62 protein-coding genes and 1 riboswitch (1 of these 63 only partly in view) are annotated in these 57671 nt (G+C 44.8%); of the genes, 9 read left to right on the top strand and 53 right to left on the bottom strand.

Features of this window, described 5'->3' with window-relative positions; all coding sequences use genetic code 11:
* Positions 1–63, bottom strand: the beginning of a protein-coding gene (locus DP120_RS11680) for a vitamin B12-dependent ribonucleotide reductase (protein ID WP_112223855.1). The gene continues 2496 nt to the left of window position 1, outside the view; only the first 63 of its 2559 coding nucleotides appear in the window; the start codon lies at positions 61–63; the stop codon falls past the left edge of the window.
* A gap of 483 nt (positions 64–546) precedes the next feature.
* On the opposite strand from DP120_RS11680, the gene DP120_RS11675 reads away from it, so the two are divergent.
* Both DP120_RS11675 and DP120_RS11670 read left to right on the top strand, forming a co-directional pair.
* Positions 547–930, top strand: a complete 384-nt coding sequence (locus DP120_RS11675; protein WP_112223854.1) for a rhodanese-like domain-containing protein — start codon at positions 547–549, stop codon at positions 928–930.
* 66 nt (positions 931–996) lie between these two features.
* On the top strand, positions 997–2268 hold the full coding sequence (locus DP120_RS11670; RefSeq protein WP_112223853.1) for an ATP-binding protein: 1272 nt from the start codon (positions 997–999) through the stop codon (positions 2266–2268).
* Positions 2269–2323: 55 nt separating this feature from the next.
* On the opposite strand, the gene gcvPB is transcribed toward DP120_RS11670, so the two are convergent.
* From gcvPB to comGA, 11 genes are all read right to left on the bottom strand, one after another.
* Positions 2324–3787 carry an aminomethyl-transferring glycine dehydrogenase subunit GcvPB gene (gene gcvPB / locus DP120_RS11665; RefSeq protein ID WP_112223852.1) on the bottom strand — a complete coding sequence of 488 codons (1464 nt, stop codon included), beginning with the start codon at positions 3785–3787 and terminating at the stop codon, positions 2324–2326.
* Complete coding sequence (gene gcvPA / locus DP120_RS11660; protein WP_112223851.1) at positions 3780–5126, bottom strand: aminomethyl-transferring glycine dehydrogenase subunit GcvPA; 1347 nt, start codon at positions 5124–5126, stop codon at positions 3780–3782. Before gcvPA ends, gcvPB begins: the two co-directional genes overlap by 8 nt.
* 27 nt (positions 5127–5153) lie before the next feature.
* Positions 5154–6251 (bottom strand): glycine cleavage system aminomethyltransferase GcvT, encoded by a 1098-nt coding sequence (gcvT, locus tag DP120_RS11655; RefSeq protein ID WP_112223850.1) that lies wholly within the window; start codon positions 6249–6251, stop codon positions 5154–5156.
* 140 nt (positions 6252–6391) lie between these two features.
* A riboswitch (glycine riboswitch) is annotated at positions 6392–6483 on the bottom strand.
* A 142-nt stretch (positions 6484–6625) separates the two neighbouring features.
* On the bottom strand, positions 6626–7138 hold the full coding sequence (locus DP120_RS11650; protein ID WP_112223849.1) for a shikimate kinase: 513 nt from the start codon (positions 7136–7138) through the stop codon (positions 6626–6628).
* A 23-nt stretch (positions 7139–7161) separates the two neighbouring features.
* Entirely contained in the window at positions 7162–7365 is a 204-nt protein-coding gene (locus tag DP120_RS11645) for a hypothetical protein (RefSeq protein ID WP_112223848.1), read from the bottom strand.
* The gene (locus tag DP120_RS11640) at positions 7346–7798 is read right to left on the bottom strand and encodes a ComGF family competence protein (RefSeq protein ID WP_112223847.1); all 453 of its coding nucleotides are present in this window, start codon (positions 7796–7798) and stop codon (positions 7346–7348) included. The genes DP120_RS11645 and DP120_RS11640 overlap by 20 nt, the downstream gene beginning before the upstream one ends.
* Positions 7786–8106 carry a hypothetical protein gene (locus DP120_RS18275; RefSeq protein WP_133257393.1) on the bottom strand — a complete coding sequence of 107 codons (321 nt, stop codon included), beginning with the start codon at positions 8104–8106 and terminating at the stop codon, positions 7786–7788. The genes DP120_RS11640 and DP120_RS18275 overlap by 13 nt, the downstream gene beginning before the upstream one ends.
* Positions 8075–8569: a GspH/FimT family protein gene (locus DP120_RS11635; RefSeq protein WP_233785908.1), complete on the bottom strand. Its 495-nt coding sequence runs from the start codon at positions 8567–8569 to the stop codon at positions 8075–8077. Before DP120_RS11635 ends, DP120_RS18275 begins: the two co-directional genes overlap by 32 nt.
* Positions 8500–8820 carry a competence type IV pilus major pilin ComGC gene (gene comGC, locus DP120_RS11630; protein ID WP_112223845.1) on the bottom strand — a complete coding sequence of 107 codons (321 nt, stop codon included), beginning with the start codon at positions 8818–8820 and terminating at the stop codon, positions 8500–8502. Before comGC ends, DP120_RS11635 begins: the two co-directional genes overlap by 70 nt.
* A gap of 11 nt (positions 8821–8831) precedes the next feature.
* Positions 8832–9875 carry a competence type IV pilus assembly protein ComGB gene (gene comGB / locus DP120_RS11625; RefSeq protein WP_112223844.1) on the bottom strand — a complete coding sequence of 348 codons (1044 nt, stop codon included), beginning with the start codon at positions 9873–9875 and terminating at the stop codon, positions 8832–8834.
* Positions 9829–10872: a competence type IV pilus ATPase ComGA gene (comGA, locus tag DP120_RS11620; protein ID WP_112223843.1), complete on the bottom strand. Its 1044-nt coding sequence runs from the start codon at positions 10870–10872 to the stop codon at positions 9829–9831. Before comGA ends, comGB begins: the two co-directional genes overlap by 47 nt.
* An 860-nt stretch (positions 10873–11732) precedes the next feature.
* Between comGA and DP120_RS11615 the strand changes: the two genes are divergently transcribed.
* Complete coding sequence (locus DP120_RS11615) at positions 11733–11975, top strand: DUF2626 domain-containing protein (RefSeq protein ID WP_112223842.1); 243 nt, start codon at positions 11733–11735, stop codon at positions 11973–11975.
* A 72-nt stretch (positions 11976–12047) separates the two neighbouring features.
* Here the strand turns inward: DP120_RS11615 and DP120_RS11610 are convergent, their stop codons facing one another.
* Complete coding sequence (locus DP120_RS11610; protein ID WP_112223841.1) at positions 12048–12677, bottom strand: MBL fold metallo-hydrolase; 630 nt, start codon at positions 12675–12677, stop codon at positions 12048–12050.
* A 152-nt stretch (positions 12678–12829) separates the two neighbouring features.
* Between DP120_RS11610 and DP120_RS11605 the strand changes: the two genes are divergently transcribed.
* Positions 12830–13018: a DUF2759 domain-containing protein gene (locus DP120_RS11605; RefSeq protein ID WP_112223840.1), complete on the top strand. Its 189-nt coding sequence runs from the start codon at positions 12830–12832 to the stop codon at positions 13016–13018.
* Between the two features lie 93 nt (positions 13019–13111).
* On the opposite strand, the gene DP120_RS11600 is transcribed toward DP120_RS11605, so the two are convergent.
* The 13 genes from DP120_RS11600 to DP120_RS11540 all read right to left on the bottom strand — a co-directional run bounded on the left by DP120_RS11600 (position 13112) and on the right by DP120_RS11540 (position 26370).
* Positions 13112–15025: an LTA synthase family protein gene (locus DP120_RS11600; RefSeq protein WP_112223839.1), complete on the bottom strand. Its 1914-nt coding sequence runs from the start codon at positions 15023–15025 to the stop codon at positions 13112–13114.
* Between the two features lie 177 nt (positions 15026–15202).
* Positions 15203–15391, bottom strand: coding sequence for a YqgQ family protein (locus DP120_RS11595; protein ID WP_112223838.1), 189 nt, complete (start codon positions 15389–15391; stop codon positions 15203–15205).
* Positions 15388–15963 (bottom strand): 5-formyltetrahydrofolate cyclo-ligase, encoded by a 576-nt coding sequence (locus DP120_RS11590; protein WP_112223837.1) that lies wholly within the window; start codon positions 15961–15963, stop codon positions 15388–15390. The genes DP120_RS11595 and DP120_RS11590 overlap by 4 nt, the downstream gene beginning before the upstream one ends.
* Before the next feature lie 59 nt (positions 15964–16022).
* A complete protein-coding gene (rpmG, locus tag DP120_RS11585) occupies positions 16023–16172 on the bottom strand; it encodes a 50S ribosomal protein L33 (RefSeq protein ID WP_081986929.1) in 150 nt (49 codons plus the stop codon).
* 178 nt (positions 16173–16350) lie between these two features.
* Complete coding sequence (gene phoU / locus DP120_RS11580; RefSeq protein ID WP_112223836.1) at positions 16351–17010, bottom strand: phosphate signaling complex protein PhoU; 660 nt, start codon at positions 17008–17010, stop codon at positions 16351–16353.
* A gap of 18 nt (positions 17011–17028) precedes the next feature.
* Positions 17029–17859, bottom strand: a complete 831-nt coding sequence (pstB, locus tag DP120_RS11575) for a phosphate ABC transporter ATP-binding protein PstB (protein ID WP_112223835.1) — start codon at positions 17857–17859, stop codon at positions 17029–17031.
* 18 nt (positions 17860–17877) lie between these two features.
* Complete coding sequence (gene pstA / locus DP120_RS11570; RefSeq protein WP_112223834.1) at positions 17878–18756, bottom strand: phosphate ABC transporter permease PstA; 879 nt, start codon at positions 18754–18756, stop codon at positions 17878–17880.
* 1 nt (position 18757) lies between these two features.
* Positions 18758–19684 carry a phosphate ABC transporter permease subunit PstC gene (gene pstC, locus DP120_RS11565; protein WP_112223833.1) on the bottom strand — a complete coding sequence of 309 codons (927 nt, stop codon included), beginning with the start codon at positions 19682–19684 and terminating at the stop codon, positions 18758–18760.
* Positions 19685–19751: 67 nt separating this feature from the next.
* Entirely contained in the window at positions 19752–20705 is a 954-nt protein-coding gene (locus DP120_RS11560) for a PstS family phosphate ABC transporter substrate-binding protein (RefSeq protein ID WP_112223832.1), read from the bottom strand.
* 180 nt (positions 20706–20885) lie between these two features.
* Positions 20886–23093 (bottom strand): peptidoglycan D,D-transpeptidase FtsI family protein, encoded by a 2208-nt coding sequence (locus tag DP120_RS11555; protein ID WP_112223831.1) that lies wholly within the window; start codon positions 23091–23093, stop codon positions 20886–20888.
* A gap of 113 nt (positions 23094–23206) precedes the next feature.
* Entirely contained in the window at positions 23207–23815 is a 609-nt protein-coding gene (locus DP120_RS11550) for a superoxide dismutase (RefSeq protein ID WP_112223830.1), read from the bottom strand.
* A 110-nt stretch (positions 23816–23925) separates the two neighbouring features.
* Positions 23926–24405 carry a DUF456 domain-containing protein gene (locus tag DP120_RS11545; RefSeq protein WP_112223987.1) on the bottom strand — a complete coding sequence of 160 codons (480 nt, stop codon included), beginning with the start codon at positions 24403–24405 and terminating at the stop codon, positions 23926–23928.
* A gap of 333 nt (positions 24406–24738) precedes the next feature.
* Entirely contained in the window at positions 24739–26370 is a 1632-nt protein-coding gene (locus tag DP120_RS11540) for a Na/Pi cotransporter family protein (RefSeq protein ID WP_112223829.1), read from the bottom strand.
* A 251-nt stretch (positions 26371–26621) separates the two neighbouring features.
* Here DP120_RS11540 and DP120_RS11535 point away from each other — a divergent pair, with 251 nt between their 5' ends.
* The 3 genes from DP120_RS11535 (at position 26622) to DP120_RS11525 (ending at position 28937) form a co-directional block, all read left to right on the top strand.
* Entirely contained in the window at positions 26622–27047 is a 426-nt protein-coding gene (locus DP120_RS11535; protein ID WP_240612011.1) for a DUF1189 family protein, read from the top strand.
* 159 nt (positions 27048–27206) lie between these two features.
* On the top strand, positions 27207–28328 hold the full coding sequence (gene ispG / locus DP120_RS11530; protein ID WP_112223828.1) for a flavodoxin-dependent (E)-4-hydroxy-3-methylbut-2-enyl-diphosphate synthase: 1122 nt from the start codon (positions 27207–27209) through the stop codon (positions 28326–28328).
* 12 nt (positions 28329–28340) lie between these two features.
* Positions 28341–28937: a hypothetical protein gene (locus tag DP120_RS11525; protein ID WP_112223827.1), complete on the top strand. Its 597-nt coding sequence runs from the start codon at positions 28341–28343 to the stop codon at positions 28935–28937.
* 297 nt (positions 28938–29234) lie between these two features.
* Here DP120_RS11525 and DP120_RS11520 read toward each other — a convergent pair whose 3' ends face one another.
* The 5 genes from DP120_RS11520 to DP120_RS11500 all read right to left on the bottom strand — a co-directional run bounded on the left by DP120_RS11520 (position 29235) and on the right by DP120_RS11500 (position 33573).
* Entirely contained in the window at positions 29235–29645 is a 411-nt protein-coding gene (locus DP120_RS11520; RefSeq protein ID WP_112223826.1) for a Fur family transcriptional regulator, read from the bottom strand.
* Entirely contained in the window at positions 29642–30496 is an 855-nt protein-coding gene (locus DP120_RS11515; RefSeq protein ID WP_112223825.1) for a metal ABC transporter permease, read from the bottom strand. Before DP120_RS11515 ends, DP120_RS11520 begins: the two co-directional genes overlap by 4 nt.
* A 2-nt stretch (positions 30497–30498) precedes the next feature.
* Positions 30499–31263 (bottom strand): metal ABC transporter ATP-binding protein, encoded by a 765-nt coding sequence (locus DP120_RS11510; protein ID WP_112223824.1) that lies wholly within the window; start codon positions 31261–31263, stop codon positions 30499–30501.
* Positions 31264–31371: 108 nt separating this feature from the next.
* Positions 31372–32265 carry a deoxyribonuclease IV gene (locus tag DP120_RS11505; RefSeq protein ID WP_112223823.1) on the bottom strand — a complete coding sequence of 298 codons (894 nt, stop codon included), beginning with the start codon at positions 32263–32265 and terminating at the stop codon, positions 31372–31374.
* A 12-nt stretch (positions 32266–32277) separates the two neighbouring features.
* Positions 32278–33573, bottom strand: coding sequence for a DEAD/DEAH box helicase (locus DP120_RS11500; RefSeq protein WP_112223822.1), 1296 nt, complete (start codon positions 33571–33573; stop codon positions 32278–32280).
* 131 nt (positions 33574–33704) lie between these two features.
* Here DP120_RS11500 and DP120_RS11495 point away from each other — a divergent pair, with 131 nt between their 5' ends.
* On the top strand, positions 33705–34685 hold the full coding sequence (locus tag DP120_RS11495) for a 4-hydroxy-3-methylbut-2-enyl diphosphate reductase (RefSeq protein ID WP_112223821.1): 981 nt from the start codon (positions 33705–33707) through the stop codon (positions 34683–34685).
* A 380-nt stretch (positions 34686–35065) separates the two neighbouring features.
* Here the strand turns inward: DP120_RS11495 and DP120_RS11490 are convergent, their stop codons facing one another.
* The 8 genes from DP120_RS11490 to ccpN form a co-directional block, all read right to left on the bottom strand.
* Positions 35066–36175: a Nif3-like dinuclear metal center hexameric protein gene (locus DP120_RS11490; RefSeq protein ID WP_112223985.1), complete on the bottom strand. Its 1110-nt coding sequence runs from the start codon at positions 36173–36175 to the stop codon at positions 35066–35068.
* Positions 36162–36875, bottom strand: coding sequence for a tRNA (adenine(22)-N(1))-methyltransferase (locus tag DP120_RS11485; protein ID WP_112223820.1), 714 nt, complete (start codon positions 36873–36875; stop codon positions 36162–36164). Before DP120_RS11485 ends, DP120_RS11490 begins: the two co-directional genes overlap by 14 nt.
* 61 nt (positions 36876–36936) lie before the next feature.
* The gene (cccA, locus tag DP120_RS11480; protein WP_112223819.1) at positions 36937–37341 is read right to left on the bottom strand and encodes a cytochrome c550; all 405 of its coding nucleotides are present in this window, start codon (positions 37339–37341) and stop codon (positions 36937–36939) included.
* 127 nt (positions 37342–37468) lie between these two features.
* Complete coding sequence (locus DP120_RS11475) at positions 37469–38608, bottom strand: acyl-CoA dehydrogenase (RefSeq protein ID WP_112223818.1); 1140 nt, start codon at positions 38606–38608, stop codon at positions 37469–37471.
* A 178-nt stretch (positions 38609–38786) separates the two neighbouring features.
* Positions 38787–39941, bottom strand: coding sequence for an RNA polymerase sigma factor RpoD (rpoD, locus tag DP120_RS11470; RefSeq protein WP_112223817.1), 1155 nt, complete (start codon positions 39939–39941; stop codon positions 38787–38789).
* A gap of 31 nt (positions 39942–39972) precedes the next feature.
* On the bottom strand, positions 39973–41766 hold the full coding sequence (dnaG, locus tag DP120_RS11465; protein WP_112223816.1) for a DNA primase: 1794 nt from the start codon (positions 41764–41766) through the stop codon (positions 39973–39975).
* Positions 41767–41967: 201 nt separating this feature from the next.
* The gene (locus DP120_RS11460; RefSeq protein ID WP_112223815.1) at positions 41968–42771 is read right to left on the bottom strand and encodes a pyruvate, water dikinase regulatory protein; all 804 of its coding nucleotides are present in this window, start codon (positions 42769–42771) and stop codon (positions 41968–41970) included.
* A gap of 12 nt (positions 42772–42783) precedes the next feature.
* The gene (gene ccpN, locus DP120_RS11455; RefSeq protein WP_112223814.1) at positions 42784–43422 is read right to left on the bottom strand and encodes a transcriptional regulator CcpN; all 639 of its coding nucleotides are present in this window, start codon (positions 43420–43422) and stop codon (positions 42784–42786) included.
* A gap of 314 nt (positions 43423–43736) precedes the next feature.
* Between ccpN and DP120_RS11450 the strand changes: the two genes are divergently transcribed.
* On the top strand, positions 43737–45113 hold the full coding sequence (locus DP120_RS11450) for a glycine--tRNA ligase (RefSeq protein WP_112223813.1): 1377 nt from the start codon (positions 43737–43739) through the stop codon (positions 45111–45113).
* 386 nt (positions 45114–45499) lie between these two features.
* On the opposite strand, the gene recO is transcribed toward DP120_RS11450, so the two are convergent.
* The 14 genes from recO to prmA form a co-directional block, all read right to left on the bottom strand.
* Positions 45500–46285 carry a DNA repair protein RecO gene (gene recO / locus DP120_RS11445; protein ID WP_112223812.1) on the bottom strand — a complete coding sequence of 262 codons (786 nt, stop codon included), beginning with the start codon at positions 46283–46285 and terminating at the stop codon, positions 45500–45502.
* A 12-nt stretch (positions 46286–46297) separates the two neighbouring features.
* Positions 46298–47215 (bottom strand): GTPase Era, encoded by a 918-nt coding sequence (era, locus tag DP120_RS11440; RefSeq protein ID WP_112223811.1) that lies wholly within the window; start codon positions 47213–47215, stop codon positions 46298–46300.
* Positions 47199–47609 carry a cytidine deaminase gene (locus DP120_RS11435; RefSeq protein ID WP_112223810.1) on the bottom strand — a complete coding sequence of 137 codons (411 nt, stop codon included), beginning with the start codon at positions 47607–47609 and terminating at the stop codon, positions 47199–47201. The genes era and DP120_RS11435 overlap by 17 nt, the downstream gene beginning before the upstream one ends.
* Positions 47610–47629: 20 nt before the next feature.
* Positions 47630–47983: a diacylglycerol kinase family protein gene (locus DP120_RS11430; RefSeq protein ID WP_112223984.1), complete on the bottom strand. Its 354-nt coding sequence runs from the start codon at positions 47981–47983 to the stop codon at positions 47630–47632.
* A complete protein-coding gene (ybeY, locus tag DP120_RS11425) occupies positions 47970–48452 on the bottom strand; it encodes an rRNA maturation RNase YbeY (protein WP_112223809.1) in 483 nt (160 codons plus the stop codon). The genes DP120_RS11430 and ybeY overlap by 14 nt, the downstream gene beginning before the upstream one ends.
* 15 nt (positions 48453–48467) lie before the next feature.
* Complete coding sequence (locus DP120_RS11420) at positions 48468–50597, bottom strand: HD family phosphohydrolase (protein WP_112223808.1); 2130 nt, start codon at positions 50595–50597, stop codon at positions 48468–48470.
* Positions 50598–50714: 117 nt separating this feature from the next.
* Positions 50715–51674: a PhoH family protein gene (locus DP120_RS11415; protein WP_112223807.1), complete on the bottom strand. Its 960-nt coding sequence runs from the start codon at positions 51672–51674 to the stop codon at positions 50715–50717.
* A gap of 194 nt (positions 51675–51868) precedes the next feature.
* Positions 51869–52333, bottom strand: coding sequence for a hypothetical protein (locus tag DP120_RS11410; RefSeq protein WP_112223806.1), 465 nt, complete (start codon positions 52331–52333; stop codon positions 51869–51871).
* A gap of 30 nt (positions 52334–52363) precedes the next feature.
* Positions 52364–53350 (bottom strand): flotillin-like protein FloA, encoded by a 987-nt coding sequence (gene floA / locus DP120_RS11405; RefSeq protein ID WP_112223805.1) that lies wholly within the window; start codon positions 53348–53350, stop codon positions 52364–52366.
* Positions 53351–54679: an NfeD family protein gene (locus tag DP120_RS11400; RefSeq protein ID WP_112223804.1), complete on the bottom strand. Its 1329-nt coding sequence runs from the start codon at positions 54677–54679 to the stop codon at positions 53351–53353.
* A 247-nt stretch (positions 54680–54926) separates the two neighbouring features.
* On the bottom strand, positions 54927–55100 hold the full coding sequence (gene rpsU, locus DP120_RS11395; protein WP_008431605.1) for a 30S ribosomal protein S21: 174 nt from the start codon (positions 55098–55100) through the stop codon (positions 54927–54929).
* 94 nt (positions 55101–55194) lie between these two features.
* Positions 55195–55863, bottom strand: a complete 669-nt coding sequence (gene deoC / locus DP120_RS11390; RefSeq protein WP_112223803.1) for a deoxyribose-phosphate aldolase — start codon at positions 55861–55863, stop codon at positions 55195–55197.
* 102 nt (positions 55864–55965) lie between these two features.
* Positions 55966–56703, bottom strand: coding sequence for a 16S rRNA (uracil(1498)-N(3))-methyltransferase (locus tag DP120_RS11385; protein ID WP_112223802.1), 738 nt, complete (start codon positions 56701–56703; stop codon positions 55966–55968).
* 13 nt (positions 56704–56716) lie between these two features.
* Positions 56717–57658: a 50S ribosomal protein L11 methyltransferase gene (gene prmA, locus DP120_RS11380; RefSeq protein ID WP_112223801.1), complete on the bottom strand. Its 942-nt coding sequence runs from the start codon at positions 57656–57658 to the stop codon at positions 56717–56719.
* Positions 57659–57671: the final 13 nt, after the last annotated feature.

Genomic DNA, 57671 nt, shown 5'->3' with positions numbered 1-57671 from the left:
TTCGATGTCCTTATTCAAAGCCTCAGGATTTAACGTAAAAACAGAATTAGTTGCAGAAACCATTTGACAATTCCTCCTTTATATTATAAGAGCAAACACTATATATAGTATTAATACTTTTCCCATGATACTAGATATTGAAACTCCTTTCCATAACAAAAATTTGACTCCCATTTTAATTTCGTCAAAACCTTCACTGCAGCAGGCTTTTTATGGAGAGAAAATATTAAAATGAGTCTAAAGTGATATTTTTTACACCTACCCTGGTACAATCCCATATTTCCGTTTTAGAAGGTCCAAAGCCCCTTGGTGTCAGCTTTTCGGGTTGGCAGCGTTTAATCTTTCATAATATTGGATTCTTTCCAATCTGCGACTCTTAGTTCTTGTCTTTACCTGGCAATGATAAATTTTCATGATTGAAGAGTAAGGCGTATTCTTGTAAATTTCACAGCATCGCCTCTTTTTCTCATTTATACTCTAATATTGCATTGAATTAAAAGACCATTATCTCTTATAATGAAGAAAGAATAGAAAGGGGAAAGACCATTGGAATTCTTGTATTTTATCGCAGCGATTTTATTCGCGATTATTGTTTACGCGGTGGTGTCATATTTCCGCATGAAAAAAGCAGTTACTACATTAACCCAGGACCAATTCATCGAAGGCTACAGAAAAGCGCAGCTGATCGATGTCCGTGAGCCAAAGGATTTCGCTGCCGGCCATATCCTGGGAGCACGCAATATCCCTCAAACTCAATTGCGCCAGCGCCATAAGGAAATCCGTTCCGACAAGCCCGTTTATCTTTATGACCAGAACGGTGCCCGTGCAGGACGTGTAGCAATTTATTTGAAAAAACAGGGTTATGACCAATTGTATCAATTGCAGGGCGGTTTCAAGCAATGGACCGGAAAAATCAAATCTAAATCATGACTGCCAGCTCTTCCAAAACGGAAGAGCTTTTTTTACCAAAAATCCGAAACTTGACGGAGGCCTGAAATGACAGAAAAAATCCTTTTTCCTCACCACCCGAGTTTAAAAGATCATTTGCCTGTTTACGCCAATATAGCCGAAGTTTCCAACAGGATTTTCAACTGCCTCAATGACCGGTCAGTTGGCCCGTGGAAACATATCGATGTTACAGAACCTCTTATGCAGTTGCACAGCCACCTTCTTGACATGATGAAAAAAGGCCAGCTGGAATATGAAACACTCGCTTACATTTACGAAGCACGTTCCCAAGGCAAAATCACCAATACTGCGGAAGACCTTCAAAGCACAAACCTTACCATTGAAACAACTTTTGAAAACAGGATTCTCTATTTCCCTGGACATGATATCGCCGTCACACAATTAACTTTTTACACACATGCGGAAACGAGCTGGCCCGAATTCCAATGCTACGCAAAATCTGTCGAAGCCGCACACAATTTTCTGCAGGCAATAGATGAATTATTGCGGCAAATGCTGATGGACAACATCACTTTCCTGGTTGATACGGACGACGGAGTAAGGCGACGGAATTTCAGTGCCCATGGCATCATCGAGCGTTCTGATGTCATCCTGGACGAGCCCGTAAAGAAAGACATTTTCAGATCCATCGATGAATTTTTCAAGGATGATGGACAGTTTTTCCGTAATTATGGCATCCCCTATAAACGCGGCATCCTGCTTTACGGTTCTCCCGGCAACGGCAAAACCACATTGGTCAAGTCCATAACCGGGTCTACCGAAGCCCCTGTGGTCTATTGGCAGATTACAGAGTATACAAACAGCGCAACCATCCAGGAAGTGTTCAGCATCGTTTCACGGCTTGCTCCTGCTATACTCGTTATCGAAGACATTGACTCGATGCCGGAATATACCCGCTCTGTCTTTTTAAATACGCTGGACGGCACCCAGGCGCGTGAAGGGCTCTTCGTAATCGGCACAACCAATTATCCCGAAAAGATCGATCCGGCATTGATCAACCGTGCAGGACGCTTTGACCGGGCATATGAAATTCCTTCCCCTTCTCAAAAATTACGAAAAGCTTACCTGCAAAAACTGGACATTAAACATATCTTTACGGAAGCCCAGCTGACCGATATGGCCCTTCGCACAAAAGGCCTATCGATTTCCCAGCTTAACGAATTATATATGTCCAGTGCCTTGAATTGGCATTATGATGGCGACTCCGATTATGAAAAACGCATCGAAGAACTTCAGCAGCAGAATAAAAAGGCAGAACGCAATAACTGGCAGGAAGCTGATTCCTATATCGGATTTTAATTGAAATGACAAAAAGGCCTGGAAGCAAATCTGCTTCCAGGCTTTTTTTGTAATATTATTCAGCTTTGTGGTAACGCAAAACCGGTTTCCGCGCAGCTTTTGTTTCATCAAGGCGACTGATGACAGTGGTATGAGGTGCATTCTGGACGATTTCCGGATTTTCTTCCACTTCACGTGCAATCTGGATCATCGCATCGATGAAGGCATCGAGCGTTTCTTTTGATTCAGTTTCAGTCGGTTCAATCATCATGCCTTCTTCGACATTCAACGGGAAGTAGATTGTCGGCGGATGATAGCCGAAGTCAAGCAGGCGTTTCGCCATATCGAGTGTACGCACGCCCAATTTCTTCTGGCGCCGGCCGCTCAGCACAAATTCGTGTTTGCAGTGGCGGTCATACGGCAGGTCGAAATGCTCCTGCAGTCTGCGCATCATATAGTTTGCGTTCAGTACCGCGTATTCCGTCACCGCTTTCAGGCCATCCGGCCCCATCGAACGGATATATGTGTATGCGCGGACGTTGATTCCGAAGTTTCCGTAAAACGGTTTAACTCGGCCGATTGATTGCGGACGGTCGTAGTCGAATGCAAACACATCGTCTTTTTTGACCAGAATCGGTTTTGGCAGGAACGGCAATAAATCTTTATTGACGCCTACAGGACCTGATCCAGGACCACCACCGCCGTGAGGGCCAGTAAAAGTTTTATGAAGATTCAAATGGACAACATCGAAGCCCATATCGCCAGGACGTGCTTTGGACATAACGGCGTTCAAATTGGCGCCGTCATAATAAAGCTTGCCGCCGACTTCGTGGATGATGGCAGCCATCTCAAGAATCTGCTCCTCGTAAAGGCCAAGTGTATTCGGATTAGTCAGCATCAAAGCAGCTGTATCTTCTCCGACTACGCGTTTCAAATCTTCAAGATCGACAAGTCCGTGTTCATTTGACTTAACCGTTACACTTTCAAATCCAGCCACAGTGGCGGATGCAGGGTTAGTGCCGTGCGCTGAATCAGGAACGATAACTTTCGTGCGTTTTGTATCACCGTTAGCTTCGTGGAAAGCGCGAATCATCATTAATCCTGTCCACTCCCCGTGCGCGCCGGCAGCCGGCTGAAGCGTCACTTCGTCCATGCCGGTGATTTCCTTCAGATGCTCCTGAAGGTCATACATCAATTCCATAGCTCCCTGGACCGTAGACTCGTCCTGCAGCGGATGGATGTTGGCAAATCCGGAATACCTTGCAACGGATTCATTGATTTTCGGATTGTATTTCATTGTGCACGAGCCCAGTGGATAGAAACCGGAATCGACACCGTGATTACGTTTGGAAAGTGCTGTGTAATGGCGCATGATATCAAGCTCAGAAACCTCCGGCAGATCCGCAGCTTCAACGCGGACCAGGCCTTCAGGCAATAAATCAGCAAGATCGATTTCGGGAACATCGAGTTCCGGCAGGCTGTAGCCGACACGGCCTTCTTTGGTCATTTCAAAAATGAGCGGTTGGTTGTCTTTATGCATGAGTAGCCCCCATTTCCTGCACGAATGCATCGATTTCTTCTTTAGTGCGCTGTTCAGTAACGGCGATTAACACATGGCGATCGAACTCTTCATAGCTCAATCCAAGGTCGTATCCGCCGATCATCCCTTTTTGCAGAAGAGAAGCGTTCAGCTGTTTGACTGGAGCACCGGTTTTAACAACGATTTCATTGAAATGCGCTCCATCAAAAGCGATTTCAAAGCCGGCTGCTTTCAATTGCTGTTTCATATAGTAGGTTTTCGTAATGTTCTGAATGGCCATTTCCTTGGTGCCTTCTTTGCCTAGAGCAGTCATGGCGACAGAAGCAGCAAGTGCGTTCAGTGCCTGGTTCGAACAGATATTTGAAGTGGCTTTATCACGGCGGATATGCTGCTCGCGCGCCTGTAAAGTAAGTACAAAACCACGGCGCCCGTCTTCGTCCGTCGTTTCACCGACGAGGCGTCCAGGAACTTTTCTCATCAGCGCTTTAGTTACAGCAAAATATCCGCAATGAGGCCCACCGAACGCTTCAGGGATACCGAATGGCTGGGCATCTCCCACTGTAATATCCGCGCCCAATGTGCCTGGAGGTGTTAAAGCACCAAGTGCTAATGGGTTTGAGGAAACAGTGAACAAAGCACCGGCTTCGTGGACAATCGGTTCGATTTCCTTCAGATTTTCAACCTGGCCGAAGAAGTTAGGATACTGGATCATAACCGCTGCCGTATTGTCGTCAATCATTTCTTTCAAAGCATCAAGATCCGTATGGCCATCTTTCAATGGAATCTCTTCCACTGTGATGGACTGTCCAAGTGCATACGAACGCACGACATCACGTGATTCAGGATGTACTGCACGCGAAACAAGAATCTTTTTACGGCGCGTATGGCCCGCAGCGAGCATGCCGGCTTCCGCCAGTGACGTTCCGCCGTCGTACATCGAAGAGTTGGCAATTTCCATTCCTGTCAATTCACTGATCATTGTCTGGAATTCAAATATCGCCTGCAATTCACCCTGTGAAATTTCAGGCTGATACGGCGTATAGGCAGTGTAGAATTCCGAACGCGAAATGACATGGTCTACAATAATCGGTTTGTAATGGTCATAAACACCAGCTCCAAGGAACGATGCATACGTATTGGAATCGGCATTTTTGGCAGCCAATTGCGACAATTCTTTTGTCAATGATGATTCGGATTTCGCAGGTTTGATATTGTACTCGCCTTTGAACCTTACTTTCTCCGGAATATCCGCAAATAGTTCATCAATCGACTTGATGCCGATCGTATCGAGCATTGCTTTTTCATCTTGAGGCGTCATTGGTAAATAGCGATGTTTCATCGATAGCTGTCCCCTTTTCAATTGAAATTAATTGCTGCGCTTGTAAAATGGCGTTTCTACTGTAACTGCTTTCAGGCGCTTGTTGCGGATTTCCACTTCAAGTTCCTTGCCAAGTTCAGCATGTTCGGCAGATATAAGTGCGAGTCCGATATTTTTCTTCAATGATGGTGATTGTGTCCCGGTAGTCACTTCGCCGATTTTTTCATCGCCCAAGTAAACTGCATAGCCGTGCCGAGGAATTCCTTTGTCGATCATCTCAATGCCAACAAGTTTGCGCGGAACTCCATTTTCTTTTTGTGCGGCAAGTGCTTCTTTACCGATAAAATCGTCTTTAGCCAGTTTTACGACAAAATTAATCCCTGCTTCCAGCGGCGTAATATCTTTTGTCAGTTCCTGGCCATATAATGCCAGACAAGCTTCGAAACGCAAAGTATCCCGGGCACCAAGACCCGCAGGGATAACACCGTCTCCCTTGCCTTCTTTTAATATATCGTCCCACAGCGCTATGGTGGCTTCGGGAGAACCATAAATTTCAAAACCGTTTTCACCTGTATAGCCGGTGCGTGAAATGAGGACTGGATGGCCAGCAACTGCAACATCCTGTTTAAAGCGGAAAGGCTTGATGTCGCTTAAGTTTTCATCAGTCAATCTCTGCAAAACCGTTTCAGCAAGCGGACCCTGCAAAGCGAGCAGCCCGTACCGGTCAGAAACGTTTTCCAGTTCAACTCCATCAATCGAGTGTTTTTGCATCCAGTCGAAATCCTTTTCGATGTTCGACGCATTCACGACAAGCATATAATGCTGTTCATCAAAACGATATGTCAGCAAATCGTCGACAGTTCCACCGTCCGGATAACACATAGCCGTATACTGAGCCTGGCCGTCTTTGATTTTGGAAATATCATTCGTCAGGAGATTCTGAAGAAAATCAAGGCTGTTCGGTCCGGAAACAAGGATTTCTCCCATATGCGACACATCAAAAAGCCCCGCTTTTGTTCTGACAGCTTCGTGTTCATCTTTAATGCTGGAAAATTGCACCGGCAATTCCCAGCCTCCGAAATCAATTGTTTTTCCACCATATTGCGAGTATGACTCAAATAAAGGTGTGCGTTGTAACTCTCCCATTCAACTTCCTCCTCTTTATCAAATTCCATAAAAAAAGGACAGAGATTCCCCTGTTAAGGGAAATCTCTGTCCTGGAACCTGAAAGTTTACCGTTACGGTTTTCCTCTTTGGTAGCTGCAAAGCAGCGTTCTCCAGAGATGCGTCCGGCACGAGTCTTTTTGCCTGAGAGATTCATGGCTGCTGCCACTTGCTCCTTCGGCGACGCTTTCGCGTACTCTCCCCGTGCTTTCATCCGCCCAAATCAAAATGATTGGTCCATAGCGCTATACAGAATCGTATAACTTCGTCTATATCCTAACATTATTGAAGGGTAAGCGCAATCTTTTTTATGAAGAGGTTGAAAACACGAACGAAATCATATTTAAAAGATATAATCATTCGCCTTTTAGGCGATTCACCTGAAATGCTGCATATTGAGTAATTTGCCGCAACGTCCGGAACTCCGTGCGGATCGTAATATGGGCAGCCGCCTTGTAATGCGGGTAGCGCTTTTTGTATAAGGCTTCAATCTGCTCTTTCGTCGAATTGACCACAATGGGCCGTTTGGGATCTTTGTGGATCCTTCGCCAAATTTCACGGAAAGGAGCATCAAGAAATAACACGAGGCCGGTTTTCCGCATGATTCTTCTGTTTACTTCCCGCATCGCCACACCGCCTCCTGTGGAAATGATGCAATCCTCTTCTTTCAGGTTTTTCAGAAATTGAGTTTCCAATTCCCTGAAATACGCTTCGCCTCTGGTTTCAAAAATAGCGGCAATAGTCATACCCATCTGTCTCGCTATTTCCTTATCCATGTCATAATAAGGCTTTTTCAGTAAAAAACTTAGCCGCCTGCCGACAGCACTTTTTCCGCATCCCATAAATCCGACCAAATAAATTCTTTTCATCCAACCACCCGTACTACCCAAAATCACTCAGGTATTTTATTTTTCTCGATTTCTGCCAGTAGTTGTATAGTAGCATGCCGGTGCATATTTTCCAATGCATCATATGTTTTATAATGCTGGCCGTAAATCGCGGCCACATGCGACAAGACTATCAATGCCGATAGAAAAAAGATGAGTGTGACAGGATAAATGGCGGCTTTTTCGGACTTAAGGACCTGTAATGGCATATTCGGACCTCTCTTCTGTTCCGTTGGATCGAATAGCGGTGATTTTCAAAACTTGCCCTTCGATGCTGAAATTGCATTTGATGATGTTTGTCACCATAATCTCATGGCCTTCATTGAACTTCTGTTTCCTGATCAGTGAATTGTAGACTTCTATATCATATTCGGTGCCGCCTTTTATCACGCGGAAGCCTGTTCCCCCGTTAATGATTTCTATGGAATCAACTGCTGTCAAATAACTTTGCAGCTCAGCTGCAAATAAGCGCCATTCAACTTTTCCAGCGTCAAGGTCCTCCATATAAGAAGCAGAATACATATAGAAGATAACTATCAGCGGCATGACTGCTGCTACCAGAACCAAGTCAAGCAATGCATTGAAATAAATGAAACCGCCTTCTGAGCCTGCTTTTGCACATTTTGGCTTTACTCTATGCATACGGTTTCCATTGTTGAGCGGTAATTTCTATAAACCACACATAGATTGGTGCTGTACCGCCATGAAAAAACAACATCATTGACCGTGCGCTCTCCCTCGGCCGATCCATTTCTTTTTATGATCCTTGCCGCTTCATACAGGGTTTCATAAGCTGTAACCCTCAATTGTTTATCATCCAGTGTCTGGTGCATTTTTTGCATGGTCGGCATCAAGGTGCCGAAGAGCATAAATATGATCAGCAGACCAAGCATCGTTTCTGCCCATGAAAGACCCTTTTCATCCAGAAAACACCACTCTCCCTTTACCAAGATGCACGACAATAATTTTTTCTGCGGTACTGGTGGAAAACCGCAAAGTACCGGAAGCCATTACTGAACCATTTGACCAGTAACCGATTTCTGTCAGATTACTGGTACTTTTCAGCGTGACCGACTCCGGTATTACCCGCGAATCAAGTGGGGTGAATTGGTTCTGAACAATATCATATCTGCCAAATCCATCGCGGAAAATTATTTTTACCGAATACCCTGAGCGATATGCTTCACTTTGCGCAAAATATATATCGTTTCTGAGGAGCTGGAAAAAACGTTCTTCTTCTTTTTTCACAGCAATCTGGTTATATGCCGGCAAACCGATGCCGAATCCCGCCATCAGCAGTGCAAGAACAAGAACAACCTCAAGCAGCGAGAAGCCACTGTTGTTTAAGCCGGCGGTTCTGACGATGATACGACACCATCTACAGATATATTCACAATGTCTCCATTCGGACAATCGGTTTCATCCACCTTCAAATACCCTTCAGTGACCAGTTCTGCAACCGTGGGCACTTTCTTTTCATCCATCCGGAAAGATTCCACTTGCCCTTGGACCATCTGCACAAAAGCCTTGCAGCCCTTTTCATCTACAGCTGTGGTTTGCTTTGAAACATTCGGTATTGCGATTGCAATAAGCACGGTGATAATTAGCATGACGATCAGCATTTCAATTAACGTAAAGCCTTTTTGGTTCTTCAATCTCTTCATAATCTTCCTCCTCAAATTGTATGGACCAAGTTATACATCGGCAGTAATATCGCCAAATATGCGGCGACGATACAAGCTGCAATTATGACAAAGAACGTCGGCTGGATGATTTTCAGCCATTTTTGAGTTTGCTGCTCAATCTGTTCCATTTGCACTTCGCTGTAAAGTATCAACTCTTTCCCCAGAAAACCTGTCAGTTCGCCATGTTTCAGAAATGCGGGCATGTCATTTGAGAGAATTCCCATTCGTTCAACGGCCGTCGACAATGGCTGTCCGAGGATAATTTCTGATTTAACGCGTTCAGCAATGAAACGAATGACTGCATGATGATTCTGCTCTATCAGTACCCTCAGCGATTCCTGAAGCGAAATACCGCTATGGACCAGGGTACCAAGTTCCCTGGCGAGCAGATGTGACCAGTAAAGCCTGATATATTTCTTTATGACGGGAATGCGCAAAAGCCAATTGACTTGCACATGAACCTGTTGGAATTTTAAAAGTTTCCAAAAAATCAGGGCACTGACCAAAGAAAAGGCCGCAGCCGCAATAAAATAATCCGGCAGCTTCAAGAGATAAGCCGGCACACCTTTGCCTTCTTCACCACTTTGCAATGATGACATCAGTTCTGTCAGATTCGGAACATAATTCATTCGGAAAAACAGGAACAGCAATGATGTGAACCCAAGTAAAGATACTGGGTATACGAGGATATTCCTCATTTTTGCCTGAACCTGTTCCGTCCGGCCGTAGCTCTTGGCAATGCTCTCCAGCGATTCTGATAAGCGGCCGTGGTGTTCGGCAATTTCCACAGGAAACAGAACCCCGTCCTTAAAGCCAAGAAACTTTAATAACTCTGCTGCATTGCCGCCGCTTTTTAATATTCCGGTCAGACCCACTTCCGCAGCCTCGAGAGTCCGGCTGTGTATTGGCAGCAGCAAGGTCAAGGCCGTTGGCAACAGATAGCCCTCAGCAAGCAGAACTGCCAGACGTTCAAGAAATCTGCCGCGGTCACGCAGACGGATCTTCGGTGATCTTGTCCTGGCGTTCAAACGCACCGATAGTCACTCCTTCCCGGATTTGGCCGATAAAAGACAGGCGCTCAGGAAGGCTGTATTCTATATTGTCCTTTGCAGCCAGCAATGCTTCCTTTAAACGGTCGCCGTGAAGTATTTCGTACAATGCCCGGTAGGACGGTTTCACGTCACCCATTTCCGCAAAAACCGGCATAATGCGCTGTGCCGAAACTGCAATCAGCGTCTGTGACATGTCTTCATATGAAATTCCCAGATCTCTAAGCCGATGCAGACAACCGACAGAATGACGTGCATGTATAGTTGAAAACACAAGATGCCCTGTCAGGGCTGCCCGCACCGCAATTTGTGCAGTTTCTGCATCCCGGATCTCACCGATCATGATAATGTCGGGATCATGCCTCAAAATTGCCTTTAATCCAGCAGCATAATCAAGGCCCGCTTTTTCATTGACCTGTATTTGCAGGATTGCCTGGTTTTTCCTTTCTACCGGATCTTCCAGCGTTATGATATTGCGGTTCAGTTTATCCGAACAATGCTTCAGCAAAGAATACAGAGTTGTTGATTTCCCGCAACCGGTTGGCCCCGTCAGTAAAATAAGGCCTTGGCCCGCTTCGGAAAGTTTCTCGAGCAGCCTTGCAGAATCACGGAAAGCTGCCAATTCATGGATGGGCTTTGCAGCTTCATCGGGCATTATACGGATGACAATGCTTTCTTTGGTTAGGACCGACGGCAAAGTTGAAATGCGAAAATAAAAGGATTTGTTCTTAATAGGAAGATGGAAGGAGCCTGTTTGAGGTTTTCTTTTTTCACTCATGTCCAAAAGGGATAGATATTTGAAATAGGCAATCATCCGATCACCGAAATCAAAGGGGATTTGTGTCACCTGCCGCAATCCTTCGAAGGAGCGGAAAGAAACTTTGTAGCTAGAAGGTGCGGGTTGGATGTGGATATCAGTCGTGTCACAGTCAGCTGCTTTTTGCAGCAGCTCGGCACATTTTCGTTCGATTATTTCCTGCATGGGTCCCTCCTGTTCGAATTCGAACAGCTCCGCCTCGCTGTTCCCCCATAGTATAACCACGTCTTTTTCGAAGCGCCATAGTTTGTGCCATAATAATTTTTTACCCCCTACTTTTCGGGGCAAAAATGATTTTTGGCCACCGGTTCCATAGAAATAAAATTGATAATATTAGTAGCCGATATTCCGCAAAACAGCTTCGAAGGCATTAGCCGTGTCTTGCACGGAGAATGCCTTTGCGACGAAGTGCGCAGCACTGCAGGAGCACGTTTTTTTAGGCTGCTCCTGCATCGCTGCGCTAGCTTCGTCGCAAAGAGCCGGCCTTGCAGGCTACGGCCAACTCTTGGCTTGCGCTGAGCTAACTTGGACTCGTTGCACTTCGCCCGAGTGGATCTCAGCACTTCGCTTAGTCCCCCATGAGTCTTCGCTGTTTTGCTCCATATCTCTAGAAGTTTCTTTTAAAATGAATCAGTATATAAATCACTCTTTGTTTAGTTCAACATGGATAACTCTTAGCTAACTCGGGCATTCGCCCGAGTGGGATTTCAGTACAACTCTTTTTCTTTCCTAAGCCCTCTTAACTAACTTTCATATCCAGAAGCGGATCCCAGCGAAGGCGCGCCGCCGGACTGGCCGGAGCAATAAGACGAGTGGACTTCTCGGCTTATTGCGGGAGGCTTGTCCAAAGCGACGAAGCGGTGTATTCATACTATTTTTTTTTGAAAAGATAACTACAATTTTTTTCCCTCAAAAGATTACACCGGTTTGTCACAAAGAAAGACCAACTCGCGGTTTACACAACGACTCGCTTTCCTATATAATAAATATGAGATTATTGTGTTGTGGCAAAGGAGGGATTACCCATGAATAACATGTTTAAATTAATGGGATGGTGGACTGGGATTTTCGCAGTTCTGTTTTATGTAGGCGATATGGTGGAAGTTTCTTTATTGATGGTTGCCAACACCGGATTTTTTGTACTTCTAGGATTTTTAAATATTTCTGAGCGTATGTATCTTTATATCTTCGCAGCTTACTTAACAGTATTCTTCGTCGGCTTCACATACTACTCAACTTTCATCCACATACCTGGTGGAGGACATTAATCAGAATATTAAACACAAAAAAAGCGGCCAGCATTGGCCGCTTTTTTAATTTGATTGTTAAATTTACTTCTTCTAAAGAAACGGGTTGCTTTTTTCCTCTTCAGCCGGAGTCGTATCAGGGCCATGTCCTGGAAACAAAACAGTATCAGCCGCCAGCGTCAATAACGACGTGCGGATCGATTGAAGGAGCTTGGTTTCAGAACCATCGATCAAATCTGTCCTTCCGATACTCCCTCGAAACAATGTATCACCCACAATGGCGAACCTTTCTTCAGGAAAGGAAAAAGTGAGGCTCCCCGGAGAATGCCCTGGCGTATGTAACAAGTCCATTCTGAAAGAACCTAATACAAGTTCCTTTTCACCGTTGATCAATACATCTGCATCCTTAATCCTGTAATCCGGCAATGCCGCATATTTGCCAGAACCATTCAAATTGGGACGGCCCAGCCAGTCCCTTTCCAGATGATGGAGGTAGACAGGGATTTCATAGAAGTCACGAAGCGCATCCACCGCTCCGATATGATCAAAGTGGGCGTGTGTCAGAAGAATCGCCAGAGGCTTGAGATCACGTTTTTTTAAAAGCTCCCTAACTCTATTTTCTTCCTCACCCGGATCAAATATAAGACATTCCTTTTTCTCATTCGATACGATATAACAATTTGTCTGAACAGGACCTAATTCCAATTGTTCAATTTTCAACATTATTTTCACCTCGGTTTAATTATATCACGGAGCCGTTTCATTTGAATGTTCAAGGGAATGACACTTTTCATGCTCGACAAAGCCAGTTAAATTCATTACAATAGTATAGAACAAGACGGCACTGGCTGTTAATGTTGAAGGGAGTGTCATATATGGAATCAGGTTGGCTATTAGTACTCATTTTTGGCCTCATTGCTATTTTGGCAGCAATAGGTACTGTACAGACATTTAAAAACAAAGAAGTATTAGGATTCTTATTTAATTTCGGAACTTTTGCCATTTTTGGAGGCTTTGCGGTAGCTACTGCAATCACTCAAGGCTTTCCACCAACATTGCATTAATCAGAAAAAAGCTGTTGCATCCATTGCAGCAGCTTTTTTAATTAACATTAAAACATCTTCAAATTAAAAACGGACCCGCCTAGGGTCCGTTTTTTATTCTGCTACGTTTGTTGCAGCTGGGGCTTCGTCAGTCAGAAGCTCGCCGGTTTGTTCATCGTAGAACCTTAGAAGGTCACCGTTGATAATCGCTTCTGAATAATTCAGCTGTTGCAGAGCGCGTTCAACAAATGGCTCACAACCCGCTGGATCGTCTATTTCACCTGTCTCCTGATCATAGCAAGTGCCACCGGCATAGACATTTTCCCCGGTAATGAATCGTCCGTCACGGAACACTGTGAACTCCTCATGCTCTTCTGAGAACAAATCATCACCGAACTGAATATCGTCATCCGATTCTACACCCATCAAGTTCAGGATTGTTGGACGCATATCGATTTGGCCGCCAATCTCTTCATTGACATGCCCTTCACCATATCCTGGAATATGGACAAAGAAAGGAACTTTTTGAAGCTGAGCCGTTTCATAAGGTGTAATTTCTTTGCCAAGATACTGGGACATTGCGGCATTGTGGTTCTCTGAAATACCGTAATGGTCACCATACATGACAATAATGGAATTTTCATAGAGCCCTTTGGCTTTCAGTTCATCGAACAATTCCTTTACTGCTTCATCCAGGTATCTTGCCGTTTGGAAATAGCGGTTCAGTGTACCTGAATTGGAATCGAACTCTGAGATGAATTTATCTTCTTCGTCCAAATAGAACGGATGGTGATTCGTCAATGTGAGCAAACGGCTGTAGAACGGCTGCGGCATTTCAGTCATATGTTCAACTGACTGCTGCATGAACGGAACATCTTTCATGCCCCAGTTCACCGCTTGCCCTTCTTCGACTGTAAAGCTTTCTATATCCTGGAATTCGTCGATTTCAAATGCCTGATACATGATATCGCGGTTCCAGAAACTTTTTGTGTTGGCATGCTGCACATTAGTGAAATATCCATTCTCCCCTAGCTTTTCAGCCATTGAATTATAGGTATTCCCACTGTGCGTGAAGAAAACGGCACTGCCTCCACGAGGATAAAGTGAGTTTTCAAGGATAAACTCTGAGTCGGATGTTTTCCCGAGACCTGTTTGATGGTAGAAATTCGGGAAATAGATCGTGTCTTCATCTTTCGTCAGCTCATTCATAAATGGCGTGATTGTCTCCCCATTCATTTCATTGTTCAATACGAAAGTTTGGAGCGATTCAAGAGTTACCACGATTAAATTGCGGTCTTTGGCGATGCCGAACATTTCTTCTGAAGGCTCTGCCTGAGTGGAACTTACATAATTGGTCACTTCCACCAATTCAGAACCATTCGCCAGTGCCCGTTGAGCCTGTGATTTCGACTGAATATACACATCATAAAGATGATAATTGTACATTCCGATATTTTTCACAAGCATTTCCCGGTCAAAACTTCGGGTCAACAGCTGCGGACGTTCTGCTTCAGCCAAGCCTAAGTTGAAGAACATAAGCGCGGCTGACAGGATGAAATACGCTTTTCGTTGAACAGAAGAAGCTTTTTCACTGATTTTAGCCGTCGGCAGGAATTTAATCGCCAGCAGTACAATCAGGAAATCCGAGAAATAGAAAATATCGGTCCAGAAAATACTGGCTGCTGCGCTTGACTTCAAATCCCCGAAATTCTGGGTTTGAAACAGCAGTGGAAGCGTGATAAAGTCACTGAAAAATCGGTAAAACGCTACGTTTCCGTACAATATAGCCGATGTCAGTAAAGTCATAGCCAATAAATAACGGTTCTTGGCTTTCTCACTCTTGAAGAATAAGGCCACACCATACAGGAACAGCAGCATACTCAGCGGATTAATAAATAAGATAAACTCTTGCAATGCATTATCAATCGTTATCGAAAATGCGGTTTTATAGACAATATAGGTTTTTAACCAAGTTGCGATGATTGCAATTGCAAGGATCGAATGTTTAGGCCATTCTCTTTTTAACATCCAAAACATCCTCCTTTTGGAACAATTTTACCATTCATATCAATTCCATTTCTTTTTGAAATTATTGGTTCGGTGATTATCATATATTTACACAAATATTACATAACCTCAACATAATATTTACCCTCTTAATAGACGGATGAAACGCCTTAAAGTTTCAAAAAAAGGGAAATTCTTTTATATTTTGTTTTGTTCACTGCGTAAAATCAACAAAGCCGAGGAAAATTCCTTTGCTGTAATGAACTGCAGACGGTACAGCTCCCGGATTTCTTCTTCCATTAAATGCAGGTCTGCTTTACGGTCAGCTGTATAGATAATCGTTCCGTACCTTTTCAAAAGCTGCATCACATCATATAAATTGTTCATCGGTCCACCTGCTTTGTTTCCGAGCAGCCATATTCAGTATAGATGCGCTGCACTGGAATGTCATGGGATTCGACCGGCACCGACTCACACAGCTGAGCAGCAAAAGCAAGAGATCTGGTCGGTCCAGTATATTTTGTCAGGTAGCGGTCATAATAACCGCCGCCAAAGCCGATTCGGTATCCGTCATGCGAGAAAACAACGCCGGGCACGATCAACAAATCGATTTGCTCAGGTTCCACTAGTTCAGTTTTTTCAATGATCGGTTCCAGAAGTTTCATATATACAGTTTCCAATTGACTGAAGTCTTCAATCATCCTGAATGCCATTCCACGGGAAAGCGGCTCGCATTTAGGGATTGCCGTCTTCTTGCCAGCCTTCCAGCATTCTTCGATAAGCCGGCGGGTATCCACTTCAGGAAAAGCTGATATCGTCAGTCCTATAACTTCAGCTTGTTGAAACGCTTCATCTTCCAAAAAGAACTTTATGATTGAATCGGATTTTTCCCGATGTTCTTCCGAATCCATAGCTTTCAATTGAGTGATCATATCTTTGCGCTGACTCGATTTATCCATAACAGACATCCCCTTTAAAAGAAAAAAGCCAAAACCCAGAGGTTTTGGCGGTCCATTCATTACTTAGTTTCACGGTGTAAAGTCATTTTTCGTTCACGTGAGCAATATTTTTTCATTTCAAGACGCTCAGGGTTGTTGCGCTTATTTTTAACAGTGCTGTAGTTACGTTCGCTACATTCTGTACAAGCTAAAGTGATGTTAACACGCATCGGTTTCCCTCCTAATTCTTTCAAAGATCATTTTTAAATAAGCAAGATCTATACGACTTAATTATTATAGCATATATCAAAATAAAGTCTACTGATAAAATTCATAAAAAATAAGACGGTTGTTCAGAAAAGTCACAGCCATAAAAATAGCCGGCGGAAAGTTCCCGCCGGATTGCCATTATTTATTCAGATCGTAATGCCGGCCGCGAACCAGGTAAAACAATTGTTCTGCGATATTCGTTGCGTGGTCGGCTGACCGTTCCATATAGCGGCCGATAAACGCCAACTGGGTAATCTGGCTGATTTTTCCGGGATCTTCGCTTCCGGCAAGCATTAATTGTGTTAAGACCTGTCCGTACAGGTCATCCACCTGATCATCCAGGTCAGCAATTTCTTTTGCTTTTGCCACATCTTCTTCCACAAAAGCATCGATTACCTGCATCAGCATTGTCGTCGCTAGTTTATGCATTTTTTCTATTTGGACAATCGGTGCCAGATGTTCTTCCTTGCCGAGACGGATTGTTTCTTTGGCGATATTCACTGCATAATCTCCTACTCGCTCCATATCCGTCGCCACTTTAATAATGACGATCAGCCTCCGCAAATCGGTTGCTACAGGAGATTGTTTTGCAATCAGCAATATGACCCGGTCATTAATTTCTTCTTCAAGCCGATTGATCTTGACATCATTTTCGATGACTTCCAAAGCGGCATCAATATCATGATTCAGCAAAGCGCTGACCGACTTTCCAAGAGCATCTACTGCCATTGTACTTAACTGGATCAGTTGGTCCTGGGATGAATGTAATTCTGTATCAAATTTTTCACGTACTGACAAAATGGAACGCTCCCTTTCTTAGCCGAACCTGCCGGAAATGTAATCTTCTGTTCGTTTGTCTGTTGGATTGGAGAAAATTGTGTCCGTCTTATCGTACTCAATTACTTCACCGTTCAGGAAAAATGCTGTTCTATCCGAAATACGGGCAGCTTGCTGCATATTGTGCGTCACTATGATGATGCTGTAATCTTTTTTCAATTCCTGGACAAGTTCTTCGATTTTCAGTGTTGAAATCGGATCGAGCGCTGAAGTCGGTTCATCCATCAGGATGACATCGGGCTCAATGGCCAACGCCCGCGCGATGCAGATCCGCTGCTGCTGGCCACCGGAGATGCTGTAGGCATTCTCAGTCAGCCGGTCTTTTACTTCGTCCCAGATAGCTGCACCGCGAAGGCTTTTTTCCACAATTTCATCAAGAATCTTTTTGTTTTTAATTCCGTGGATACGTGGTCCATAAGCAATATTATCGTAAATGGATTTCGGGAACGGGTTAGGCTTTTGGAACACCATGCCTACACGCGTCCGCAGTTCTTCCACTCCGTAGTCGCCATCAAAAATATTGCGTCCCCGGTAAAGGATCTGGCCGGATGTTTTAACAGATGGGACAAGTTCCACCATACGATTCAAGGTTTTCAAATAAGTCGATTTGCCACATCCTGAAGGCCCGATAATGGCTGTCACTTCGTTTTCCTTGATATCAAGTTCTATATTTTTCAGTGCATGATTTGCACCATACCAAAGATTGAGCTGTCTCGTTTCGTAAACCGAGTTTGTCGCTGACGCCAATGAACCGTCTGCTTCATACCCCGCTGTTTTGCTTTTCTGATCTAATACGTGTGTTGTCGACATAGTAGAACCCCTTCCACTCTAATAGCGTTTCTCGAATTTATTGCGTATGATTACTGCCACTGAATTCATCAATAGAAGAACAACCATTAAAACAATGATGCCTGCTGCAGCCACTTGCTGGAATTCCGGCTGCGGACGGCTTGACCAATCATAGATCTGCATCGGCAAGGCTGTAAAAGTGTCCATGACGCCAGCCGGCAGAAACTGGATGATGACCGGCACGCCAATTACGATTAATGGAGCTGTCTCACCAATTGCCCTTGATAATGCCAGAATGCTTCCTGTCAGAATTCCCGGAATCGCAGCTGGCAGGATTATTTTTGTAATCGTCTGCCATTTTGTAGCGCCCATTCCGTATGATGCATCCCGTAATTCCCCGGGCACTGAACGAATTGCTTCCTGAGAAGCGACGATGATGACCGGCAGGATTAACAAGCTCATAGTAAAGCCTGCAGCCAGGATGCTGTTGCCGAGTGCCAGCGCTCGAACGAAAATGGTAAGGCCGAGCAAACCGAATACGATGGAAGGCACACCGGCAAGGTTTGATATATTCATACGGATAAACGTTGTGATGCGATTCTGCTTGGCGTATTCTTCCAGATACAGTGCTGATCCTACTCCAAGAATGATTGAAGTCGGAGCCACGACTGCCATCAGCCAAATCGAACCGATCAATGCAGCTTTAATGCCTGCCTGATCAGGGAATCTGGATGCAAAATTGGTAAGGAAACTGAATGATAAATGGCTGATGCCTTGTGTAACGATCTGGTACATCAGAATAACAAGAGCCATAAGAGCCGCTAACGTCGCAAGAAGAAAAAGTGATTTGAATATTGTATTGACGACCATTCTTCCGTTCATCCGCCTTACGACGGTGTCATGTTCAATATATCTCATATCAGTATTCCTCCCTGAAACGTTTAGAGACGTAATTGGCTATGATATTCATGATCATCGTGAAGATGAATAAAGTGAAGCCCACTGCATAAATCGAGTAGTAGATGGTGGTGCCATAACCGGCGTCGCCTTTGGAAACCTGCACGATATACGCCGTCATCGTTTGAATCGAGCCGGTAAAGTCCCCGTCGAACTTCGGAGTCGAACCCGCAGCAAGGGACACAATCATCGTTTCACCGATAGCGCGTGATACAGCCAGCACAACAGAAGCAATGATTCCGGAAAGTGCAGCCGGCACAGTTATCTTCCAGGCCACTTCAAATTTGGTCGAACCCATTGCAAGGGCACCTTCCCGGATGCTTTTCGGCACTGAAGACATGGCGTCTTCAGAAAGCGAAGCAATCATCGGGATAATCATGATGCCGACAACAATTCCCGGGGAAATGGCATTGAATATTTTAATATCCGGAAAAGCGCTTTGCAGCAAAGGTGTAACAAACGTCAAAGCAAAAAATCCGTAGACGATTGTAGGAATACCCGCCAATACTTCCAAAAGCGGTTTTAACACGCGACGTACATTCTCACTGGCATAATCGCTCAGATAGATTGCGGCTGAAATGCCGATCGGAACTGCCACAAGAATGGCAATCAGCGTCACCTTTAAAGTCCCCACTATGAGTGGCAGGATGCCGTATTGAGCTTCCTTATTCGAAAATGGCAGCCACGTTGTGCCAAACAGGAAATCTGTAATTGAAACTCTTGTAAAGAAAGTGATTGTCTCGAAAATTAATGTCAGCATGATGCCGATTGTTGTCAATACTGATACCGATGCAATGAGGAACAAGATGACCGGTATCATTTTTTCCACGAATTGTTTGTTTTTCTTGCCTTTCGACTGCGCGATCATTTCCTGCACAGATTGCCGCATAATGAATCCCCTTTCAACCCCAAAAGGTGAGCAGTGGCTGCTCACCCTGTTCCTGGACTATCTCAGATTATTTCAAAGCTTCCAAATCAGCCAAACCTTTTTCATATTCTTCTTCCGGCAGAGACACATAACCTACTGCCTCGGCCATTTCGCCTGCATTGTCAATTGCATATTCGATAAAGTCATATGCAGCTTCGTTTTCTTTTACAGAAGCATTGCTGACATATGTGAACAATGGACGGGACAAAGGTGCATATTCACCAGACTCGATTGTTTCGTTAGTCGGTTCAATTCCACCGATTTTCACAACTTTCAACGTATCTTTATTTGCTACGTAGTATGCGTAGCCGAAGAACCCGATTGCATTAGGATCAGCCTGGATTCCTTGAACCAAGGTATTGTCATCTTCCGAAAGTGTTGCCGAGCTTACCAGATCTTCGTCTTCAAGGATTACTTCATTGAAATAATCAAATGTTCCTGAATCTGTTCCTGGCGCATAGAAGACCACTTCTTCATCCGGCCATTCCGGGTTGATGTCAGACCATTTTTTAGTTGTGCCGTCTTCCACCCAAAGTTTTTTCAGGTCTTCGACAGTTAAATCTTCCACCCAGTCATTTTCCTGGCTGACTACAACTGACAGGCCATCATACGCCAACAGGAATTCTGTATAATCGATTCCAGCTTCTTCAAGGCTTGCAATCTCTTCTTCTTTTATGGGACGTGAAGCATTTGAGAAGTCTGTCTCACCTTGCATGAACTTCTCAAAACCTCCGCCTGTTCCGGAAACTCCCACAGTCACCTGGACACCAGGCTGAACAGCAGCGTATTCTTCAACAATGCCTTCCATGATTGGTGCTACTGTAGATGATCCATCTCCTGAAACTGAACCTTCAACTTCTCCGGCTGTTGCTGAGCCATTATCCTGCGCCTGGCTCCCTTCGTCAGTGCCGCCTCCGCATGCTGCGAGAAGCATTGTCGAGCCAAGAATTGTTGAAGCCATTTTGAATTTCCAGTTTTTCATCAGTTACGCCCCCAAATAGTTTGTTTTGTTTACAGTCTTAACTATAAAGAATGATTGTTGAGGACATATAAAGGCATTGTTAAGAAATTGTAAATGTGAATTTATTTAAATTCTTGTTGAAATAAACCCGATAGAAAGCAAAAAAGCCCGCTCTGCGTTTAAGCAGAACGGGCTATAAGCTTATTCGTTTTCAGCATCTATCGGTTCTTCTTCGCCTTCTTCAATCAATTCGTTGGAATATGGCGGTTTGATTACTGAAGGAGATTCTTCCATTTTTGTTTCACGCAGTTCAAAATATTTATCTAATGATTCCCGCACAATCAGGTTACTCGTTGGGGGCACTATATTCGTGTTTGTCGTAATATAGGGAATCATTACTGCGTAAGCAACTTCTGGGTTTTCATATGGTGCAAAACCGACATGTGTTGTTGTTATGGACTCCTTTGTATAGTAAGGGTTCGTTTTATCATCATAGAATTGAACTTCAGCAGTACCGGTTTTTCCGGCCGCTGTATAGTCCGTATCATTGAAATAAGCACGGGCTGAACCTTGGCTTCCAATATAAACATTACGCATCCCTTTTTTCAAATGGTCAATCTCCGCTTGTGTGTTACTGATCCGGTTCAGGATTTTAGGCTCAATCACCGTTTCCACCGGACCCAGGTTTTCCCCATCTGTTGATGCGCCGCGTATCTCTTTTACAAGATGCGGCTCCATACGATAGCCATCATTGGCAATTGTTGCAATGTATTGCACCAATTGCATCGGCGTATACGTATCATACTGGCCGATAGCAAAATCGAGTATTTTACTTCCATCACTTGAACCGCCATTATAACCTGTTCCTTCAAAAGGAAGGTCAATGCCTGTTTTGATGCCAAGTCCAAACTGTGCGAATGAATTTCTCATAGTATCGAAAGAACTGGCTGAAATATCAATCGGCTCATTATAAGCATAAGTCTCGTTCGCTATTTCCAATGCTATTTTAAACATATAAACGTTGGATGAACGTTCGATTGCTGTTAGATCTGACATCGGAATTCTATTGAATAATGTTTTATTGAAAATGGATCGTTTAAGTGGTGTGTCCTTAATCTGTAAAGGTTCATCAACCAAATAATCGCTCATTTCCACTGCATCCTGGGCATAGCCTGTCAAAAGAGTCGCACCTTTCACAGAAGAACCGGACGCATAGGCGGCAGTCACTGCTGCATATGAATGGTCCTGTATTACCATTTTGCCGTTTTCATCACGGTCAATCCTTTTACCGACCATGGAAAGTATTTCTCCAGTACGCGGGTCCATCATGACCAAATAAGCATCTTTTACTAATTGCGAGTTCGGTCCAGCTTTTAATTCGCGCAAATGCTTTTCTACAATATCTTCTACAGATGTCTGTAGTTCACTGTCAATTGTCAGCATCAGATCCTTGCCTGGCTTTCCTTCATCTGCAGGAATCGTATCAATGACACGTCCTCTGCCGTCAGTTATATTTTTTACAACTGATTTTTGTCCCTGCAAAACATCTTCATATTGCTGTTCCAAAAAACTGGTTCCCACACGGTCATTACGTGAATAATCACGTGCCAGGTAGTACTCCAGACTGCTGGAGGGAATCCCCTGTTCTGGTGTAGTTGTGCTCCCAAGAATCGTCAGGTCGCTGGTTTTGACGCGTTTCCAATCCGTAATGGTGTTTACGCCTTTCAGTTTCGGGTCCGTCAGTCTTTCGGAAACTCGGGCAAATTCTTCCGGTGTCACGTCTTCATTCTTAATAATTTGTGGAGACAACGCATAACCCGAAGTCATCTCCCGGAATATCGCCAGAGTTTCAATGTCTTCGGCAGTAAGGCTTGCCAACTCTTCCTCTGTAATCTTTTCCCGGATTAAATCATCCAGCTTGCGTTGCTTTTCTTTTTCGGTGATTTCTTCGTTCTGGATGGCTTGGCGTTCTTCATCCGTCACTTTCGCTGTTGCTTCCTCAGTATTAAGCATTATATAAAAATCCTGTTTATCCCGTTCGGTTACACGTTTATCGTCTTTTTCAATCAGTTTCGCCAGCTCTTTTGCTGTATCCAGCATTTCAGAGCGCTTAGTTGTCTGCATTGCCGTGTATGTAATGGCGCTGACAGGATCGTTGTCAACAAGGACACGGCCTTCGCTGTCGAAGATCCGGCCTCTCGGCACACTCGTATTGACCGGCACTTCTTCGGTTCTGGCAAGTGCACGCGCATAATCTTCACCTTTTACTATCTGCAAATAACCAAGTCTCAGTATCAGCATTGAAAAAAGCAGAAAAATGGAGAAAAAAAGGACATTCATGCGAAAGACGGTATGGGATTTCAGCTTTGACTTTGCCTGGCTTACTCTCCTTTTATTGGGTTGAGTCATTTAGTAAAGTTCTCCTTCCGGTGAAATATCCAAAAGCTAGTATATCATCGAACAATAAAAAACACACACTTTTTCAGACGAAAAAGTGTGTGTCAGGTTTCATTTATGGGATATTATTTTGCAGATTCGTAGCGTTTTGAAACTTCGTCCCAGTTTACTACGTTCCAGAAAGCAGCTAAATAGTCAGGGCGTTTGTTCTGGTATTTCAAGTAGTAAGCATGCTCCCAAACGTCTACTCCAAGAATTGGCGTTTTGCCGTCCATCAATGGAGAATCCTGGTTTGCAGTTGAAGTTACTTCCAATTCGCCGTTAGATAAAACAAGCCAAGCCCAGCCTGAACCGAAGCGTGTTTTGCCTGCTGTTTCGAATTTCGTTTTGAATTCGTCAAAGCTGCCGAACTTGCTGTCGATTGCTTCCGCAAGTGCACCTGATGGAGCGCCAGTGCCGTTCGGAGTCAATAATTGCCAGAATAATGAGTGATTTGCATGTCCTCCGCCGTTATTGCGTACAGCTGTACGAATATCTTCAGGAACAGCGTTCAAATCAGAAATCAGTTCTTCTACAGATTTCGAAGAAAGATCGTCGTGGCCTTCCAGGGCAGCATTTACATTAGTTACGTAAGTATTATGGTGTTTTGTGTGGTGAATATTCATCGTCTCTTTGTCGATGTGTGGTTCCAGTGCGTCATACGCGTAAGGTAGTTCCGGTAATTCATAAGCCATGATTAAATTCCTCCTTGAGTCTATTGTTCTACTTTCCTAGCGTATCAAAGTTTGCAAGTTGATACAATTAAAATGCATGAACATCCAATTTAATCAGACCTTAGACTGAGTTAAACCACTATAAAGAATAATATCACCATAACAAACTGGATTATCCCTTTTGTAAAAACCGATGTGATAAACCCGACAACCGAGCCGATCCCTGAACGAAACGCCTGTTTGAAGTTTGACCGGTTGAAGATTAATTCTGCACCAATCGCTCCCACAAACGGACCGATGATAATACCGATGATTGGAATTACAAAAGGGCCAATGATAAGACCCAGCATGCTTCCCCAGAATCCTGCCCTGGAACCGCCGAAGCGTTTGACGCTATAGGCATTGGATAAGGCGTCAGCACTGAAGAGCAGACCGACGAACAATAATTGGATAAGCCAGAACCACCACGGGAGATCCGCAAAGTCGAAAAACAGGCCGTACATGATAAATCCGCCGAAAATAAACAGCACTGCTGGTATGACGGGATAAACCAGCCCGACAAAACCGATTACAAAAAACAGTAAAACTACAATCCAGCCGATCACTTCCAATGCTTCCATAACTGTTCCTCCCCTTAAGAAAAGCGTATGCGCCCATTTAGCTCTGACAGTCAAGAGATGTACCAAATGTAATTTGGGGCATTTCTTTGCGACGCGCTTTTTGTCACGCAGCTGGTATGACTTATGTCCCGAAGAGCTGGGCTGCAGAAGTCCAGACATAAACTGACTCCATTTTAAGCTTTCTCAAACTTGATAAAGCACTTCATTCAAATAAAATTAAAAACTCCCTTCCATCGTGCCTTACATTTTTTAAAATGTAAAGAAAGATGAAAGGGAGATCATTAACGTCAGGAAAATTTTCTGGAGAAAGTGTTTCAGCTCTTCTTAAGCACGGTTGCCCAGAATAGCTTCCGCGATATTTACTGAATGGTCGCCGATTCGTTCAAGGTTGCTGACGATATCAACAAATACGATACCAGCCTGTGCTGAACATGCTCCTTCATTTAAGCGAAGAATATGTTTCTTACGGAATTTACGCTCCATCTTATCGATGAGGTCTTCCTGTTCCGCAACTTCACGTGCAAGTTCATGGCTTGTCGTATCAAGTGCATCCAATGATTTTTGTACAGTAGCAATGGTTAGAGTGAACATTTCTCTCAAATCTTCCATTGCATCTTCTGTAAGATTTACCCGGTTATTAACCTGGTAATCGATCAATTCAATGATATTTTCGAAGTGGTCGCCAATTCGTTCGATATCACGGACAGTTTCCATCAGCATGGTATGGCGCGTTGAATCAGCAGCTGAAATCGACTCTGCAGAAATCAATACGAGATAATCAGTGATTTTGCTGTCCAGATTGTTTATGGCATCTTCCAGCTGATAGCCGGTTTCAGCATTTTTCGAACTCTTGGTTTTTAGATATTCATAAGTTTCCTGCAGACCCTGCACCGAATATTGACCCATGCGTAAAATTTCTTCTTTTGCCTGGCCAAGAGCGATTGAAGGCGACTGTTCGATAAAATGAATGTCCAGATGTTTCGGCTTGAATTCGATCGTCACTTCTTCACCCGGTATCAACTTGGTTACAAGATAAGCCCAAAGCCCGATTAACGGGAATTGGATGATTGTATTTGCAACGTTGAATGTTCCGTGGGCAAATGCGATTTCCATTTTCGGTTCCAATCCAAATGTGCTGCCGAGCCAAGCCACATAAGCCGTGAATGGCACAAGCAAAATCAGGAAGATAACAGATCCAATAACGTTGAACAAGACATGGACTGCTGCTGTACGGCGGGCTGCAACGGACGTACCTAGTGCAGCAAGAACCGCTGTGATGGTTGTACCGATGTTATCACCGAATAGTACAGGCAATGCAGCATCAAGTGTCACAAGCCCTTCAGCGTAAAGACCTTGCAGGATTGCTATGGTACCACTTGAACTTTGGACAATTAAAGTGAAGATGGTTCCCACTGCTACACCTAAAATTGGCATTTCACTCAAATTGACCGTCATATCGATGAAGGCCGGCAATTCACGCAATGGTTTCATTGCCCCGCTCATCGTTTCCATCCCGAAGAACAAACCTCCGAAACCAAAAATAACCTGACCGATATTCTGTACTTTATTTTTCTTAAAGAAGAATATCAGGAAAGCACCAACTGCCATAATCGGCAAAGCGTACGCCCCTACATCAAGTCCAATGATGAAAGCCGTCACGGTCGTCCCGATATTTGCTCCCATGATAACTCCGATTGCCTGGCGTAATGTCATAAAGCCGGCACTTACCAGACCGACGACAATAACTGTCGTACCTGAACTGGACTGAATTAGAATAGTAACGACAATACCAACCAAAACTCCCATGAATGGATTGGTAGTAAAACGATCCAATATATCCCGGAGTTTGTCCCCTGCTGCTTTTTGCAAAGCGTCCCCCATATATTTAATGGAGAAAAGGAATACACCAAGTCCACCAAAGAAGGCGAATAGTATTTCTTGCCAGTTCATTTCCACGATTAACAATCACTCCTAGATTAGCGTATTGACACCTTGTCTATTATGAATAGTTCTATAGCGAATTGTAAATACCTTTAATGAAAATTTACATTCCCGTAACAAAGCATAATTATTTCAAATTAATATCGTGGTAGGATATTAATATAGATGAAAGGAAGATGAAATTGAATATTTATCAATTGCTTAAGGCCAGTTTTATGGAACCTAAAAAGCAGGCTGCCGTTAGGATACTATCGATAGGAAAAATAATGCGCTTTGTTTTTCTGTTCATCCTGCTGCTGACAATCGTGGCTTTTGTAGAGTTCGTGATTGGTTTAAACAGTGTTTCCGGCGATTTGGAAGGCTTGCTCGTTTATATAGAAGAAATCGAGTGGCTGCTCTATCCTTTGGCTTTCGTTCTGCTGTTTGTTTCAACCACTCTCTATCATTTCATTAAAATCAGTTTATTCGCCTGGATTGGAATGGGAATCTTGAAGATTATGAAGCGCCGGGGGGAATATCGTCATTTATGGCGGACAGCCGCACTGAGTGTCACATTTCCGACAATATTATCGTTCGGCATCGGCTTTTTGGTGGAAAATGAATGGCTGCCGCTCATGTTATCGCTGTTGACTCTTGTTTATCTTTACATGGCAATCAAGTATTATCCGAAAAAGCCGCCGCAGCGCAATTAAGGCTTTTAAAGCTCTTTCTTGTATTTTACAAGCCGTGACTGCTAAAATAGCAATAGGCATCCCTTAGTGCCGGAGAGGAAGCAAATTCCGACTTAAATCCGGCAGAAGAAAAGCGGGATCGGCACATCAGCCGGAATATCCCAAAAGGAGAGATAATTGATGAGTGAGATTATTCACCGTTCAAAAACACGCCCCGTTAAAGTTGGAGACATCACAATCGGCGGCAGCAATGAACTTTTCATTCAAAGTATGGCTACAACAAAAACACATGACGTGGAAGCTACAGTCGCAGAAATTCTTCGCCTCGAAGAAGCAGGCTGCCAGGTTGTCCGCGTAGCATGTCCGGATGAGCGCGCAGCATATGCAATCGGCGAGATTAAAAAGCGCATTAACATCCCTCTTGTTGTCGACATCCATTTTGATTATAAATTAGCGCTTATTGCAATCGAACAGGGCGCTGATAAAATCCGGATTAATCCCGGCAACATCGGCCGCCGCGAAAAAGTTGAAGCGGTCGTCAATGCATGCAAAGCAAAAGGTATTCCGATTCGCATCGGCGTAAATGCCGGATCTCTGGAACGTAAAATTTTAGAGAAATACGGTTATCCGACTGCTGATGGCATGGTTGAAAGTGCTCTTCACCATATTAAAATCCTGGAAGACCTTGATTTCCATGACATCATCGTATCGTTGAAAGCGTCTGATGTTCAGCTTGCGGTAGAAGCATACGAAAAAGCATCGAAAGCATTTGATTATCCGCTGCATCTTGGCATCACTGAATCGGGAACTTTATTCTCTGGAACAGTAAAATCAGCAGCAGGCCTGGGTGCCTTACTGCAAAAAGGCATCGGCAACACGCTTCGTGTTTCTCTAAGTGCCGATCCTGTCGAAGAAGTTAAAGTGGCACGTGAAATGCTGAAAGTGTTCGGCCTTTCATCAAATGCCGCAACATTGATTTCCTGCCCAACTTGCGGACGCATCGAAATTGATTTGATTTCGATTGCCAATGAAGTCGAAGAATATATCTCCCATATCAAAGCTCCGCTCAAAGTGGCTGTTCTTGGCTGTGCGGTAAACGGACCGGGAGAAGCGCGTGAAGCGGATATCGGCATCGCGGGTGCCCGCGGTGAAGGATTGCTGTTCATGCACGGCAAGACTGTACGCAAAGTGCCGGAAGATACAATGGTAGAAGAGCTGAAAATAGAAATCGACAAACTTGCCCAGGAATATTTTGAAAAGCAAGCCGCAGAGAAAGCAGAAGCGGAAAAACAACAAGCTTAAGGTAGTGATGCTATGAGATATCGATTCGGCATCGATATAGATGGGACTGTTACATCTCCCACTTCATTGATTCCACATATAAATAAGCAATTCAATAGTGAGTTGACATTGGATGATATTAAGGAGTACGACCTTACATCAGCCCTTCCCCATTTGGAACCTGGAGAATTCTATTCCTGGTTCCGGGAAGCGGAATCAACGATCTATGCTTCTTCCCCGGTATCAGAAAACGCAAAAAGCATTCTGAATCAATGGAAAGAGCAATATGAATTATTCTATATTTCTGCTCGTGGCGAGAATGTTATGGATATCACCTTCGAATGGTTCAAAAAACATGCAATCGCTTATGATCATATTGAATTGATCGGCACGCATAAAAAAATTGAAACAGCGAAAAGACATAATGTTGACCTCTTCTTTGAGGATAAGCATGATAATGCTGTAGAAATCAGCGAAGAGCTTGATATTCCAGTAATCTTATTCAATACCCCATATAATCAGGATCCGGTACCCGATAAGGTTATCCGGGTTTATAACTGGCTCGAAGCTGAACAATGGGTGGACAAAGAATTCGGAGTCCAAAGCGCATTAACAACTCAAAACAAATAGGAAAAAGCCGATTGCTTCTCTGAGCAATCGGCTTTTTTGTTTGGGTATTGGCACCACGTAAATGATTCGTATGAAACCATGGGGCGCTTTCGCTTTTCTTTATGTCCAGACTCCAGCTGCCCAGCTCTTCGGGTCATAAGTCAACTCAGCTACGTGGCAAAGATCGCCACTCTGCTGATTTGACTAAACCCGTATTGCTCCTGCATCGCTGCGCTAGCTTCGTCGCAAAGAGATGTCCCAAATTACATTTGTTCCATCTCTTGCCTTACAGAGCTTAACGGGCGCTGTCGCTTTTCGTTATTTACATTCAGGACATTTTCCATAGATTTCGAATTTATGGTTATCGATTTCGTAGGCCGGCAATGCCGCACCGAGCATATCCATGGGACAAACCGGTATCTCTTTGATTTTGCCGCAATCCATGCAGATGAAATGATGGTGATGGGAATCACTTTCACAGTGCATGCGAAAATGGCGTTCACCTGACAGTTCCGTCTCTTCCAATATACCGAGGCTGACGAAAGTCGCCAAGTTGCGGTAGACCGTATCATAACTCATGCTCGGATAGTCTTTTTGCATTACATCCAGAAGATCACGGGCGGTAAGGTAACGGTCGTCATTAACGAACAACTCCAGTATCTGATTGCGCTTTGAAGTTTCCTTATATCCTTTTTCCTTCAGAATATCCCACGCTTTTACAAGATTCATGCGATCGCCCCTCTCTTTACGCTTACAGCAATTTTTTTATAAATCAAGACAAGCAATAATAATAAAATCGATGTAACGACAATTGTGCCGCCTGGCGCCAGATCAAAATAGAACGCCGATATAAGGCCTGCTATAACGGATGCCTCACCAAAGATGATGGATAGTGTAATTGTTTGTTTAAAGCTCTTCGATACCCGCATAGCCGCTGCCACTGGTATCGTCATGAGCGATGACACCAATAGGATCCCAACGATGCGCATTGAACCCGCAATGACAAGTGCCGTTACGATCATGAACATGAAATGAATCCATTTCGCAGGCAATCCAGAAGCTTTGGCGTATTCATCATCAAACGACAAAACGAATAGTTCCTTGAAGAATACCACGATAAATGCAAGAACCACAATAGCGATAGCGACGACAATCAACAGGTCCTCCCTGCTGACAGCTGAAACCGATCCAAACAGATAGCCGAAAAGGTCATTTGAAAATCCTTGTGCCAGAGAGATGAAAATAGCACCAAACCCGATTCCTGCGGAGAGTATGATGGGTATCGCCAATTCCTCGTAATGCTTGTAGAGAGTCCGCAGACGTTCTATCAAGACCGAACCGCCGACAGAAGCGGCGATTCCGAGAAACAGCGGGTTCAATGCTGAGAAAACAGCGACACTTTGGCTTAAATAGAGGCTGCCGGCAATTCCGGCAAGCGTCACATGGCTTAATGCATCCGCAATAAGCGACAGCCTGCGCACGACGATGAACACACCGAGCAGTGGTGCTATGACCCCTATGATCAAACCGGCGCCAAATGCATTCTGTAAAAAATCATAAGTAAAAATAGCATCAATCATCGTCAATGTCCGCCTCCCGCATGATGGATCTTGCGGACGGAATGCCCGTACCAGGAAGCGCGTTCCTCATCACTTAAAGTCTGGAATTGTTCTTTAAAGCCGTGGAAATGAATAGTCTGGTTCAAGCAGGCAACATGGGAAATCCGGTCAGTTACCGTATCCACATCGTGTGTCACCATAACCAGCGTAATATTCTTCTCCCGATTAAGAGCGGCCAGCATATCGTAGAATGCCTGTACATTCTGGTGATCGATGCCGACAGTCGGCTCATCCAGTATCAGCATTTTCGGTTTCGCCACCAAAGCGCGGGCGATAAACACCCGCTGCTGCTGTCCGCCGGATAATTCACTGATACTGCGGTCAAGAAAAGCTTCCATCCCTACCGACTTCATTGCTTCCAGGACATCTTCATCAACCGTTTTCGGCAGACGCCGGAAAAGCCCCGCTTTTTTTGCAAGCCCCCCTGCCACCACTTCTTTCACAGTAGCCGGGAACCCTGAGTTGAATGAATTCGATTTCTGTGAAACATAACCGATCCATTCACGGTGTTTAAAGTTTTTGGAGTCCACTCCGAATAATTTGATAGACCCTTTTGATGGTTTAATCAAGCCCAGCATGATTTTCAGCAAAGTCGACTTTCCGGAACCATTAGGTCCCAGGATGGCAAGAAAATCGCCCTTTTCCACCTTCATAGAAATGTTGTCGAGTGCTTTTGTCTCTTCATATTCAAAACTGATGTCTTTAATTTCAATCAATGGCGCATCCATATTGCCGCCTCATTTCTAATTAATAATGATTACGATTTACATTTAAAAAGTATAAGTCAGTTTCAAGGCAATGTAAACCTATTAAACTTAAAAGAAAAAACCCCTCTATTAAAGAGGAGCTTTCATTTCTTCTATTACACCGGGTGTAAACACACCGGCTTTGAACATTTCAATTTCAAATGCATATGGAGCTTTTTTATTTTTGGCATCTGCACCGACATACGGCGTTTCGAGGATTTTAGGAATATCCTTCAAATCGCGGTGATGAACTATGCCGTTCAAGGCTTCAAAACCGATTTCCCCAAAGCCGATGTTTTCATGGCGGTCTTTGGCTGCCCCGCGGACATTCTTACTGTCATTGATGTGAAGAACCTGCAGGCGGTCAAGGCCTACAATACGGTCAAACTGTTCAAGTACGCCATTGAAGTCTTCTTTGATGTTATAGCCGGCATCATGCGTGTGGCAAGTGTCAAAGCAAACTGATAAACGCTCATTGTTTTTGACGCCATTGATGATGGCAGCGATTTCTTCAAAATTACGTCCGCATTCCGTGCCTTTGCCCGCCATCGTTTCCAGTGCAATATTCACTGGGTAATCCTGGCTCAGCACTTCATTCAGACCTTCAATGATCTTCGCAATGCCTGCTTCCGCTCCGGCCCCGACATGTGCCCCCGGGTGGAGAACAATTTGTCTGGCTCCAAGTGCAGCAGTCCGTTCAATTTCCTTTTGCAGGAATTCAACGCCATGTGCGAAAGTTTCAGGCTTTTGTGTGTTTGCAATATTGATGATATATGGAGCATGCACGACAATATTCGATAAGCCGTTAGCGGCCATATGCGCCTTGCCTGCTTCTATATTAAGCTCTTCAATCGGTTTGCGCCGCGAATTCTGCGGTGCTCCGGTATAGATCATGAAAGTTGACGCTCCGTAGGAAGCTGCTTCTTCACTGGCTGCAAGCAGCATTTTCTTGCCGCTCATCGATACGTGAGATCCAAGTAACATAAATTCGACTCCTTACTTCTTGCGGTTTTTTCTGCGTTCCGCTTTTTTGATTTCGTCCATTTTCCACTTCATCTTTTTCTTGTACATCGGTTTTACCGATTTTGGTTTATGGACCATCGTTTTGGCTTTTGCATCCGCTTCGTTAGTTGTGCGGACACGCGTTTTTCTGCTGTGGCGCTCTTTAAGATCCACAAACTCGCCTTTTACGATGTCTTTCTGTTGGAAAGGAATGCCCATTTTCTCAACCCGTACAATTGCATCGTCTTCTTCAGGCTTGAACAATGTGATGGCTAAGCCTTTCATCCCCGCGCGTGCAGTTCGTCCGACACGGTGAATAAAGAATTCAAGGTCTTCCGGCAATTCATAGTTGATGACATGGCTGACCCCTTGGATATCAATGCCCCGTGCTGCTAAATCAGTGGCTACGATATATTGATACTCAAGATCGCGGATCTGTCTCATCATTTTGACACGCTCACGGGGAGCAAGGTCGCCGTGGACACGACCAACTTTGATACCGTCTTTTGCTAATTGGTCTGCTACATAATCCGCATTGGTACGGGTATTTACAAAAATGATCGCCAAGTATGGATTGATAACTTCCATCACGTCTTTCAGACGTTCCATTTTCTTTTTGCTGCGGACAGGGACAAGATAAAAATCAAGTCCTTCCGCTGTCGGCCGTTTGTCGCCAAGATTCACGTGGATTGGTGATTCCATGTATTTTTTGAGGAACGGTTTCAGTTTCTCAGGAATTGTGGCGGAAAAGACATACATCTCCAAGTCTTCCTGCATTTTTCCTGCAACTTGGTCAATTTCTTCGATAAAGCCCATGTCAAACGCCAGATCTGCTTCATCAACTACAAGAATTTTTGCAGTATGGACGAATAATGCACGTTCGTTGACCATATCTTTCAATCTTCCAGGTGTACCGATGACGATATGCGGCTGTGTTTTCAGTTTATTGATGGAACGCTGCTTGTCTGTTCCGCCGATAAATGATTTGACCTCAATGCCGGAGCCTTCAGTAAGCTTCTGGATTTCATTGTAAATCTGAGTTCCGAGTTCACGTGTAGGTGCTGCAATAACCGCCTGCACTTCCTGGCGGCTCACGTCAACGCGTTCGACGATCGGAATGATGAAACTATGCGTCTTGCCCGTCCCTGTATGGGATTGGCCGATTGCACTATTGCCTTTCAATATATGCGGCATAATCTGTTTCTGAATTGGTGTCGGTTCCGTAAAACCGAGTTTTTCCACTGCCTCTAACAGGAATGGTTTTAATGAGTATTCTTTGAATTTTGTCATGGGATATAATTCCCTCCTTACGCTCCGTATATTATAGCATAAAACGGCTATTTTACGCGATGCAACTTTTGTAAAGCTGTGCCGTCTCCGTTATAATGAAAGTATTGATTGTTGAAAGGAGCGGTACCAGTATGAAAGTAATGAAAATATCGCCTAGAGGATACTGCTATGGAGTGGTGGATGCCATGGTCATTGCAAAGAATGCCGCAATGGACGAAACTTTGCCCCGTCCCATCTATATATTAGGAATGATTGTCCATAATAAACACGTAACCGATGCATTCGAAGCGGATGGCATCATCACGCTTGACGGCCCTAACCGACTGGAGATCCTTGAAAAAGTGGAATCGGGCACTGTCATTTTTACAGCGCACGGTGTTTCTCCGCAAGTTCGTGAACTGGCTCGCCGCAAAGGTCTTGTGTCGATTGATGCAACTTGCCCGGATGTTACCGTTACGCACGACCTGATCCGTGAAAAAACGGCTGACGGCTATCATATCGTCTATATCGGAAAAAGTGGCCATCCAGAGCCAGAAGGCGCAATAGGCGTAGCTCCTGACCTTGTCCACCTGGTCGAAAATGTTGAAGATGTTAACAAACTGGAATTGACAGCTGATAAAATCATCATCACCAACCAGACAACCATGAGCCAATGGGATGTTGTAGCGATGATGGAAAGGCTGAAAGAAAAATTCCCGCACTCGGAAGTTCATAAGGAAATCTGCCTTGCTACACAAGTTCGCCAAGAAGCGGTTGCTGAGCAGGCCGGTGAAGCTGACCTGTTGATTGTAATCGGAGACCCGATGAGCAATAACTCCAATCGCCTGGCGCAAGTCTCACAGGACATCGCCGGAACACCGGCTTACCGTATTTCCGATTTGTCCGAATTGAAACTTGAGTGGTTAGAAGGAGTCGAAACAGTAGGCGTAACTGCCGGTGCTTCCACTCCTACTCCAATCGTCAAAGAAGTTATGAACTACCTTGATAAATACGACCCGGCTGATCCGGAGACTCATGAATTGAAACGTTCAGTACCATTGAATAAAATCCTGCCGAAAATCAAACATCCGAAACCATCGGATCGCATTGAACCTTATCCGGTAGGAGAATAAAGAAAAGCGACAACGCCCGCTAAGCTCTGTAAGGCAAGAGATGGAACAAATGTAATTTGGGACATCTCTTTGCGACGAAGCTAGCGCAGCGATGCAGGAGCAATATGGGTTTAGGCAAATCAGCAGAGTGGCGGTCTTTGCCACGTAGCTGAGTTGACTGATGACCCGAAGAGCTGGGCCGTTGGAGTCTGGACAATAGAAAAGCGACAACGCCCGCTAAGCCCTGACAAGCGCTGGAGAGCTTGAAAGTAATGGCGTCTTGCCATTGCTGGCAAGACCGAAGCGACTCGAGGGGCTGGTCCACTGGAGTCTGGACACCAGAAAAGCGACACCAAAAAAAAAAGCGCCATTTTTGCAAATTGCAGAAATGGCGCTTTTTATCATATTAACTTAAACGGTTCCGTATCCACTTCAGAAGGAATAAATTCACATTGCCAATTCGTATGTTCAGCCATATATTCGGCTGCACCACGGATCATGACTTTCTCGACATGATGGCCCGGATCGACGATGTTCAATCCAATCGCCTGAGCATCCTGTGCTGTATGGAAATACATATCTCCCGTAACATAGACATCCGCACCGGAACGTTTGGCCTGAGAAATGTATTTATTGCCATCCCCACCGAGAACAGCCACTTTTTTCACCTTGTCATCCCAATTGCCCACTACTCTTGTAAATGGTACATGAAGCTTTTCTTTCACCAATTCGGCGAAGCTCCGAAGTGTCATTTCTTCCGGCAATGCACCTACTCTTCCAAGGCCCATCGGTAACTCCTTGTTTTCCAGAGTAAATACGTCATATGCCACTTCTTCATACGGATGCGCTGCAATCATAGACCGGATAACACGGTCTTTGTCCGATTTACGGACCACAACTTCAATTTTCGATTCGTCTGTCACTTCCATTTTGCCTGATTCCCCGATATACGGGTCAGCATCTGCTGTCGGCCGGAAACGCCCGGTGCCGGAAAGCGTATAACTGCAATGTTCGTAGTCACCGATGGCACCGGCTCCTGCTTTGCCTAATGCATCGCGCAATTGGTCTTCATGGCTTTCCGGAACAAAAACAGCTATTTTTACAAGTTCTGCTTCGTAAGTCTGAACAAGTACATCGGTATTTTGAAGGCCAAGTGCCTGAGCCAGAAGATCATTGACGCCGCCTTCAGCTACATCGAGATTGGTATGAGCAGCATAAACGGCAATATCATGCTTGATCAGCTTTTCCATTAACCGGCCCTGAGGAAAATCAGTCTGAAGATTTTTTAAGGGACGGAAAATTGGAGGATGATGCGCTATGATCAATTCAGCTCTTTTGGCAATCGCTTCATCGACCACTTCATCATTCACATCAAGTGTCACCAAAACACGCTCGACTTTTTTATTTAATGTCCCGACGTGGAGACCAATTGGATCTCCCTCCATTGCCAGGTACTTGGGAGACCATTTTTCGAACTCTTCGATGATTTGCTGGCCATTAGGTATTTTCACCATGCAGCACCTCTTCCGTTAACTGAATTTTGTTGATAAGCTCCTGTTTTTTAGCAAGAATTTCTACGGTTTGTTCTGTCGATTCCATAGACAGGAGAATCCGTTTCCATTGTGAAGTTTCCCTGTCCCACTTCTCGATAAACACCGGCGACTTTGCTTTTATAAGGAAAGGCCCCATCAAAAGTTCCTGCTCTGTATAGGAAACTGGAGACGAAGAAGGTTCAAGAACCAGAATTTCGTAAATTTTATCGTTTTCCTTTAAAATTTCCTCTTCAGTTATCTTCCAGCCGTTTGCGGCGCCCCATTCACGAATCGCTTTTGCATGGACGTTCGGCTGCAGAATCAGGCGTTCGACGCCTGCCAGTTTCTCTTTTCCTTCATCTAAAATCGATGCGATCAATGGCCCACCCATTCCTGCAATGGTGACGGCAGTAACGTTATCTGTTAACTCGACGGCTGCCAGCCCATTTGCCAGCCTGACCTCGATAGATTTACTCAGCCCTTCCTGCTGTACCTGTTTCCTTGCAGATTCATAAGGCCCTTTTACAACTTCACCTGCAATGCCTTTTTGAATATTACCTTTTAAAGCCAGGTAACATGGAAGGTAAGCATGATCGCTGCCGATGTCCGCCAAAATTGCGTTTGGGGGAACATAGGCCGCTACTCTTTTCAGTCTTTCCGATAATTGCTGCGCATTCATATAAAAATCCTCCAATTGACAGAAAAACCCTTAGCTCCAGAAGAACTAAGGGTTTTTGCTATTATTCTCCGAGTGATAGTACCCACTCAGCCATTGCTGGAATGTTTTCAGCTTCTACCAGTCCACCTGGCATACCGCCTTGACCGTTTGCAATGATTTCTTCAATTTCTTCCTGAGACAATTCAGTAGCAACTAATGATGGGCCTGAAGCGCCTTCATAGCTTGAACCATGACAGCCGATACAGCTTTCCTGTGCTTTAGCTTCCGGGTCGAATTCTCCTGCATCAGCAGTGTCTTCGCCTTCACCAGTTCCTTCGCCAGTAGCCATACCTTCGCCACCTTCTTCAGCTGCGTGATCTTCAGCAATTTCAGCTTCGTTGCCGACGCCTTCCAATGATAGGAAGAAAATTAAGCCGATACCGAAAGCCATGATTAAGATATAAGGTACAATTGCATTTTTTTGCATCCGTTACCCCTCCCTCTTCAAGTTCTGCAAATGATAGTATTCGTATCATTCATTATTGTACTGTATTCTGCTCAAAACCGAAAGACATAACGGATAAGTTTTACCGCTTTGTGACAAATTAAGTAACTTAACAGCCGATTTGGCGAGCAATTACCATCCGCTGAACTTCCGATGTTCCTTCTCCAATTTCAAGAAGTTTTGCATCACGCATATAACGTTCCACTTCGTACTCTTTCATATATCCGTAACCGCCGTGGATCTGGATTGCTTCATTGGCAACTTCCATCGAAATTTCAGATGCATAAAGTTTTGCCATTGATGCTTCCTTAGTAAAAGGACGTCCCTGATCTTTAAGCCATGCAGCTTTATAGACCATATTCCGCGCCAATTCAATTTTCATGGCCATATCAGCCAATTTGAATTGCGTAATCTGAAACTCTGAAAGTGTTTTGCCGAATTGTTTGCGTTCTTTGGAATATGCCAATGCGCGATTGAAAGCAGCTTGGGCAATGCCGACAGCCATTGCTGCAATACCGATGCGCCCACCGTCAAGCGTAACCAGGAATTGCTTGAAACCATCCCCGCGTTTACCCAAAAGGTTTTCTTTTGGCACCCGGACATTTTCAAGAACCAACTCGGTCGTGTTCGACGAGTTAAGACCCATTTTTTCATAATTATCGATGATTGTGAAGCCATCAGCATCCGTCGGAACAATGATTGCACTGATTTCTTTTTTGCCGTCAACCATGCCTGTAATTGCCGTAATCGCCAAATGCTTTGCATGGCTGGCGTTTGTGATATAGACTTTTGAGCCATTGATGACCCAGTCATCGCCATCTTCAACTGCGCGCGTTTCAGTACCGCCTGCATCAGATCCTGCGTTTGGTTCTGTTAAACCGAATGCACCGAATGATTCACCTGAACAGATCGGAGCCAAATACTTTTCTTTCTGCTCATCAGTGCCAAACAGGTTCAACGGCGCACCGCCAAGTGAAATATGGGCAGAATACGTAATGCCGGTGGAAGCACATGCTCGGCTCAACTCTTCAGTTACAATCGCAAAGCTGGTCGTATCGGCTCCGGCTCCACCGTATTTTTCATCAAACGGCAATCCCATCATCCCCATGTCGGAAAGCTGTTTGAAAATTTCAGTTGGAAATTCTTTGCTGCGATCACGGTCAATAGCTCCTGGAGCCACTACCTTATCCGCAAATTCTTTCATCGTCTTTTTAATCATCTGTTGTTCTTGTGTCAAATCGAAATTCATTTTTTACATCCCCTTTAATCTGAATACGCTTACAATATTCATTATATAGCTAAAATTCCGTCAAACTCAATAGATAAGGTGAAAATGATAAAGGTTCCATTGATTTGTCTCCTTTAACTTCAATAAAAAGCTCAACAAAAAAAACCGTTCCTCATATATACATGAGAAACGGCTGTGCTTATTCCAAAAAGTCTTTCAAGCGTTTACTTCTTGAAGGATGGCGAAGCTTACGAAGAGCTTTTGCTTCGATTTGGCGAATACGTTCACGTGTAACACCAAATACCTTTCCTACTTCTTCCAGTGTTCGTGTCCGTCCGTCGTCAAGCCCGAAACGGAGGCGCAATACGTTTTCTTCGCGGTCTGTCAATGTATCGAGTACATCTTCCAGCTGCTCTTTTAATAGTTCATAAGCAGCGTGGTCAGATGGTGACTGGGCATCCGAGTCTTCGATAAAATCACCAAGATGCGAATCGTCTTCTTCACCGATCGGTGTTTCAAGCGATACCGGCTCCTGTGCAATTTTCAGGATTTCACGCACTTTTTCAGGTTGAAGGTCCATCTCTTCCCCGATTTCTTCCGGTGAAGGTTCACGGCCTAGATCCTGCAGTAATTGGCGTTGTACCCGAATCAATTTGTTGATGGTCTCGACCATATGCACCGGAATCCGGATAGTGCGGGCCTGGTCAGCAATCGCACGTGTGATTGCCTGGCGGATCCACCACGTAGCATAAGTACTGAACTTGAAACCTTTCGAGTAGTCGAATTTCTCAACTGCTTTGATAAGACCCATATTACCTTCCTGAATCAAATCCAGGAACAGCATGCCGCGGCCGACGTACCGTTTTGCAATACTTACAACGAGTCGAAGGTTTGCTTCAGCAAGGCGTTTTTTCGCCTCTTCGTCACCTTGTTCAATCAATTTTGCAAGCCGCACTTCTTCTTCCGCTTTCAATAGATCAACACGGCCGATTTCTTTCAGATACATGCGGACAGGATCATTTATTTTAACGCCGGGAGGAACACTCAGATCATTCAGGTCGAATTTTTCCTCCGTCGGTTTCATAAGGCGGTCGAGGTGTTCTTCGTCATCGGATTTTCTTTCCAGTTCGATGCCATGGCCTTCCAGCTGGTCAATGAATTCTTCTACCTGGTCAGATTCCATTTCGAATACTGCTAATTTATCAGCGATTTGCTCATAATTGAGTTCACCGCTCTTCTTGCCTGCTTCTATCAATTGTTTCTTAGCTTCTTCCACATTAACTTCCGGACCTTCAGTAGTCAATGGTACGTTGCTTGCTTCAACTTCATTTTGGCGTTCAGACTTTTCAGCCATTCGACTTCCTCCTTTAAAAACCGGAATTAAACTATAGCGACTTTCGCAAAGCAATCACTTCTTGTGCAAGAAGCAAAGCGCGTTTCAGGTCATTCTGTTTTTCCGCTTCTTTTGATTGCTGTATCTTCAAAGATATTTCCTGCTCAATCCGGTGTTTGCCCAAATGCTTCAGACAATCGGAAATTTCTTCGTCAGGATGATCTGGGTCCCGTTCTGAAAGGGCGGTTTCCATTACCAGTTTTCGAAGTTCAGGATCCTTTAGTGTTTCCAGGAACTTGTGGAAATCCGCTTTATTCCATTCTTCATAAAATCCGAGCAATTGCACGTATATTGCCTGGAACTCTTCACTGATAAAAGGAATTCCATCTTCCTGCGCGAGTTTGTCCATGACAGAAGCATCAGCCAGTGCATGCGCCAGTAAAAGGCGTTCTGCACGGTGCAGCGATGTTACTTTCTTGGGTTCCCGCCTCACTGCCTGTGCCGGCGCTTCTGGGCGATTTCTTTCTACAGATTTGTTTTCAAGTTTGCGGTAATGCTGCAAAATTGCTTCCTGGGACAAACCTGTTTCAGTGGACAATTGTCTGATATAAAGATCACGCTCCAGGGGCGTTGAACGTCCTGCCAATAACTGAAGGACCTCCTGGATATATTGGAGCAGATCATTTTCATACTGGAAATTTTTATGGCGGCGCGCATGCATCATGGCAAAAGCTATAAAAGCATGCGGTTTTCCAATGATCTGTTCCTTGAAAGCTTCGCTGCCGTTTTCACGGACATAATCGTCCGGGTCCATTTTCCCTGGCAATACAGCAACTTCCACTTTGAACTTTTCTTCATTCAATGCAATGGCAGCCCGTTTTGCAGCTTCCCATCCGGCATCGTCACCGTCAAAGCATATGACGACATCCTGGGCAAAACGTTTCATGACCCGGATATGCTGGGAAGTCAGCGAGGTTCCCATTGTTGCAAGGGCATTATCGACACCTGCCTTACCTGCTGCAATGACATCCATAAATCCTTCAAAAAGCACAATTTTCCTATTCTTCCGAATCGACCCTCTCGCCAGATGAAAGTTATAGAGAACCTGGCTCTTTTGGAAAATAGGTGATTCAGGACTATTCATGTATTTAGCATCCTGTTTCGTATTTTCCATGATCCTGCCGGAAAAAGCGATTGCCTTGCCGCTTTCATTCATGATTGGAAACATGATACGACCGCGGAAACGATCAAAATAACCATCGGATTGTTCCCGGGCTATGGCAAGTCCGCTGTCAGTCAGCTCTTCTTCTGTATACCCTTTTTTCAGCAGAGCAGACGACATATAATTCCATTCCGGCAATGACCAGCCGATCCGGTATTTTTCAATCATCTCCCGTGTGAATCCACGATTTTCGAGATAATCCAGCGCTGCTTGCCCCTCTTCTGTATTCAAGAGAATATGGTGATACATATCCGCAGCAAATTCATGCATGTCCACAAGCCGGTTTTCAGCTTTGGACGGTGCCGCAGCCGAATCGGAGGATGTGCTGATTTCAATATCATGCCCTGTCCGCTGCCCTAATCTCGATAAAGCTTCCTGGAATGAAAGGTTCTCGATATCCATTAGGAATGTTATAACATTGCCGCCCGCTCCACAGCCGAAACAATGAAAAATCTGTTTATCGGATGTAACCGAAAACGACGGGGTGCTTTCTCCATGGAACGGGCAAAGCCCGAACCAGTTCCGGCCCCTTTTGGTCAATTGGACATACTCACCGACTATATCCACAATATCCGCAGAAGAGCGGATTTTTTCAATCACTTCTTCTGGTACCCGACTGGACACATTCATCACCATCTTTATTTGCTTAACATACTTAATTCGAGATACAGCGGCAAATTCCTTCAAGTTTCAATAAAAATGTGAAGGCGTTAATTTAGGTCTATCTTATTGGTTTAGCCACAATTCTTCATTATAAAACTCTTTTGAAGAAAAATCCACAAATAAAGCAGAAAAACCGCCTTTCCAGGTGGCTTTTCTACTTGGTTATTTCAATTTGCTCATTATTAAGTTTGCAGTCTCTTCTACAGCACGGTTTGTTACATCAATCACTTCACAATTAATCTTCTCGACCACTTTATTGAAATGGATGATTTCTTCATGGATACGTTGTATTTTTGCATAATTGGCATCATCATTCAAGCCAAGGGCAATCAGCCGTTCTTTTCGGATATTATTGAGTTTTTCCGGAGAAATGACCAAACCAAAACATTTTTCTGGTGCTACTCTGAAAAGTTCTTCCGGAGGATCCACTTCAGGAACCAGCGGAACGTTTGCGACTTTCAGGCGCTTATGGGCCAAATACTGTGACAACGGCGTCTTTGAAGTCCTTGATATACCAACCAGGACAATATCCGCCATCAGTATTCCCCGCGGGTCACGGCCATCATCATATTTTACAGCAAATTCGATGGCTTCGACTTTTTTGAAATAATCATCGTCCAATTTCCGGACCAAACCCGCTTCTTCCAGCGGTTCAGCGTTCAGCTCGACCTTTAACGCATCAAGCAAAGGGCCCATCAGATCGACTGCAGTTACATTCAGGCGGGCAGTTTCAGTTACGATAAAATCACGCAACTTGTTGGCTACCAGCGTGTAAACGACAAAAGCCCGCTGATCTGCAGCCATATGAATGATGTCCCTGACCTGGTCAATGGAATCGATATATGGAAATCTCTTCAGTGAAACATTCTGGTCAGGATTCAAATACTGGCTGACCGCTGCTTTGGCAACCAGTTCCCCTGTCTCTCCCACTGAATCGGAAATTACGAATACTCGCAATAGATTCATCGTTTATTCACCTCATAATTCATGGCTTTCGGATAAGGACAAGAATGCCCTTGTAATATTGGTTTTAGTGATCCGGCCGACAACTTTCAACCCGTTCGCCAGCTCTTCGACAACAGGCAGTGCATCAATCTGCTGATTGATCAGCCGGTTCGCCACTTGGATCAGGGAGTCGGTTTTAAAGCAATACGTAATATTTGGCATCCGTGTCATAATGATATGTACGGGGATGGACGTTAAGTCCTGGCTGCCGATACTCGTGCGCAATAAATCCTTGCGGGACAAAACGCCGGTAAGAAGGGAGTTTTTATCCACTACGAACAAAGTGCCGACATCATCAAGGAACATTTGGCTGATGGCGTCATATACACTGACATTTTCCCTGACCACCACAGGAATCGACTGGAAGTCTTTTACTTTCATATTATTCATCGTATCGGTTACGTCGTGTCCGGGCTTTTTGCCGGAATAGAAATAACCCACTCGTGGACGCGCGTCCAGAAATCCGGCCATTGTTAATATGGCAAGATCCGGGCGCAATGTAGCCCGTGTCAGGTGAAGACGTTCTGCTATCTGCTCCCCTGTAATAGGACCGTTCCCTTTGACGATGCGCAATATCTCTTCTTGTCTCTTATTGAGTTCGATCGGACTCACCGCCTCAAAATATGTGTTATACTCAATGATGATTATTATATACTAATTGAAGCTATATTGCTAAGAAAAGTTTAGCATGGTACAATACTTTAAGATTCTATAGCAGGCAATGAAAGATCTATAAGTACTGCCACAGGAGCGAGCGGGGATGGTGAAAGCCCGCATCGGCAGGAAAAGGCAATCTGGAGCCATAATTATTTTCAAGAGGGCTGCAACAGCAGCCAATCGGGGTGGAACCGCGGGTCATAACGTACTCGTCCTCGGACTTTATGTCCGGGACGTGTGCGATTTTTTATTTTATGGAGGTAATTTTTATGTCAATGGAAGATGTAGTATCGTTAGCAAAACACAGAGGCTTTGTATTTCCAGGTTCAGAAATTTACGGAGGCTTGGCAAATACATGGGATTACGGCCCACTCGGAGTAGAACTTAAAAACAATATCAAAAAAGCATGGTGGAAAAAATTCGTACAGGAATCTCCTTATAACGTCGGTCTCGATGCGGCAATCCTGATGAATCCTAAAACCTGGATCGCTTCCGGCCACGTCGGCAACTTCAATGATCCGATGATTGATTGCAAAAGCTGTAAATCACGCCTGCGCGCCGATAAATTGATCGAGGAAGCTTTGGATGCCAAAGGAATCGAAATGATTGTTGACGGTTTGTCGTTTGAAAAAATGGCTGAATTGATCGAAGAACATGCAATCGACTGCCCGGTTTGCGGCAAGCATGACTTCACGGAAATCCGCCAATTCAATCTGATGTTCAAGACTTTCCAAGGCGTGACAGAAGCGTCGACGAATGAAATCTTCCTGCGTCCGGAAACGGCACAAGGAATTTTCGTCAACTATAAAAATGTTCAGCGCTCAATGCGCAAAAGAATGCCTTTCGGAATTGCCCAGATCGGCAAAAGTTTCCGTAACGAAATCACACCCGGCAACTTCACATTCCGGACCCGCGAATTCGAACAGATGGAACTTGAGTTCTTCTGTAAACCGGGCGAAGACCTTGAATGGTATGCCTACTGGCGCGACTTCAGCAAAAACTGGCTGTTAAACCTCAACATGTCAGAAGACAATATGCGCCTGCGCGAACACGATGCAGATGAACTTTCCCATTATTCAAACGCGACAGTCGATATCGAATACAAATTCCCATTCGGCTGGGGCGAACTATGGGGCATCGCTGACCGCACCGACTTTGACTTGAAGCGCCATATGGAGCATTCCGGCGAAGATTTCAATTATATCGATCCGATCACCAACGAACGTTTTGTGCCTTACTGCATCGAACCATCACTCGGAGCTGACCGTGTCACGCTCGCCTTCCTCGTTGATGCCTATCACGAAGAAGAACTTGATAACGATGACAAACGCACCGTGTTGAAATTCCATCCGGCACTGGCTCCTTACAAAGCCGCTGTCCTTCCTTTGTCTAAAAAATTGGCAGAAGGCGCAACTGAAGTATTTGCTGATTTGGCGAAGCACTTCATGGTGGATTACGATGAATCCCAGTCTATCGGCAAACGCTACCGCCGCCAGGATGAAATCGGTACGCCGTTCTGCGTCACTTTTGATTTTGATTCAGTCGAAGATGGCCAGGTAACTGTTCGCCACCGCGATTCCATGGAACAGGTGCGCATGCCGATTGCTGAAGTACAGGCTTATATCGAAAAGCATATTCAGTTCTAATAAAGAAAAGCGGAAACGGCCGCACAGCTCCGACAAGCGTAAGACGATTTGGCGAAGCGGCATCTTTTCAGCCGCACAGTCTCGAAAAGCGGAAGTGCCTGTTCAGCTCTGACAGGTATAAGACGAATCAGCGTAGTGGCGTTCTTTGCCACGCAGCTGGTTTGACTTATATCCCGAAGAGCTAGGCACTGGAGACTAGACACAAAGTGGCTTACGACTCGAGGAGTTGGCCGTTGGAGTCTGGACACAGAAACTCGAAAGCGCTGCTCCTAAATTAAGGGAGCAGCGCTTTTATATTTTGTTTCATTTGCTTGCGGACAGTATTTGCTCTATTCCGGATAGTAAATGAAAAATATGGAAAAAAAGATGACCCCAAACAGCTGGATTCAGCTGTCTTTGGAGTCATCTTCTGCTTTTTTCGGTAAAAACTCCGGAGTGCGTTCGAGCTGCTCCAGGAATTTCCTCGATTTCAGCCGGATTCCGGCCTGTTCCTCATAGATTGTACGGACGATTTGCTTCAATAAAGATTTCGATTCTTTTTTCAGAGTGAGCGAACCGACACGTTCAATCGGCACGAAATAGAAAGTGCGGATCAATTTTACAAGAGCCGGGCTCAAGCGGATAATATAAGGATCAATATGGAAACAGCGATGGCATAGAAAACCGAGTTCCTGAAAAGAAAAAGCGAACTCCCCTTCCGTCGCCCCGCAGTTCGCACATTCATGGAGAGTCGGGGCAAGCCCGGCAGTCTGCAGCATCTTCCATTCAACGAATAACGTGATTGCTTCAGGGTCGTAGCCTTCTTCTATCGCATGCAAGGCCTGAAACAGCATCTCATAGATGCCCGGCTGCGGTTCATCCTGTTCCGTCAGCCTGTCGACCAATTCTGTAACGTAGCTTGCATATGCGGTCGACATGATATCTTCACGGATATGGCGCAGCGATTCCAATTGGTCGCCCGCTTGAAGCGTGCCCATCCCTTTGCCTTTATAGATGGAATAAGTGCCATGCGTAAAAGGCTGGGTTATCGCAGCCAGCCGGCTTGCGGGCTTTTTGGCACCTCTCGCCATACAGGTGATCTTCCCTGCTTCGCGGGTGAACAAGGTGACGATTTTATTGTTTTCACCATATGGCATCGTACGTATGACGATACCCTCTAATTGACTCTGCATGGAGACTACTCCTTAGTATTCATCGTCTCTGAATCCAAAATCACGCAAATGAAGGGATTTATTGCGCCAGTCTTTCTGCACTTTCACCCATAGTTCCAAATAGACTTTCGAACCTAGGAGGTTCTGGATATCCTGGCGGGCACGGGAACCGATTTCTTTCAGCAAAGCACCTTTTTTGCCGATGACGATGCCTTTTTGGGAATCGCGTTCGACCATGATGGTTGCCTGGACACGGACCATTTCCGGATTATCCTCATCAGGTGCAATTTTTTCGATGACTACAGCAATCGAGTGAGGAATTTCTTCCCGCGTCAGGTGAAGCGCTTTTTCGCGGATCAATTCAGAAATGATGAAGCGTTCGGGATGATCCGTGACCTGGTCAGCCGGATAGTATTGCGGGCCTTCCGGCAGACGTTCTGAAATTTTGGCAAGCAGATTTTCAACATTATTGCCCTGCAATGCCGAAATCGGAATCGCCTCAGCGAAATCGAATTCATTGCGGTATGATTCAATAATTTTTGGAAGGTCGTCAGGATGTACCTGATCGATTTTATTCAATACAAGGAATACGGGCACTTCAATGCCTTTCAGCATATCAAGGACGTAGCGGTCCTGTTTCCCGATCCGGTCAGCAGCACTTGCCACAAAAAGCAGCACATCGACTTCGCGGAAAGTATTTTTGGCAACTTTCAACATGAAATCGCCCAGTTTATGGCGAGGTTCGTTGATGCCTGGTGTGTCGATGAAAACCATTTGGCTTTCATTGGTCGTTACGACGCCCTGGACTTTATTGCGCGTGGTCTGCGGCTTATCGCTCATAATCGCGATTTTTTGTCCTACCACACGGTTAAGGAACGTCGATTTCCCGACATTCGGACGGCCGATGATGGAAATGAAGCCTGATTTGAATCCGTTATTTTCCTGCTGCATATTTAAGATCCTCCGGTGTAAAAGCTCCCGGCAATAGTTCGCTGATTGTTGTATCCTGAACATCGCCTTTTAAATTTGTTAGATAGACCGGCATATCAGGCGCACAGAATTCAGCCAGCACCTGGCGGCATGCGCCACAAGGAGAAACCGGCCCTTCCGTATCAGCTGAAACAGCCAATGCCGTGAATGTGCGGTCACCTTCCGAAACAGCTTTAAACATCGCTGTGCGCTCTGCGCAGTTCGTCAAGGAATAACCGGCATTTTCGATATTGCATCCCAAATAGACTTTGCCGTCTGAAGTCAGCAGCGCAGCACCAACCGGGAATTTTGAGTAAGGCACATAAGCGTTTTCACGTGCCGCTATTGCTTGTTCCAATAATTGTTCTTTTTCCATCTCAATCACCTCTATAAAAATTAAAACCATTTTGGTAAAAATATTAATAATCCAATTATAGCACTTGCGATGGCAAATACCAAAACGGCGCCTGCTGCCATATCCTTTGCCTGCTTGGCCAGAGGGTGCAAATCAGGACTGGCGAGGTCCACGATTCTTTCCATTGAAGAATTGAACATCTCAAAAGCAAGCATTCCCCCGATCACCAGGACAATAATCATCCATTCAAATGCGGATAATCCTGTCAGCAGACCCGCAATCAAAACGATGACTGCTGCCGTAAAGTGAAAGCGGATATTCTGTTCGCTCTTTAAAGCAGCCCGAATGCCGGCGAAGGCAAAAACAAAAGAGCGGAAAAACCTAATTGCCTTCATAGCCATCACGCGTGATGCCAAGCGAATTCAAAATCACGTCCTGTTTGGCGAACATCTTTTTCTCATCTTCATCATTCATATGGTCATAACCAAGGAGATGAAGGAAACCATGCACCGCCAAAAAGCCAAGTTCGCGCTCGAATGAATGGCCGTAATCGGCTGCCTGTTCTTTGGTCCGGTCCAGAGAAATGATGATATCACCAAGTACTCTCGGTTCGTCCATTCCATGTATTACCACTTCGCCTTCCCCCGGTTCTTCCATTGCAAATGAAATAACGTCCGTCGGCTGGTCTTTATCCCGGTACTCCCGGTTGATCTCCCTGATCATTTCATTGGTCACAAAACTGACGGATACTTCAGCATCCCCAATTTCCTCTTCTGTCGCTGCATGCTGGAGGATCTTCTCCACAAATTGTATTTCTTCTTGTTGTAAAGTTTCCGTTTCGTCCATAAAATCAATCGTCAGCATACCGAAAACCTCCTTCTATTCTTTATCTTTCGGGTATTCGATTCTTGTATGGAAAATACCGTTCAGCGTTTCACACATGACACTCTTAATCGTTTTCAATTCTTTCATAGTGAGATCACATTCATCAAATTGCCCGTCTTTCAGTTTATCCTCAATTATTGCCTCGACCAATTTTTTTATCTTTTCTGATGTTGGATCCTTCATCGACCGGACTGCCGCTTCTATGCTGTCCGCTGCCATAATGACTGCATTTTCCTTTGTCTGCGGTTTGGGTCCGTTGTAACGATATTCTTCTTCACTGACTTCAGGATTTTTCTCTTTTTCTTTGAAGTAGAAAAACTTCAGCAAACTCGTTCCATGATGCTGGTCAGCTATATCGATAATTTCTTTTGGCATTTTATATTTACGCAGCATTTCTGCACCTTGTGCGCCGTGTGCCAGTATGATGTCCCGGCTGGTTTCAGGCGGAAGCGAATCATGCGGGTTGGCGATATTCACCTGATTTTCAATAAAATATTGAGGGCGCTTCGTTTTGCCGATGTCATGGTAATAACAGCCCACCCTTGCCAACAGGCCGTTTGCACCTATCGCTTCACAAGAGGCGTCCGCCAGATTCGCCACCATTACACTGTGGTGGTATGTGCCTGGCGTTTCAGTCAGAATTTTCTTCAAAAGCGGATGGTTGGGGTTGGATAATTCAATCAGCCGCATTGGCGAAAGGAGTCCGAAAGCCCATTCAAAAAATGGAAGCAAGCCGATGGTCAAAGCTCCGGACAGGAGACCGGAAACGATTGCGGCCGTAAAGTAAAAGCCGACTTCAGCCATATCATATTGGCTCTGGGAGATCAGCAGATAAAAACCGATGAACAGCGAGTTGACAATGGCGACTAAAAGGCTTGTCTGCAGCAGCCTGGCACGCCGATCATCGCGTTCAATCAAATAGACACCTGCAAGCCCGCCGAATAGGATGTACAGAACGACTTCCATCTGGAGAATGGGTGAATATGAATTTTGAAGCATTAGCCCGGCACTCGCGGCAGTAATGAATGTCACTAGAATGGCCGTTCTCTCATTCAGGAGCATGCGGATGATCATGCCGGCAAGAGCTGTAGGGAAAAGAAACGCAATTTCCACATCAAAATTGCCGCTCACTGCACCAAGCAGTTTCATCAATGTCAAACTGATAATCAAAACAGCAGCCAATACCAGCAAAGCAGTCATTTTCTTTTGCTCCGGTTCCTGCGAGCGCTGCACCACTATTAATAATAGCCCCATTACAATTAAAACAAACAGCAATAACCCTAGAGCCGGCTTCCAGTCGGTCTGGTTGTCTGTAATGCCCGCAAGTTCCAATTGGCGGTAAACTTCCCTGTCCACAACCTGCCCTTCCTGCACCAGCACCTGGCCTTGAAGGATTTTGGTGGGTTCAACACTTTCCCGTGCCTGCTTCAGCTGTGCTTCTGTCAGGCTCTCGTCCACTGTTTCATTGGCTTTGACACCGAATCTGACAATGGCAGCAGCAGCCTGCAGGACGGAAGCTGGAATTTCTTCGTTGCTGCGGATCAATTGTTCAGCTTCGTTGCGTTTAATGTTGAGGTCTTCTTCACGGACAGGGGAAGCAAGGATATTTTCCGCGACATTTTCGATTTCCTGCTGAACTGCAACAAGGCGTTCATCAGACAAAGTAAGCAAAGAACGCAGCATATCGTCTGTCAGCCGCAAACCATTTTCACTCGTTTCCATTAATCGAGTGGTTTCACGCAATTCTGCAACCATTTCCTGCAATTCTGCAGCTTCTTTTCCCTCTTCCCCTTCAGTTTCCAGCTTTTTGGCATCCTGAACATAACCAAATAAAGATGAAATGACCGCAGATTGATTGTCCGCCAGTTCATCATTGAATTTATAGCTCGGCGTCAGCTCTGAAGCTGCACGCTGCCTTTCAAGTTCCGTTTTTACCGGGTCTTCAACAGTTTTGGATGACCGGATCGTTTCATCCGATAATTGGAAAAGTTCGATATTATATGTATCACCTTTGATGTTGCTGTAAAGAAAGCTGAAAAGAATGATGCCTATCAAAAAAATCATTGAAAATGAGAAGACTCTAAAACCCGTTTTTTCATAAATCGCCCGAATCCTTGTGACCATCTAACCACCTCACTCTTAGTACTTACATCATATCAATATCAGTTCTTTATTTCACGATATTTCCGAATAATTTCCATTGTTTGCTAATAAGAACTAAAGAAAATAGAAAAACCAGCCTCAAATCGGCTGGTTTTCGTATGCATCGATAATTTTTGAAACCAATGGATGGCGCACAACATCTCCGCTTTCAAGATACATGAACTGGATGCCGCTGACTCCGTGCAATATCTTTTCCGTCGCGATCAAACCCGATTCTGCTCCGCGGGGCAAATCAATCTGCGTCTTGTCTCCGGTAATAATCATTTTGGAACCGAATCCAAGACGGGTCAGGAACATCTTCATCTGGGCTTTCGTCGTGTTCTGTGCTTCATCGAGAATGACGAAAGCTTCATCGAGTGTTCTTCCGCGCATATATGCTAAAGGTGCAACTTCGATTGTCCCTCGTTCGATGAACCGGTTTGTCTGCTCAACACCAAGTACGTCGTGCATCGAATCGTAAAGCGGACGCAAATATGGATCTACTTTTTCCTTCAGGTCCCCTGGCAGGAATCCAAGGCTTTCTCCAGCTTCAACAGCAGGACGGGTTAAGATGATCCGTTTAACATGCCCATTCTTCAAGGCCTGGACTGCCATTACAACAGCTAAATAAGTTTTTCCTGTACCTGCAGGACCGATAGCGAACGTCAGGTCCTTGCTGCGGATTGCCCGAATATAATGACGCTGGCCGATTGTTTTTGCGCGGATGATTTTTCCGGCAGCATTTCTGGCAATTTCTTCGTCATACAACTCAGCAAAGTATTCAATGGTGCCAGCCTTGGCCATTTCGATTGCTGACACGATGTCGCGCTGGTCAATATTAATCCCTTTGCGGATAACTTTTAATAATTGTTCTATTAGTAACTTCCCGGTTTCTTTGCCTTCATCTGTACCTGACAGTTTAATGACTTCTCCACGGGTAATGATATGGATATTGAATGCTTCCTCGATCAATGTCATGTGATTATCTGATATGCCAAGCAGAAGCACCGCTTCATTGGGGTCTTTCACATGAAGTTCTAACAATTCGTTCTCAGTCATTCGGACACTCCTTGGTTGAGTTATTTATTCTAATTTCACTCTATCATTAAACAGGAATAACTGTAAAATATTAATACCGGAAATCTAGTTTACATAATAATAATACGAATAAATAATAGCTAAAAATTAAGTTATTTAGAAAAAACGGCCAAGGGAAACTTCCCTCGACCGTTTTTTCTATTCTTTTTTGCTGATCAACGCCGCTTCGCTTTTGGCGGCATAAATACTTCTGCCAGAATGATGGCTTTTTGCGCTTCATTTTGTGTTAATGGAAAAGGGCTGCGGTTTTCTTCAGGCACCGCTTTCCGAACTGGACGGACCGGCGGGCTTTGATGAGCCGATAACCTGCCGCCAATCTCTGTTGCCTCTACAGGAGTAGCCCGCCGTTCCGGTCTGCGGTTCGTTGGCCGTTGCACAACTTCCCGGGCCACTTCTTTGACCTGCTCCTTTTTATCGGTTTCAGGATTCATCTGTGTCTGGAATTCACCGTACATTTCTTTGGCGTAATCTTCCATCCGTTTAAAGCCGCCCTGGGCACGGCCCCTGGTATTCGGCTGACTATCAGATGAACGTTTAGGCGAAGAGCCGCCTTCTTTCTTTTTACCGCCGAAAAACGCGCTTACCGCCATGAGTATCAATGCGACTATGAGTGGTTCCACGTGACAAACCTCCTCTGTGGATCTTTACTGTTATTCGTCATTTGACTGAGGTGTGCTTGTTTTCGCAATCGAGTCGCGCATGCCCGTATCAGCCTGTACATTTTTATAATTCACATAATCCATAACACCAATGTTGCCTGAACGGAGAGCTTCTGACATTGCAAGCGGCACTTCCGCCTCAGCTTCAACAACTTTCGCTCTCATTTCCACAACTTTCGCTTTCATTTCCTGTTCACTTGCAACAGCCATTGCACGGCGTTCTTCAGCTTTTGCCTGTGCGATTTTCTTATCGGCTTCAGCTTGTTCCGTCTGCAATTCAGCTCCGATGTTTTTGCCGATATCAACATCCGCAATATCAATGGAAAGAATTTCAAATGCTGTACCGGAATCCAGACCTTTACCCAAAACCGTCTGGGAAATCAAATCAGGATTTTCAAGAACTTTTTTGTGGCTGGTGCTTGAACCGAGTGTTGATACGATACCTTCACCAACACGGGCAACGATTGTTTCTTCCCCTGCACCACCGACAAGGCGGTCAATATTGGCGCGCACAGTGATGCGTGCTTTCGCTTTTACTTCGATCCCGTCCATTGCAACACCTGCGATGAATGGTGTTTCGATGACTTTCGGGTTAACTGACATCTGTACAGCTTCCAATACGTCACGGCCTGCAAGGTCAATCGCGGCAGCGCGTTCAAATGGAAGTTCGATATTGGCACGGTGTGCCGCGATCAAGGCATTTACAACGCGGTCTACGTTACCACCTGCAAGATAATGGCTTTCCAGTTGGTTGATCTGTACGGACAAACCTGCTTTTGATGCTTTGATCAGCGGATTGACGATACGCGAAGGGATAACTCTCCGCAATCTCATGCCGATCAATGTGAAGATGCTGACTTTAACGCCTGCAGCAAGTGCAGAAATCCATAATGTTACAGGTACAAATGTGAAGAATATTGCAAGAACGATAATTATGCCGATTATGGCGGCACCTAAACCTATTGCTTCAATTCCCATTTATTCTTCCTCCTCTTTTTTCTCCAGTTCACGTACTACGATGCGTGAACCTTCTACCTTTATAATCTTAACATCTTTTCCGCGGCCTATATAGCGGCCTTCGGAAACTGCATCAATTCTTTCGTCCCCGAAAACTATAGTGCCAGACGGACGTAATTCTGTGGCGGTTACAGCCATCTGCCCGATAAGTTCCGGACGGTTGGCGGTCGATACATAACCGCTTTTTGTGTCAGTGGAATCCGATAAAATGATGCGGTTGAATAATTGAAGTCTCTTTCCAAAGAATTTCACTAATATCACCATCCCTGAAGTTGCTACAATCATTGCGATAAGTACTGCGACAGCTGTAGTCTGAAGATCTCCTCCGGCAAGCAGGATACTGCCCAGCACTGCAGCAATACCAAGAATCCCTGCTACACCACCTGGCACGAAAAATTCAAGGATCATCAGGCCAAGGCCGATGAACAGCAGGATGATTGATTCATATCCCGCCAAACCAGCTACCAGATGCCCGTAGAAGAACAGCATCAATGATGTAAGTCCGATAAATGCCGGAACTCCGATGCCCGGAGTGAATAATTCAAGCAGCAATCCGAGCATGGCAACAGACAAAAGAATTGGTACGACTACCGGATTTGTCAAAAAGCGGGCAAGATTTTCTGAAAATGTTTCATTGATGTAAACCAGTTCACTATTTTCCATGCCTTTCATTTCCAGTAATTCGTCCAGAGATGCTGCAGTCCCTTCCGAATAACCAACTTCTTCCGCTTCTCCTGCACGGAGCGTCAGCAGCTCTCCCTCGCCTGCCCTGTATTCAGGCAGATCAATGGACGCATCCGCCATTGCCAGAGCATACATAGGATCTCTATCCGAACTTTCAGCCGCATTTGCCATGGATGAACGCCAGGCACTGTCGGCTTTATCAGCTGCGGCATTGCCAGCCTGATCGATAACCTGTGCTGCACCCATGCGAGCTGAAGGGTGCATATAGATTTCATCGGCATTCAAGGCAAGAAAAGCGCCTGCAGATAAAGCATCCTGATTAATGTAGGCTATAGTCGGAATTTCGGTGTCCTGCAGCAAGCGGGCAATTCCATCCGCTGCATCAACAAACCCTCCAGGTGTATCAATTTCAAAAATGATGGCACCGGCATTCGCGTCTTCCGCTTCTTCTATACCACGGTCAATGAATGCCTGCAGACCTCTTTCAACTTCCGCTTCCACCGGAATTATGTAAACGGAATGGCTGTCTGCGTGCAATACCGGTATCAACATCAGCAATGCCAGAACAAACAACAATAAAGCAGTAAAGATTTTCATCTTTCTCAAAGAGCTCACCCCTTTACTTCTCCGCTTATTTATATACGTATGAACTTGTAATCGGTTTCAAATTTCCTGCTGATTTAATTATAAATTTAAAATTGTGGAATAGCGAAGATTGCGCTTTGTGACTGCAAAGAAATTGGCGGGCGAAAAAAATTGGTCAAAATATAAAACCGGCTGCACATGTGATGTGCAGCCGGTTTCAGCTGATCGTTCATATTTTTAAAAGTCTCATTTAAAAAGTAAGGGTCAATTAAAATTTACGTTTACGCGCAGCTTCTGATTTTAGTTTGCGTTTCACGCTCGGCTTATCATAATACTCGCGCTTTCTAACCTCTTGCATTGTTCCGGATTTAGAAACAGTGCGTTTGAAGCGGCGAAGAGCATCTTCAATCGATTCGTTTTTACGAACGGTAGTTTTTGTCATCTCTTTTTCCCTCCCTCCGAACACACGTTGAAGCAAATAACAACAAGTGTTATATACCAAAAATTATATCGTATGTTCAAACCTGAGTCAACAGTTAATAATCAGAATCCGATTTCAATCCCTGCATAATCTGTACACCTGAGCTTGCGCCAATGCGGCTCGCCCCTGCATCAATCATACCCTGCACATCTTCAAGGCTTCTTACGCCGCCAGAAGCTTTCACTCCCAGTTCAGAACCGACAGTTTCACGCATCAGCTTAACATCAGCCACTGTAGCGCCGCCAGTTGAGAATCCTGTAGATGTTTTAACGAAATCAGCGCCAGCTTCTTTGGATAGACGTGAAGCCAAAACTTTCTCTTCGTCAGTCAACAGGCTTGCTTCGATGATCACCTTGACAATAGCTTTGCCTTTTGCTGCATCAACGACTGCCTGGATATCATTTTTCACAAGTTCGGAATCACCTGATTTGATCGCGCCGATATTTACAACCATATCGATTTCTTCTGCACCTTTTTCAATCGCGTCTTTTGTTTCAAACGCTTTTGTTTCAGATGTTGAAGCTCCAAGCGGGAATCCGATAACAGTGCAGACTTTCACTTTGCTGTTTTTCAGTTCAGCAGCAGCTGTTTCAACATAAGAAGGGTTTACGCATACAGAAGCAAATTCATATTCAGCCGCTTCCTTGCAAAGTTGAATCACCTGTTCTTTAGTGGATTCTGGTTTCAATAGAGTATGGTCAATATAAGATGCGATGTTTGTCATTAAAATGCTCCATTCTAAAGTAAATTTAGTTAATGATGTCCACGAATGCAATCAGTGCGGACGTGTGTGACTTTATTGAGCGGATTCTGGTGGTGCGCGTTATTATTCGAATTCGTATGACATTGCGGACAACGCATAAAAAGGAGCGGTTTCAGTACGCAGGATGCGTGGCCCCAGCGAAGTGAACAACGCGCCAGCCTTTTTCAGGCTGGAAACTTCATTTTCTGAAATTCCGCCTTCAGGTCCAAAAACAATCAATATCGTACTTTTATCATACAATGTTTTTAAAATATCGGCAAACCGCGCCGGGCTGGATGCCCGCGCTTCCTCCTCATACGCGACGATTACCACGTCAAAAGATTCGGCAGCTGCCAGTATTTGCTTAAAGCTATGGACGTTATGTATTGCCGGGAGGTGCGTCCGATGTGACTGCTCAGCAGCCTCTTTGGCAATTTTCTGCAGCCTGGAAATCTTTTTATCATTCTTGCTTGCATCCCATTTTACAATCGATCTTTCAGCCGCAAAAGGAATCAATGCATACATACCCAGTTCTGTGCATTTCTGCGCAATCAGATCGAGTTTATCGCCTTTTGGCAGGCCGCAGGCGATGGTCACTTTTTTAGGCATTTCCACATTCGCTTCCAGTTCAGCTTCAAGACGCACTTCTATATCCCGCTCTGCAGAAAGGATCGTTGCTTTATATGCCTTTCCTTCCATTACAGCTATCAGCTCTTCACCGGCAGTTTGGCGCATAACTTTGGCGATGTGCTTTGCATCATCGCCAGTTATTTCAGTTATGCGGTTGTCGGGAACTTTGCCTCCAATGAAATATCGTTGCATCGTTGCACCCCGCTCATTCAGGTTTTTTTGAAATGATCGTAACCCAATCTTCCATCATCATAATATCCTCTATCACAAAGCCGGAACCTTCCAAAGCTTCCTTGACATCATTTTTCTTAGCGGAAATAATGCCGGAGGTAATGTAATGGCCCCCTGGTTTTACCACTTTAAAGGCATCATCGGTAAATGACATGATGATCTCCGCCAGGATGTTCGCTACTACAACATCACCAGGCTCATCAATCGTATCGACCAGATTGCCGCCAGCTACAGTCACTCTGTCCTGCACTTTATTGAGTTTGACATTAATGCCCGCAGCTTTGACGGCAATATCGTCTAGATCCAAAGCGTGCACTTCCCGGGCACCAAGTAAAGCTGCGCCAATTGCCAGTACGCCTGAACCGGTTCCGATGTCAATGACCCGTTCCCCGGTTTTCACTGTCTTCTCAAGCGCCTGCAGACTCATGACTGTTGTCGGGTGGGTACCTGTGCCAAACGCCATGCCAGGATCCAATTCAATGATCAATTCGTCGCTGGAGACAGGATTATAGGTTTCCCAGGTCGGCACGATGGTGAAACGCTGGGATATTTTTACCGGATGGTAATATTTTTTCCAGGCAGTTGCCCATTCTTCTTCATTCACTTCGCTGATTGTCACCACGTTGGCTCCGATATTAATGTCGAAAGTGACCAGATTATTGACCGCCAACTTAATCGCTTCTACGGTTTCACCCAAAAAGCTGTTAACCGGCAAATAGGCTTTCAGGATAACACCGTCTTTCGGAAAATCGTCGGCATTAAGTGACCAGATCTCCCCGAATTGATCTTCTCTTTCTTTTGAAAAATCATCCGAATCTTCAATGACGACTCCACTTGCACCAGCTTCGTGCAGGATGTTCGAAACGGATTCAATCGCTTCGTTCGTCGTATGGATGGACAGTTCTGACCATTTCACGTGCAACCAGCTC

The organism is Planococcus halotolerans (assembly GCF_003289955.1).
In the GTDB taxonomy this organism is placed as follows: domain Bacteria; phylum Bacillota; class Bacilli; order Bacillales_A; family Planococcaceae; genus Planococcus; species Planococcus halotolerans.
This window is presented reverse-complemented; position numbering and strand designations above follow the sequence as displayed.

Bases quoted from the DNA above. Each gene is read 5' to 3' on its own strand.
- DP120_RS11670 (WP_112223853.1), top strand. From the start codon at position 997: ATGACAGAAAAAATCCTTTTTCCTCACCACCCGAGTTTAAAAGATCAT.
- gcvPB (WP_112223852.1), bottom strand. From the start codon at position 3,787: ATGCATAAAGACAACCAACCGCTCATTTTTGAAATGACCAAAGAAGGC.
- gcvPA (WP_112223851.1), bottom strand. From the start codon at position 5,126: ATGAAACATCGCTATTTACCAATGACGCCTCAAGATGAAAAAGCAATG.
- gcvT (WP_112223850.1), bottom strand. From the start codon at position 6,251: ATGGGAGAGTTACAACGCACACCTTTATTTGAGTCATACTCGCAATAT.
- DP120_RS11650 (WP_112223849.1), bottom strand. From the start codon at position 7,138: ATGAAAAGAATTTATTTGGTCGGATTTATGGGATGCGGAAAAAGTGCT.
- DP120_RS11645 (WP_112223848.1), bottom strand. From the start codon at position 7,365: ATGCCATTACAGGTCCTTAAGTCCGAAAAAGCCGCCATTTATCCTGTC.
- DP120_RS11640 (WP_112223847.1), bottom strand. From the start codon at position 7,798: ATGCATAGAGTAAAGCCAAAATGTGCAAAAGCAGGCTCAGAAGGCGGT.
- comGC (WP_112223845.1), bottom strand. From the start codon at position 8,820: ATGAAGAGATTGAAGAACCAAAAAGGCTTTACGTTAATTGAAATGCTG.
- comGA (WP_112223843.1), bottom strand. From the start codon at position 10,872: ATGCAGGAAATAATCGAACGAAAATGTGCCGAGCTGCTGCAAAAAGCA.
- DP120_RS11615 (WP_112223842.1), top strand. From the start codon at position 11,733: ATGAATAACATGTTTAAATTAATGGGATGGTGGACTGGGATTTTCGCA.
- DP120_RS11610 (WP_112223841.1), bottom strand. From the start codon at position 12,677: ATGTTGAAAATTGAACAATTGGAATTAGGTCCTGTTCAGACAAATTGT.
- DP120_RS11605 (WP_112223840.1), top strand. From the start codon at position 12,830: ATGGAATCAGGTTGGCTATTAGTACTCATTTTTGGCCTCATTGCTATT.
- DP120_RS11600 (WP_112223839.1), bottom strand. From the start codon at position 15,025: ATGTTAAAAAGAGAATGGCCTAAACATTCGATCCTTGCAATTGCAATC.
- DP120_RS11595 (WP_112223838.1), bottom strand. From the start codon at position 15,391: ATGAACAATTTATATGATGTGATGCAGCTTTTGAAAAGGTACGGAACG.
- DP120_RS11590 (WP_112223837.1), bottom strand. From the start codon at position 15,963: ATGGATAAATCGAGTCAGCGCAAAGATATGATCACTCAATTGAAAGCT.
- rpmG (WP_081986929.1), bottom strand. From the start codon at position 16,172: ATGCGTGTTAACATCACTTTAGCTTGTACAGAATGTAGCGAACGTAAC.
- pstB (WP_112223835.1), bottom strand. From the start codon at position 17,859: ATGTCGACAACACACGTATTAGATCAGAAAAGCAAAACAGCGGGGTAT.
- pstA (WP_112223834.1), bottom strand. From the start codon at position 18,756: ATGAGATATATTGAACATGACACCGTCGTAAGGCGGATGAACGGAAGA.
- pstC (WP_112223833.1), bottom strand. From the start codon at position 19,684: ATGCGGCAATCTGTGCAGGAAATGATCGCGCAGTCGAAAGGCAAGAAA.
- DP120_RS11560 (WP_112223832.1), bottom strand. From the start codon at position 20,705: ATGAAAAACTGGAAATTCAAAATGGCTTCAACAATTCTTGGCTCGACA.
- DP120_RS11555 (WP_112223831.1), bottom strand. From the start codon at position 23,093: ATGACTCAACCCAATAAAAGGAGAGTAAGCCAGGCAAAGTCAAAGCTG.
- DP120_RS11550 (WP_112223830.1), bottom strand. From the start codon at position 23,815: ATGGCTTATGAATTACCGGAACTACCTTACGCGTATGACGCACTGGAA.
- DP120_RS11535 (WP_240612011.1), top strand. From the start codon at position 26,622: ATGCGCTTTGTTTTTCTGTTCATCCTGCTGCTGACAATCGTGGCTTTT.
- ispG (WP_112223828.1), top strand. From the start codon at position 27,207: ATGAGTGAGATTATTCACCGTTCAAAAACACGCCCCGTTAAAGTTGGA.
- DP120_RS11525 (WP_112223827.1), top strand. From the start codon at position 28,341: ATGAGATATCGATTCGGCATCGATATAGATGGGACTGTTACATCTCCC.
- DP120_RS11520 (WP_112223826.1), bottom strand. From the start codon at position 29,645: ATGAATCTTGTAAAAGCGTGGGATATTCTGAAGGAAAAAGGATATAAG.
- DP120_RS11515 (WP_112223825.1), bottom strand. From the start codon at position 30,496: ATGATTGATGCTATTTTTACTTATGATTTTTTACAGAATGCATTTGGC.
- DP120_RS11510 (WP_112223824.1), bottom strand. From the start codon at position 31,263: ATGGATGCGCCATTGATTGAAATTAAAGACATCAGTTTTGAATATGAA.
- DP120_RS11505 (WP_112223823.1), bottom strand. From the start codon at position 32,265: ATGTTACTTGGATCTCACGTATCGATGAGCGGCAAGAAAATGCTGCTT.
- DP120_RS11500 (WP_112223822.1), bottom strand. From the start codon at position 33,573: ATGACAAAATTCAAAGAATACTCATTAAAACCATTCCTGTTAGAGGCA.
- DP120_RS11495 (WP_112223821.1), top strand. From the start codon at position 33,705: ATGAAAGTAATGAAAATATCGCCTAGAGGATACTGCTATGGAGTGGTG.
- DP120_RS11485 (WP_112223820.1), bottom strand. From the start codon at position 36,875: ATGAATGCGCAGCAATTATCGGAAAGACTGAAAAGAGTAGCGGCCTAT.
- cccA (WP_112223819.1), bottom strand. From the start codon at position 37,341: ATGCAAAAAAATGCAATTGTACCTTATATCTTAATCATGGCTTTCGGT.
- DP120_RS11475 (WP_112223818.1), bottom strand. From the start codon at position 38,608: ATGAATTTCGATTTGACACAAGAACAACAGATGATTAAAAAGACGATG.
- rpoD (WP_112223817.1), bottom strand. From the start codon at position 39,941: ATGGCTGAAAAGTCTGAACGCCAAAATGAAGTTGAAGCAAGCAACGTA.
- DP120_RS11460 (WP_112223815.1), bottom strand. From the start codon at position 42,771: ATGAATCTATTGCGAGTATTCGTAATTTCCGATTCAGTGGGAGAGACA.
- DP120_RS11450 (WP_112223813.1), top strand. From the start codon at position 43,737: ATGTCAATGGAAGATGTAGTATCGTTAGCAAAACACAGAGGCTTTGTA.
- recO (WP_112223812.1), bottom strand. From the start codon at position 46,285: ATGCAGAGTCAATTAGAGGGTATCGTCATACGTACGATGCCATATGGT.
- era (WP_112223811.1), bottom strand. From the start codon at position 47,215: ATGCAGCAGGAAAATAACGGATTCAAATCAGGCTTCATTTCCATCATC.
- DP120_RS11435 (WP_112223810.1), bottom strand. From the start codon at position 47,609: ATGGAAAAAGAACAATTATTGGAACAAGCAATAGCGGCACGTGAAAAC.
- DP120_RS11430 (WP_112223984.1), bottom strand. From the start codon at position 47,983: ATGAAGGCAATTAGGTTTTTCCGCTCTTTTGTTTTTGCCTTCGCCGGC.
- ybeY (WP_112223809.1), bottom strand. From the start codon at position 48,452: ATGCTGACGATTGATTTTATGGACGAAACGGAAACTTTACAACAAGAA.
- DP120_RS11420 (WP_112223808.1), bottom strand. From the start codon at position 50,597: ATGGTCACAAGGATTCGGGCGATTTATGAAAAAACGGGTTTTAGAGTC.
- DP120_RS11415 (WP_112223807.1), bottom strand. From the start codon at position 51,674: ATGACTGAGAACGAATTGTTAGAACTTCATGTGAAAGACCCCAATGAA.
- floA (WP_112223805.1), bottom strand. From the start codon at position 53,350: ATGGGAATTGAAGCAATAGGTTTAGGTGCCGCCATAATCGGCATAATT.
- rpsU (WP_008431605.1), bottom strand. From the start codon at position 55,100: ATGACAAAAACTACCGTTCGTAAAAACGAATCGATTGAAGATGCTCTT.
- deoC (WP_112223803.1), bottom strand. From the start codon at position 55,863: ATGACAAACATCGCATCTTATATTGACCATACTCTATTGAAACCAGAA.
- DP120_RS11385 (WP_112223802.1), bottom strand. From the start codon at position 56,703: ATGCAACGATATTTCATTGGAGGCAAAGTTCCCGACAACCGCATAACT.